At 43.9% G+C, this 48,565-nt stretch carries 41 protein-coding genes and 2 pseudogenes; 20 read left to right on the top strand and 23 right to left on the bottom strand.

From position 1 onward, the window contains the following. The 4 genes from H164_RS0112270 to H164_RS0112255 form a co-directional block, all read left to right on the top strand. Nucleotides 1-262 (top strand): transposase (locus H164_RS0112270; protein WP_019968637.1); only part of this gene is annotated, 262 nt, incomplete at its 5' end. Nucleotides 263-482: 220 nt separating this feature from the next. Next, nucleotides 483-1,118: a TetR/AcrR family transcriptional regulator gene (locus H164_RS0112265; RefSeq protein ID WP_009227819.1), complete on the top strand. Its 636-nt coding sequence runs from the start codon at nt 483-485 to the stop codon at nt 1,116-1,118. A gap of 4 nt (nt 1,119-1,122) precedes the next feature. Continuing rightward, nucleotides 1,123-3,537, top strand: coding sequence for a TonB-dependent receptor (locus tag H164_RS0112260; protein WP_025830257.1), 2,415 nt, complete (start codon nt 1,123-1,125; stop codon nt 3,535-3,537). Nucleotides 3,538-3,564: 27 nt separating this feature from the next. After that, complete coding sequence (locus tag H164_RS0112255) at nt 3,565-4,752, top strand: YncE family protein (RefSeq protein ID WP_019968892.1); 1,188 nt, start codon at nt 3,565-3,567, stop codon at nt 4,750-4,752. 373 nt (nt 4,753-5,125) lie between these two features. Here the strand turns inward: H164_RS0112255 and H164_RS0112250 are convergent, their stop codons facing one another. Genes H164_RS0112250 through H164_RS0112240 form a run of 3 tightly spaced genes read right to left on the bottom strand, consistent with a single transcriptional unit; the run spans nt 5,126 to nt 8,007 of the window. Beyond that, nucleotides 5,126-5,527 (bottom strand): hypothetical protein, encoded by a 402-nt coding sequence (locus tag H164_RS0112250; RefSeq protein ID WP_025830256.1) that lies wholly within the window; start codon nt 5,525-5,527, stop codon nt 5,126-5,128. Next, nucleotides 5,524-6,765 carry a site-specific integrase gene (locus H164_RS0112245; RefSeq protein ID WP_019968890.1) on the bottom strand — a complete coding sequence of 414 codons (1,242 nt, stop codon included), beginning with the start codon at nt 6,763-6,765 and terminating at the stop codon, nt 5,524-5,526. Before H164_RS0112245 ends, H164_RS0112250 begins: the two co-directional genes overlap by 4 nt. A gap of 12 nt (nt 6,766-6,777) precedes the next feature. Beyond that, nucleotides 6,778-8,007, bottom strand: coding sequence for a site-specific integrase (locus H164_RS0112240; protein ID WP_019968889.1), 1,230 nt, complete (start codon nt 8,005-8,007; stop codon nt 6,778-6,780). A 591-nt stretch (nt 8,008-8,598) separates the two neighbouring features. On the opposite strand from H164_RS0112240, the gene aroB reads away from it, so the two are divergent. Next, entirely contained in the window at nt 8,599-9,645 is a 1,047-nt protein-coding gene (gene aroB / locus H164_RS0112230) for a 3-dehydroquinate synthase (RefSeq protein ID WP_025830255.1), read from the top strand. Here aroB and H164_RS0112225 read toward each other — a convergent pair. From H164_RS0112225 to H164_RS0112200, 6 genes are read right to left on the bottom strand one after another with little or no spacing between them, the layout of a single operon-like run. Continuing rightward, the gene (locus tag H164_RS0112225) at nt 9,622-10,599 is read right to left on the bottom strand and encodes an AMP-binding protein (RefSeq protein ID WP_026356362.1); all 978 of its coding nucleotides are present in this window, start codon (nt 10,597-10,599) and stop codon (nt 9,622-9,624) included. The genes aroB and H164_RS0112225 overlap by 24 nt on opposite strands. Next, nucleotides 10,599-11,642 (bottom strand): o-succinylbenzoate synthase, encoded by a 1,044-nt coding sequence (locus H164_RS0112220; RefSeq protein WP_019968885.1) that lies wholly within the window; start codon nt 11,640-11,642, stop codon nt 10,599-10,601. Before H164_RS0112220 ends, H164_RS0112225 begins: the two co-directional genes overlap by 1 nt. Beyond that, nucleotides 11,642-12,469 (bottom strand): 1,4-dihydroxy-2-naphthoyl-CoA synthase, encoded by an 828-nt coding sequence (gene menB / locus H164_RS0112215; RefSeq protein WP_019968884.1) that lies wholly within the window; start codon nt 12,467-12,469, stop codon nt 11,642-11,644. The genes H164_RS0112220 and menB overlap by 1 nt, the downstream gene beginning before the upstream one ends. Nucleotide 12,470: 1 nt before the next feature. Further along, entirely contained in the window at nt 12,471-14,120 is a 1,650-nt protein-coding gene (menD, locus tag H164_RS0112210; protein WP_019968883.1) for a 2-succinyl-5-enolpyruvyl-6-hydroxy-3-cyclohexene-1-carboxylic-acid synthase, read from the bottom strand. Continuing rightward, nucleotides 14,107-15,117 carry an isochorismate synthase gene (locus H164_RS0112205; protein WP_019968882.1) on the bottom strand — a complete coding sequence of 337 codons (1,011 nt, stop codon included), beginning with the start codon at nt 15,115-15,117 and terminating at the stop codon, nt 14,107-14,109. The genes menD and H164_RS0112205 overlap by 14 nt, the downstream gene beginning before the upstream one ends. Beyond that, entirely contained in the window at nt 15,114-15,536 is a 423-nt protein-coding gene (locus H164_RS0112200) for a PaaI family thioesterase (protein ID WP_019968881.1), read from the bottom strand. Before H164_RS0112200 ends, H164_RS0112205 begins: the two co-directional genes overlap by 4 nt. A gap of 465 nt (nt 15,537-16,001) precedes the next feature. Between H164_RS0112200 and H164_RS0112195 the strand changes: the two genes are divergently transcribed. The 5 genes from H164_RS0112195 (at nt 16,002) to H164_RS0112175 (ending at nt 21,187) form a co-directional block, all read left to right on the top strand. Further along, a complete protein-coding gene (locus tag H164_RS0112195; RefSeq protein ID WP_019968880.1) occupies nt 16,002-16,832 on the top strand; it encodes a prephenate dehydratase in 831 nt (276 codons plus the stop codon). Continuing rightward, complete coding sequence (locus H164_RS0112190; protein ID WP_019968879.1) at nt 16,819-17,982, top strand: pyridoxal phosphate-dependent aminotransferase; 1,164 nt, start codon at nt 16,819-16,821, stop codon at nt 17,980-17,982. The genes H164_RS0112195 and H164_RS0112190 overlap by 14 nt, the downstream gene beginning before the upstream one ends. A 398-nt stretch (nt 17,983-18,380) precedes the next feature. Then, nucleotides 18,381-19,448 carry a bifunctional 3-deoxy-7-phosphoheptulonate synthase/chorismate mutase type II gene (locus H164_RS0112185; protein ID WP_008566376.1) on the top strand — a complete coding sequence of 356 codons (1,068 nt, stop codon included), beginning with the start codon at nt 18,381-18,383 and terminating at the stop codon, nt 19,446-19,448. A gap of 4 nt (nt 19,449-19,452) precedes the next feature. Continuing rightward, complete coding sequence (locus H164_RS0112180) at nt 19,453-20,238, top strand: prephenate dehydrogenase/arogenate dehydrogenase family protein (protein WP_026356361.1); 786 nt, start codon at nt 19,453-19,455, stop codon at nt 20,236-20,238. A gap of 7 nt (nt 20,239-20,245) precedes the next feature. After that, nucleotides 20,246-21,187, top strand: a complete 942-nt coding sequence (locus H164_RS0112175) for an endonuclease/exonuclease/phosphatase family protein (RefSeq protein WP_025830254.1) — start codon at nt 20,246-20,248, stop codon at nt 21,185-21,187. A 434-nt stretch (nt 21,188-21,621) separates the two neighbouring features. On the opposite strand, the gene H164_RS0112170 is transcribed toward H164_RS0112175, so the two are convergent. From H164_RS0112170 to H164_RS0112140, 7 genes are all read right to left on the bottom strand, one after another. Further along, nucleotides 21,622-22,674, bottom strand: coding sequence for a rhamnogalacturonan acetylesterase (locus H164_RS0112170; protein WP_025830253.1), 1,053 nt, complete (start codon nt 22,672-22,674; stop codon nt 21,622-21,624). Between the two features lie 48 nt (nt 22,675-22,722). After that, nucleotides 22,723-24,087 carry a histidine--tRNA ligase gene (gene hisS / locus H164_RS0112165; RefSeq protein WP_019968875.1) on the bottom strand — a complete coding sequence of 455 codons (1,365 nt, stop codon included), beginning with the start codon at nt 24,085-24,087 and terminating at the stop codon, nt 22,723-22,725. Between the two features lie 10 nt (nt 24,088-24,097). Continuing rightward, entirely contained in the window at nt 24,098-25,375 is a 1,278-nt protein-coding gene (locus tag H164_RS0112160) for an adenylosuccinate synthase (RefSeq protein ID WP_019968874.1), read from the bottom strand. Nucleotides 25,376-25,387: 12 nt separating this feature from the next. Continuing rightward, nucleotides 25,388-25,876: a Fur family transcriptional regulator gene (locus H164_RS0112155; protein ID WP_008566369.1), complete on the bottom strand. Its 489-nt coding sequence runs from the start codon at nt 25,874-25,876 to the stop codon at nt 25,388-25,390. 69 nt (nt 25,877-25,945) lie between these two features. Then, nucleotides 25,946-26,554: a DNA alkylation repair protein gene (locus H164_RS0112150; protein WP_019968873.1), complete on the bottom strand. Its 609-nt coding sequence runs from the start codon at nt 26,552-26,554 to the stop codon at nt 25,946-25,948. A gap of 367 nt (nt 26,555-26,921) precedes the next feature. Further along, nucleotides 26,922-28,856 (bottom strand): dipeptidyl-peptidase 3 family protein, encoded by a 1,935-nt coding sequence (locus H164_RS0112145; protein WP_025830252.1) that lies wholly within the window; start codon nt 28,854-28,856, stop codon nt 26,922-26,924. 76 nt (nt 28,857-28,932) lie between these two features. Next, the gene (locus H164_RS0112140; protein ID WP_019968871.1) at nt 28,933-29,430 is read right to left on the bottom strand and encodes a helix-turn-helix domain-containing protein; all 498 of its coding nucleotides are present in this window, start codon (nt 29,428-29,430) and stop codon (nt 28,933-28,935) included. A gap of 140 nt (nt 29,431-29,570) precedes the next feature. On the opposite strand from H164_RS0112140, the gene H164_RS0112135 reads away from it, so the two are divergent. Then, nucleotides 29,571-30,746 (top strand): alkaline phosphatase family protein, encoded by a 1,176-nt coding sequence (locus H164_RS0112135; RefSeq protein WP_019968870.1) that lies wholly within the window; start codon nt 29,571-29,573, stop codon nt 30,744-30,746. 658 nt (nt 30,747-31,404) lie between these two features. On the opposite strand, the pseudogene H164_RS15975 reads toward H164_RS0112135, so the two are convergent. The 4 genes and pseudogenes from H164_RS15975 to H164_RS0112110 all read right to left on the bottom strand — a co-directional run. After that, a pseudogene (locus H164_RS15975) lies at nt 31,405-31,560 on the bottom strand (IS30 family transposase); the annotation flags it as partial. 737 nt (nt 31,561-32,297) lie between these two features. Then, on the bottom strand, nt 32,298-33,848 hold the full coding sequence (locus H164_RS0112120) for a DUF4957 domain-containing protein (RefSeq protein ID WP_019968867.1): 1,551 nt from the start codon (nt 33,846-33,848) through the stop codon (nt 32,298-32,300). Between the two features lie 87 nt (nt 33,849-33,935). Continuing rightward, the gene (locus H164_RS0112115) at nt 33,936-35,771 is read right to left on the bottom strand and encodes a RagB/SusD family nutrient uptake outer membrane protein (protein WP_026356360.1); all 1,836 of its coding nucleotides are present in this window, start codon (nt 35,769-35,771) and stop codon (nt 33,936-33,938) included. 13 nt (nt 35,772-35,784) lie between these two features. Next, nucleotides 35,785-39,015 (bottom strand): SusC/RagA family TonB-linked outer membrane protein, encoded by a 3,231-nt coding sequence (locus tag H164_RS0112110; protein ID WP_025830251.1) that lies wholly within the window; start codon nt 39,013-39,015, stop codon nt 35,785-35,787. 611 nt (nt 39,016-39,626) lie between these two features. On the opposite strand from H164_RS0112110, the gene H164_RS0112105 reads away from it, so the two are divergent. Continuing rightward, nucleotides 39,627-40,223, top strand: coding sequence for a sigma-70 family RNA polymerase sigma factor (locus H164_RS0112105; protein ID WP_008566357.1), 597 nt, complete (start codon nt 39,627-39,629; stop codon nt 40,221-40,223). On the opposite strand, the gene rpe is transcribed toward H164_RS0112105, so the two are convergent. Then, a complete protein-coding gene (gene rpe, locus H164_RS0112100; protein WP_019968863.1) occupies nt 40,220-40,870 on the bottom strand; it encodes a ribulose-phosphate 3-epimerase in 651 nt (216 codons plus the stop codon). The two genes, H164_RS0112105 and rpe, sit on opposite strands and share 4 nt — an antisense overlap. An 18-nt stretch (nt 40,871-40,888) precedes the next feature. Further along, the gene (locus H164_RS16090) at nt 40,889-41,014 is read right to left on the bottom strand and encodes a hypothetical protein (RefSeq protein ID WP_262502945.1); all 126 of its coding nucleotides are present in this window, start codon (nt 41,012-41,014) and stop codon (nt 40,889-40,891) included. Between the two features lie 259 nt (nt 41,015-41,273). Here H164_RS16090 and H164_RS0112095 point away from each other — a divergent pair, with 259 nt between their 5' ends. From H164_RS0112095 to H164_RS0112070, 6 genes are all read left to right on the top strand, one after another. Beyond that, nucleotides 41,274-41,891 carry a Type 1 glutamine amidotransferase-like domain-containing protein gene (locus H164_RS0112095; RefSeq protein ID WP_081622296.1) on the top strand — a complete coding sequence of 206 codons (618 nt, stop codon included), beginning with the start codon at nt 41,274-41,276 and terminating at the stop codon, nt 41,889-41,891. A 33-nt stretch (nt 41,892-41,924) separates the two neighbouring features. After that, on the top strand, nt 41,925-42,647 hold the full coding sequence (locus H164_RS0112090) for a phosphoribosylanthranilate isomerase (protein ID WP_025830250.1): 723 nt from the start codon (nt 41,925-41,927) through the stop codon (nt 42,645-42,647). Between the two features lie 368 nt (nt 42,648-43,015). Then, nucleotides 43,016-43,201, top strand: coding sequence for a hypothetical protein (locus tag H164_RS15800; protein ID WP_155808062.1), 186 nt, complete (start codon nt 43,016-43,018; stop codon nt 43,199-43,201). Between the two features lie 48 nt (nt 43,202-43,249). Further along, nucleotides 43,250-44,494 carry a DegT/DnrJ/EryC1/StrS family aminotransferase gene (locus H164_RS0112080; protein WP_019968859.1) on the top strand — a complete coding sequence of 415 codons (1,245 nt, stop codon included), beginning with the start codon at nt 43,250-43,252 and terminating at the stop codon, nt 44,492-44,494. A 21-nt stretch (nt 44,495-44,515) separates the two neighbouring features. Then, nucleotides 44,516-46,462: a polysaccharide biosynthesis protein gene (locus H164_RS0112075; protein ID WP_025830249.1), complete on the top strand. Its 1,947-nt coding sequence runs from the start codon at nt 44,516-44,518 to the stop codon at nt 46,460-46,462. A 22-nt stretch (nt 46,463-46,484) separates the two neighbouring features. Then, nucleotides 46,485-47,594 carry a nucleotidyltransferase domain-containing protein gene (locus H164_RS0112070; protein ID WP_026356359.1) on the top strand — a complete coding sequence of 370 codons (1,110 nt, stop codon included), beginning with the start codon at nt 46,485-46,487 and terminating at the stop codon, nt 47,592-47,594. Nucleotides 47,595-47,735: 141 nt separating this feature from the next. On the opposite strand, the gene H164_RS15970 is transcribed toward H164_RS0112070, so the two are convergent. Beyond that, nucleotides 47,736-48,056: a hypothetical protein gene (locus H164_RS15970; protein ID WP_019968856.1), complete on the bottom strand. Its 321-nt coding sequence runs from the start codon at nt 48,054-48,056 to the stop codon at nt 47,736-47,738. 82 nt (nt 48,057-48,138) lie between these two features. Here H164_RS15970 and H164_RS15610 point away from each other — a divergent pair, with 82 nt between their 5' ends. After that, the gene (locus H164_RS15610) at nt 48,139-48,276 is read left to right on the top strand and encodes a hypothetical protein (RefSeq protein WP_019968855.1); all 138 of its coding nucleotides are present in this window, start codon (nt 48,139-48,141) and stop codon (nt 48,274-48,276) included. A gap of 60 nt (nt 48,277-48,336) precedes the next feature. Next, a pseudogene (locus H164_RS0112055) lies at nt 48,337-48,565 on the top strand (IS5 family transposase); the annotation flags it as partial.

Below are 48,565 nucleotides of genomic sequence, written 5' to 3'. Positions count from 1 at the left end.
TCAGCTTATTACCAAGCTGAAAAATAATATGAAAGGTGCGTTGATGAGCGTTCCCGATAAGTTACTACTCAGAAAGAGGGCCATCATAGAAACCATAAACGATGAACTTAAGAATATAGCGCAGGTAGAACATTCCCGACATAGGTGCTTCGACAATTTCATCGTCAACCTTCTGGGTGCCATTGCTGCCTATTGCCTATTTCCAAAGAAGCCATGCGTCAGAGTGCAAAGGACATTTGACACACAGCTTGCTTTATTCTAAATTCATCGAACTCACGTTATTTTAAGTCCATTTGAGTTTAGTATTATAATTCGATTAAAAATACTTATTAATAAGTATTGCCAGTATAGAATTCTTCCCATACCTTTGTATCCAAAATTGAATTAATGATAAAAAATATCACACAGCCGCATAAAGGCAACAATAAAAGGAGCGTACTGTTTTTAAACAGTACGCTTTTTTTTATGAACAAAATTGAACGATGTCCGTTAATAAAATAGTAATGAAAATATTAAAAGAAGATATAAGAAACAGAATTGTCACAGCTGCCCGCAATGAATTTATTAAAAATGGTTTTAGAAAAACTTCGATGCGAACAATTTCTGCAAAATCAGGAGTTGTCTTAGGTAATATATACAATTATTTTAAGACAAAAGATGATATTTTTTATGCTGTCCTTAGGCCTTTACTTGCTGTTTTGGATGGAAGGCTGTCCTCCTATCGCATAGAACCCAACAAAATAGACAAACTTCGTTTCTCTATACAAAGTCAAAAAGATTTGCTAAGAGAAACGCTTAAAATAATTTTCTTGTATAAAGAAGAATTAAAGTTATTGCTTTTTGAATCAAAAGGTACTTCTGTAGAATTTTTCCGTGAAAATTTTATCGAAGAACAAGTTGCAATAAGTAAAGAATATATTGACCAAATGCAAAAAGTCTATCCACAAATACAAACAAAAGTTTCGTCACTATTCTTTCGGATTTCCTCTTCTACATGGGTAACAATCGTCGGAGAGATTGTCTCAAATCCAGAAATCCGTAAAGAAGAGGCAAAACAGGTTTTGTCTGAATATATACGCTATAATACAGCAGGATGGCGAGAACTCATTAATCAATAAGATTATGAACAGATTATTCATCGTAACGATACTGTGTTTGTGTACAACAGTTTTGTCTGCCCAAAATATATTACGTGGGAAAATCATAGATAAAGAAACAGGACTTCCCATATCTGGGGCATACATATCAATCAAAAATACAAAACAGAAAACAGTTTCTGACAAAACAGGCAATTATCAAATTGACATTCTCTCAAATGGAACATGTCTCGTTGAGGTTTCATTTGTTGGATATAAACGAGTAAGGCAAGTCATTGTGTTAAACGGCAATATCACAAAAGACTTTTTCTTAGAATCATCAGCGAACGTCCTTAACGAAGTTGTAGTGAAGGGATCTTCCCAGCAGGCGGAAATAAACCGCATTCGGCAGAGTCCTATGGCTGTAACCGTAGTGGACGGATCCAAGCTGCGGGGACGTTCAAGCGGTATAGAAGAGATTCTTACACGCACGTCTGGCATCAAAGTAAGAAAGACAGGCGGATTGGGAAGTGCGTCGCGCATATCTGTACATGGTTTAGAAGGTAAGCGTGTCGCCGTATATATTAATGGTTTTCCACTCAACAGTCCTGACGGTTCTTTCGACATCAACGATATTCCAATAGATGTGATCAAATATATAGAGGTGTACAAGGGTATTGTGCCTGCAGAATATGGAGGCGACGGATTAGGAGGGGCCATCAATATTGTGACACGGGAGGATGAATGCGACTTAGTAGGATTCACGCAGGAATTGGCATCATTCGGAACATCCAAGACACTTACAAGTGCTCAAAAGCTTTTTGCAAAGTCAGGCATATTATTTAACGTTGCTTTCTTTAAGAATAAATCCAAGAACAACTACACGATGTCATGGCCAGTATTCGAAACAAACCTGCCAGTCTCAGAATACAGAAAGGTAAGACGAAATAATGACTATTATGACGCAGACTTCTATCATGTCGGCATTGGTTTTAGAAAGCTATACTTCGATAAACTGGATTTGGAATGCGCCTTCTACAGAAATAAAAAAGGTATACAGTCTCTTAACTTTGATTCGCGGCATGCCTATATGAAAGGCTTTAATATAATGCCCACTTTGCATATAGAAAAAGACGACTTCATCTTTAAAGGTTTGGAAATGAAATTATCCCTTGTTATTCCTATTATACAAACGAGCCTGATAGACACAACAACAACAAGAAGACAATGGGATGGAACCATCACTCAGGCAATGGGGGAAACAGAAGACAATCTTCTTAATGAATCCCATAACCGGCAATTTGAATTACGAAACAAATTTAATTTAAAATATACATTTGGACAACATACATTCAACATAAATGATCAACTTGCTCTTTCAGACTACCGTCCTAAAGATGAACGCATGAATGACTATCTCGGGTTCGATCCTAGCTCGTTTCCCAGCAAAATGATTTCAAACAATATCGGACTCTGTCATTTGTATGCCTCTTCCAATCATCGTTTTCAGAATTCCTTGACGATAAGCATTTACTATCTGAAGTCAAAAATCTTTAGAACGAGCGATGCCTTGTCGAAAGCCCAAATGAAAGATGCATCAGCTCCCAAACAGACAAGTGTGAACAAAACGTACTACGGATTTAGTGAGGGAGTGAGCTATGAGTTTTGGAAAGGCGTGAGGGGAAAGTTCTCGTTTTCACACAATGTGAGACTCCCGGACACAGGAGAACTTTTCGGTAACGGAATGAGCATCAAGCCATCAGTGAACTTACTGCCTGAAATTGGAGACAACCTGAACGTTGGAACCATCATAGATACAAGAAATGTGATGGGACTTACCCGCGTGCAGTGGGAAACAAACTTCTATTACATGTATATCCAAAATATGATAAGGCTTTTCCCCGCTGATATCCGTTCCATCTACACAAATTTGGGAAAGACAAGCACGATGGGATTTGATACCGATTTGAAAGTAGACGTGACACCAAACATCTATACATATTTCAATCTTACACTACAGGACATTCGAGACCGGCAGAAATGGTTAAACGATACAAAAGGGACGGATAATCCCACATATAATAAACATGTACCCAACATACCATCTTTCTATTTCAACTATGGTTTGGAGTATCATGCAGAAAATTTGCTGGGGCGAAATGAACTATCTAGAATTTATATGGATGTGTCCCATGTCGGAGAATTCGATTGGGGATGGCAAATGAGCACACTGTCCGACCAGCGTAAAAAATGGATTATCCCCTCCAACGATGTGTTTACCATAGGCCTTCAACAATCCTTTTGGCACAACAACATTTCATTGAGTTTCGAAGTTGAGAACATCTTTGACAAGGAGAACTATATGGAATTCAAGATGCCACTGCAAGGACGCACTTTTAAAACAAAATTGCGTTTTAATCTGTTCCGCGACAAAACATCGGGCGGAGCAATGAGTTTGTAATATATTACCAATTTAAAAACAAATAAAATGAAACATTATTTTTTAATCGCAGCCCTTGTGTTGCTATCTCTTGTAGGTCTCACCTCATGCGGAAAGGACTCTCCGGACTTTCCTCCCTCTACAAAATCTGAAGTAGGATTTGTACACAGCGTAAACATCGGAGAAAACACATATATTAGCCTGTTCAAGGATTTGAGTGTTGGTTCACTCAATACAGACAACGCATTAGTGCTTCCGAAGGGGGCATTCACATTCGTGTATAAAAATAAGATATATGTGACAGATACAGAACACCTCTACAAGTACATCCCTAAGGATGGAATCCTTGTTCAAGAAGGAAACACCATGCTGTTTCCAAGTGGTGCAAAGGCCACATACATTACATTCTTATCCGAGAAGAAAGCCTACGTTTCTTGTCTTGGATTAGGAAAGGTATGGATTATAGATCCGTCCTCCATGACAAAAACAGGAGAAATAGATTTATCTGGCTATTCCTTGGGGAAGTTGGCTGGCGACAATAATCCTGAACCATGTGCTTCCATCATCAGAGACGGCATCTTATACGTGACGCTCTGCCAGTTAAAATCTGCCTACTCATGCGAGAAGGGAGCACACATAGCCTTAATAGATACCAAAACCGATAAGCCCATCAAAATGATTAGTGACCCTCGTGCTACAATGGCCTCCTCTATGACCCCCGCTGGGGATCCATTCGTGGACGAAAAGGGTGACATCTATTTCTATTGCGTAGCTATGTTTGGATACCAGCCTGGGGTCAAGGAAGGATTCTTGCGCATTAAGAAAGGGGAGCAAGACTTTGACAACTCATATTACTTCACCCTTGCAGACGTAAACTTAGAAGGAGTAAAGGGGAACAGAACATCGTATGCTTATAATAAAGTGTATGGTGGAAACGGAAAGGTTTATGGATACCTTAACATTCCTGGAGCGGCAAGCAATCCACCTGACTACGTTCATGACAAATCATTTCAAGCCTTTGAGATAAATCTTTATGACAAAACCTGCAAAAAGATGGACTTAGATGGGACAACCGGCTGGGCAGCATCGGTTTGTAAGTCTGGTGATGACATTGTCTTTGGGATGTCTACCGACAAAGGTACGGGTTATTTTGTCTATCACATGAAAGATGGAAGCTATGAAAAATTGAAGGTAAAGGTTTCCGGAGCACCCTATATGTTGCATGAGCTTAAATAGTTGTAATAGAATATTACTTATGATATTTATTGGGACATAACCCCAACATCTAAAAGAATGTGAACTTCTTGATTAGAAACTTTAACCTCCTCAAAACAAGGAAAAGAGCTGTATCGTTACTCATTATAGGGTTTGATACGGCTCTTTTAGTTTATGTGTTATAAACTATAAATTCTCATGGTTGTGCTTTTAGTTTTTATACACTGTCAATTCTGTTTTAATAAAAATCTTTCTTTTGTAGTAGCGTAGTAAATAATTGAAAGAATATTCGTATATCAATAAAAATTTTTAATCCTTTTTCTTTCAACGTATTATACCTTATTGTAGTTATGTAGTAAGATATAATCAATGAAAGAAAAAGAAAATATAATCATCAGGTATCCGTCTTTCCTATTAAGAATATCGGTGTTATTATGGATGTAGGTTTCTGCAATCTCTGACATACATGTTTCCTGAAGAAGTGTGCTTCCATGCTGTCCAATTGATAAGACAAAGCGATGATGATAGTAAGCGGATAAAGCAAGGCGTAACCTCGCAGATGTCCGTTTACGAATACTTCCTGCTCCCCTGTATCCCTTTCGTCGGGTTGCAGGGGAGAGACTTTTAGTAGAAGTTGCAGACGATAATTGAGTTTCCTCCATGTTACACCGAAGAAATCTACCAATTCGCTCTCTGTCATTGCTATCTCGCCTTTGCCTTTGCGAACGATTTGCATCTTGTTGCCCCAGTCGAAATAACTGCGGTCTCTTTTCGTTTGATAGTGATAGGCATTCATACGGCTTCCTCCTTTGTTTCTTCTTTTTGATGCTTCCTTATCAATCTATCCATATCCTCCGAAATCTTATTGTCTGTCACCTGTGCGTAGATTTGAGTACTGGATATAGAGGCGTGCCCCATCATTTTGGCAATACTCTCGATGGGTATCCCTGTACTTAAACCCATCGTGCCGAACGTGTGCCTCGCCACATGGTAGGACAACCGTTCTCTGATGCCACACGCCTTACCCACAATACCCAGCTTTGCGTTCATCACGCTACGGCTGCAAGCACAGTGAAAGACAAGGTCGTTGCCTTTTCCTCTCACTGCCTGCCTTTCGTTCCTTTCTTGCTCCGTCTTGCATTGATTGATGATGGCTTCCGCTATGGGGTGTAGTGGTACGACAAACTCCACCTTTGTTTTCTGCCGTTCCTTTCTAATATATTTCTGTCCGTCGGCTGCCGTTTGAATGTGTCCAAATTGCAAATGTTCCATATCAGCAATAGCCAAGCCCGTAAAGCATGAGAAGATAAACATCCGTCTTGCTTGTTCTGCTTCCTTATCAAGTACTCTCAGTGCCATAAGTTTAGATACTTCGCTCTTTTGCAGAAAGCGTATCTTCTGTTCCGCTTTCTCATACTTGGCATTCTCAAAAGGATTGCAACGGATGACTCTTTGACTGACCGCACGATACATCAGCCTGCTCAGCCAACAAAGGTAACGATTCATAGTAGCTGTTGCCAAACCTCGCTTTTTCAGATAGAAACGGTATTCTTCAAACAAGTCTTCCGTTATAGTGGCTATGACTATATCCGTCATTCCCTTATCCTTTACAAACTCCGTAAGTAACTTATCTGAATAGAGAAGATTCTGATAGGTTCCCTCAGCTCGCGATTTGCCCACGCACACTTTAACGGACAGCAATTCTGCTTTGCTCATGGCAAGGAGTGTTGTCGGCATAGTGGCTATTCCCTGCAAACGGTTCTTGAGCAGTTCCACACTTACCACTCCGTCATTTATCAGAATATCTTGATAGATCTTTTCTACAAGTTCCTTAAACTCGCCGATTCTTTGATTGGTTTTCTTATCGGTTGTCAGTCCTTGTTTGCTGTTCCACTCGGAGGATTTGCACTGCTCGCCTGTGGTAATGGCGGTGCTTTTTCCGTCTATGGTGATACGGCAGAGAATGGCGGTCTTGCCGTCTGCCTTTGTCTTCTGTCTGTTGATGTAAAACAATATCTTGAATGTACTTCTCATAAAAAATCTTGGTTAAATGGTTAAACGTAAATCTTCTGTGAAAGAAAGGAAACGGTTAAATTCCTCAAAGAGTTTCTGCGGTGTTACCTTTGCATAACGTTCGGTCATACTTACGTTCGTATGTCCGAGCATCTTGCTCACCGTTTCAATAGGAACTCCCTGCTCCAATGTGATAAGTGTGGCAAAGGTATGCCTTGCAGTGTGCGTAGTAAAGGGAAAAGAAATGCCTGCCCGTAATCGCAAGGCTTTGAGACAGGACTGATAAGTGGGATATTTTATGAAAGGCAGTAGTACTTCCCTTTCATCGCTGTGCATTTTCTCTATTAATCGAACTGCTTCCGGCAATAGTTTGATACGACAAAGTACACCAGTCTTTTGTCTGTTGAACTTCAACCACAAACTACCTGCATCATCACGAACAAGATACTTCTTGCTTAGTTCCATCAAATCACAATAGGCTGCACCGGTATAACAGGCGAAGAGAAACACATCACGAACTGTTTCCATTTCCTCTTCCAATTCATCAAAGCGGAGTGCTTTGAGTTTATCTAATGCTTCCTTGTCAAGTGCCTTGGGTGTTTTCTTGTCTCCGCGTTCTATATGGACATTATCAAACAGAAGCGTATCAGCCAGCCCCTCACGATAAGCCAGCCTGCAGACAGTCTTCAAATCTGCTGCAACTCTGAAAAATGTGCTTTGCTGATGACCGAGTTCACTAAGACAAAATGCTTGCAATTCGTAGATGAAGTTTTCTGTAAGCTGCGAGAAAGCCAAGTCCGAAACATGATACCTCCTCTGAATAAACTCCAGCAACCGTTTCCGAGTGGAATGATAAGCACACATAGACTCTTCCTTGATGTCTATACCGATATGGTTTTCTTTCTCCTTGATGAGCATATCCAGTCTTTCGATGAGCATACAGCGAGCCTGCACGCTACCCTGAAACAGCTCCTTTACATCGGCTGCATCAAATGGCTGTCCTTTGGCAATCAACGACTGATAGGCAGATTGAATGGAAAGTAACAGGTTCTCCAACCTTCCATTAATCTCCACCGCTTCACAGCTCTTACCATCCATCCTGCTCTCACGTGAATTCCATAAGTCAGGATTGCAAGACAATTTACAACTAAACTGGGCAATGGAGCGTCCAATGGTTATACGCCCCATAATCGGAGCTTTCCCCGACTTGTCCAAACCGCTCTTTTTAAGGTAGAGCAACACCTTCATTTTCTCTGTTTTCATACGCTTTAATATTTGTGGGTAAAGTTACCCGAATTAAAGCGTTCCTCACTTATGCAGAAAACTGCCGACCGAGGCAACAGCCACACGAATGATAATAATTCAGTTACCTATTTCTTCTCCATCGTTACCAACATCAAAACAAGGTAACACTCTGGTAACTGAACTTCTGCCTAAATCTGCATATTTCTGCCCTTTACAAATAGAGCAGTATTATGCCAATTCGTGTATTTCCTCCTCATTATCAGTTAGTTTACATCAACCTCAACATTTCTTCATTTTCATTGATTAGTTACGTATTGAAATAAATTTATATACGTATTAAAATAAATTTATATACGGTTGAAAATTTATGGGAATACGGGAAGAAATTTTGGGGCATACGGAAGGAGATAAATTTTCTCCCGCAAGGAAATAAATTTCTTTGCGGGAGAAAAAATATTTCTTTGCGGGAGAAAATAAATTTATATACGGGAGGAAATTTTGTGACTCACGGGAGGAGCGAAAAAGAATAACGCGCTCCGAAAAGACGGTTATTCAAATACAAATCATTATCTTTGCAAACAAATGATAAACATTTGCAATAAATCGGCTATGGAACAGCGAGTCATCATCTCGGAAAACTTTGAAAAAGAACTTGCGAACGCTATTGCAGCGTGCGAACACGACCAAGTGTTTGTGCTTACCGACGAGCACACACAGCGGCTCTGTTGGCCCGTTATAGCGTGTCTTTCAGAACTGAAGGGCGCGAAAGTGATTACGATTCGGGCCACGGACAGCCATAAAGATATTGACGCATTGACGCATGTCTGGCAGGAACTGGGTGCCCGAGGGGGCACCCGGCATTCTTGCATGATAAACCTTGGTGGCGGAATGGTGACAGACCTTGGTGGTTTTGCGGCCTCTACATTCAAACGAGGAATTGATTTCATCAATATTCCCACGACTTTGCTGGCAATGGTAGACGCTTCCGTGGGCGGGAAAACCGGCATCAACTTCAATGGATTAAAGAATGAGATCGGTGTGTTCAACGATAGCCGTTTCGTTATTATCAACACCCGGTTCCTGCAGACGCTGGACGAGGAGAATATCTGTTCGGGCTATGCGGAAATGTTGAAGCATGGTCTTATTGCAAATGAAGAGCTTTGGTCAGAACTTATCACGTTCAACTTGATGCAGCCCGATTTGAAAGTGCTTCAACGAATGGTCGGCGCCTCGGTTAAAGTAAAGGAACGCATCGTTAGCCAAGACCCCCGGGAGACAGGATTACGAAAATCGCTGAACCTTGGGCATACCATCGGGCACGCATTCGAGAGCTGGTCGCTGAGACGTAGCCCCATATTGCATGGCTATGCCGTAGCCTTCGGGCTGATATGCGAATTGTATCTCAGTTGTGTAAAGACAGGTTTCCCGACAAACAAGATGAGACAGACGGTTGGTTTCATTCGCGAGAACTATGGTTCGCTTCCTGTGACATGCGATGACTATGAGGAATTGATAGAATTGATGACACATGACAAGAAGAACGTGGGCGGCCATATCAATTTCACGCTGCTAAGCGATGTCGGTAACATAAAAATCAATCAGACCGCCACGAATGAAGAGATTAAAGAAGCGTTAGATTTCTTCCGCGAGGGATAAAGCGCGGGCGCGGTTCGGCTTTCCAGTCTCGGTAAGTGGTATTTGATTCACATGAAGATAATGGCGCGGCTGCCAATATTTGGGGAGCGTTTGCCTGCAGATTGATTTCACTTCGGACAGTTTCTCTTGTTCCGTCAAAAGAACGACGGCCTCGCCAAACTTCCTGTCGGCCCGTTTTGTAATCATAAAAGGTCTGTCCAACAGCGGCTTCAAAACTGCTTCCACTTCCTCTATCTGTATTTTTATTCCTCCGCTACTGATAACATTGTCTTTCCGTCCTTTGATTTTGAAATGTCCTGCTGCGTTGATTTCCACAATATCATTGGTAACAAGTTTTCCCTCGTGCACCAAAGGAGCATCAATGACAAGGCATCCCTCCTCGTTGCACGCCACTTTGACACTGTCAAACGGCTTATACCATTCGCCAGCTTCAGCTCCGTTCAGCCTGCGCAGCGCAATATGAGAAAGCGTCTCGGTCATGCCATACGTGCTCCACACAGGATTTGGGAATTCTTTCAGCTCCTTTTCCAAATGTGTATCAATCGCACCGCCTCCTATAATCAAATGACTGAAATGCTGCAATGCCTCTTTTTCTTCCGGGACTTGCAAACTGTTATAAACTTGCGGAAGCACCATGGCAGCCAATGAACGCCTGTTTGCATCAATTGTAATCCCACGTAAAGGGTGTCCTGAAGGGGGAACACTCACTAAATCCAAATGCCGTTCGATACTTCGCACAACCATCATCTTCCCGGCAATGTAATCCAAGGGCATGCAAAGAAAGGCCATGTCGCCGGAAGTCAATCCAAGAAAGTCACAAGTGATACGCGCTGAATTCAGCATTCGTCTTTTCTCAACAAGTAAAGGCTTGGGCTTACCCGTGCTTCCACTACTATGTACCAATATCGTATCGGAAGGATTATTCCATTCCTCTAAAAAAGCTTCCAGTGTCATCATACATTCTCTACCGAGACCGTCCACAACTCATCGCCTCGGATTTCCAATGGCATCTCTATGTTATCCGTGAAGAGTTGCCCCGTTCCCAATCCTTGCGGCATCGATATATGCGGGAAATAGGTCTTTGCACAGAAATGAGCAACGGCATTCAGCCCGATATTACTTTCCAAAGCACTTGTTATCCAACTTCCAATCCCACGTTCTTGCGCCAGCCTGATCCATTCTTCCGATCCAAACATACCACCATGAAGACTTGGTTTCAAGACGATATATTGCGGTTGTATCCGATCAAGCAAAGCCTCTTTCATGCTCCTCACATTTACGCCTATCAGTTCTTCATCTAAAGCTATCGGTATTGGAGACACTTTACATAAGTGTTCCATTGCCGCCCACTGATGTTGCTTGATAGGTTGCTCTATAGAATGGATATCATATTTAGCCAATGCTTCTATTCGTTTCATGGCATTGTCCGGCGAAAATCCTCCATTGGCGTCTACACGCAATTCGATTTTCTCTCTATCGAAAGATTGGCGAATATGTTTTATCAGTTCAAGTTCTTTCTCAAAATCTATCGCTCCTATCTTTAATTTCACGCAATGAAAGCCTTGTTTGAGTTTCTCTTCCAACCGCCTGCACATCTCTTCAAAGCTACCCATCCAAACCAAGCCATTAATGCGTATACCTTCTTCTCCTCTACCAAACGGAGTATCAAAGAGCATCGTACGTCCTTGTACTTTTAATTGTGCAAAGGCCGTTTCCAACCCGAAAAGAATGCTTGGATAAGGCCGCAGCATCTCATAAGGAATCTTCCCTAAGTTCTCTACCATCTTACACAGTTGATGGAGGATATTGTCATATTCGGGTATGGCATCACACGACAAATCGGGCAAAGGCGCACATTCTCCTATCCCTTTCACCTCGGGATACGCATCATCTCGTATTGTGAGAAAATAACTTTGGCGCGTAGTATAAATACCACGCGAGGTTCCAGCGGGCATCTTGAAGTGGAATGTGCGCCTGTCTATATCAATATGTATCATTATGGAAATTGAGGAAACTTTTCGAAATCAGGCTTCCGTTTCTCTAAAAAGGCCTTTCCACCCTCCTGTGCCTCGTCCATCGTATAATAAAGCATGGTAGCGTTGCCTGCAAGTTCCTGAATACCTGCTTGTCCATCAAGCTCGGCATTCAGACCGGCCTTAATCATCCTTAATGCCAACGGACTGCGTTCCATCATCACTTCGCACCACTCCACACAAGTGTCTTCCAATTGCGCAAAAGGAACAACCTTGTTGACCATTCCCATTTCTTCAGCTTCCTTTGCGCTATATTGTTTGCAGAGGAACCATATTTCGCGAGCTTTCTTCTGTCCCACCATACGCGCCAAATAGCTGGCACCGAAACCAGCATCGAACGAACCCACTTTCGGACCGGTTTGCCCAAAAACCGCATGCTCACTGGCTATGGTTAAATCGCACATGACATGAAGGACATGTCCGCCTCCGATAGCATACCCGTTAACCATTGCGATGACAGGCTTAGGCAGGCGCCGTATCTGCATCTGCACATCAAGTATATTCAAACGAGGAACACCATCAGTTCCTATATATCCGCCACGTCCTTTCACATGCATGTCGCCACCCGAACAGAAAGCCTTGTCACCAGTTCCGGTCAGGATAACTACCCGAATATCCTGACACTCCCGACAATAACTGAAAGCTTGGCTCATCTCCCAAGTAGTCAGAGGAGTAAAAGCATTACGATAACGCTCACGATTAATGGTGATTTTAGCTATATGATTGTAGCTTTCAAACAAGATATCCTTAAAATCAAATCCTTTGATGGTTTCCCATTCTCTCTGTACCATATTATAATGTATTAAAATATTCTTTATATACGCGCAAATCCTCTTCACAATCGGTAAAGACTTCCAATAAGATCGGACGGTCTGAATGCTCGCTGGTCAAAGTCTCCATGTGCTTCTCAAGCGACACCGGATCATCAGCCGAATAGTACCGAATATTGTTCTCTTGACAAATTCCTTCGGCTGTAGCAGAATGCTTTGCCATTACCATTTTATTACGCACACTACTCTGTCTTAATCCTTCGAACTTTCCAAAAATTTCCCCGCCATGATTATTCAACAACAAGATTCTGAGATTAGACTTCAGATTCTGATTCCATAAAGCATTTTGATCATAGAAGAAACTCAGATCCCCGATGACACAATACACCCGTTCATTTGTTGCCAAAGAATATCCTCCGGCTGTGGAAAGCGAGCCTTCTATGCCATTAACTCCCCGATTACAATAGATATGGTGCCATGCATAGATGCACCCTAGCCTGACCGATATACTGTTGGCATAGTGGACAATAGGCACAGTATCGTCTTTTGCCAAGCGTTCTTCCAAGAACTTCACTGCCAACATATTTGAATAGTCGGGCTGAAAATCCAAACGATGCTCAAGTGCTTTTTGTCTTACAGCTTCCCAACGGTTAAACCAATCTTCATTTCCATCGCTATTGATGGACATCAGAATATCATTGGGACGGGCCTGAACCACACCTTGTAAGTTCTTAAAGGTATCATGCACGCAGCCTTCGGGATTAACAATCCAACATGACGCATGCTTTGCGCTGCGTAGGAATTGCTTGACGCGCTTACTCACCAACACATCGCCGACATATAATATGAAATCAGGAAGGAAGTTTTCCTTTCCACCTACCAAATGCATCGTTTCCTCAAGACACGCCTCCCTTTCACCGACACTCAATGCTTCGTGCAAGACAACATGTTTCCGGGAAGTCAACCAATCTACAGTACAAGCAGCTATCGCCGAAGGCTTTGCTTGTCCAATCACGATCAATGGTCTGCGGGCAGTCTGCAGGGCAGTCTGCAATGGTTTTATATATTGAATAGAAGAGGGACGAATATCCAAATCAGATAAGAAACATATTTTACGCTCCTTAGGCAATTGTTTTACATTGAATGTATAAAGAGATTCTGCTATAGGGACATTGATATGCACCGGCCCACGACTTCCTTGCATACAAGCTATCATTGCCTCGTTTAGCATTCGATTGCAATACCAATGTTCTTCTTCGTCACACGATTCGGGTAAACTCACCGAGCATCTGACAAAAGACCCAAAGGTACCCGCTTGTGGAAGCGTTTGTCCATCCAGCTGATTTATCCATCGATTCGGGCGGTCTGCCGACACAACGACCAGCGGAATATGTTGATAGAAGGCCTCGGCAACGGCAGGACATAAGTTCAACAAGGCCGTACCGCTTGTGATGCAAACCACAACGGGTTCACACAAAACTTGGCATAATCCCATAGCATAAAAACCAGCACTGCGTTCATCGGTCACCGGATAGCACCGAATATCTCCGCACGCGTCAAGATTATGCACGATGGGCGCATTCCTACTGCCCGGGCAGACCACTGCATGGCGTACGCCATAGACGACCAAAAGGCTTGTCAATACATTTACATTTTCCTTATCTGAGAACATTCAACATCGTATTTAGTTTTATTTCGGTTTCTTCCCATTCCCTTTTCTCTTCTGAGTCTATCAGCAATCCACCTCCAGCATAAAGGCGACAAACATTATCGATTATCTCCATACAACGCAATGAAACATAAAGGTGAGTGGCTCCGTCCATATTCAACGGGCCACAAAAGCCACTGTAATACTTACGCTCATGAGACTCGTTATTCAATATAAACTCAAGCGCAGCCTGTTTGGGGATACCACACACGGCTGGAGTAGGATGTAGGGCAGAAAGAACACGGCCAACCTCTTCGTCATGCTTCAATGAGAAATGAAAATCCGTACACCGGTGATACAGATTGGCAGCCATACGCGTATAAGGCTCACTCTTCACGGTTTCATCAGCATAAACAGAGAGACTACGGCCGATATAATCAGCCACATACTGCTGTTCCCGACAGTCCTTATCTTCCCAAGCACCGGCTTTCCGCATCGTTCCTGCCAAGGCCATCGTATGCCACAAACTCTCTCCGGGCTTTCTTTCTATCAACACTTCGGGCGTGGCCATCAGCCAAGTGCCGCTCCTCGGCGTCGAAACCAGACACACAAACTGGTGCGGATACAAGGCGCAGGCCCTGCTGAACAAGTGCATTGGATCCAAATCCTCCTTGCTCTCCACCTCGATATGGCGCGAAAGCACAATCTTCTGCAACCGTCCGCTAAGAAGATTTGCACGAAAGCGTCGGAAGTCTTCATGATAACTGTCCCGATCAGAAGCGACAACTTCTATCCCGGCAGCCCCGGCCTCAGTTTTGCACTTCTCACAGTAGCATTCTTGAACATCGTCAGCAGAAATCACCAACAGAGGGGCAGAAGCCGAAACTGAAAAAGGGGCAAAGACAAACCCGGAAAGACCGCTCAATGAAGCATAAGAAGGAATTACCAACGGTTCATGGGTTGAACGTATCAGCTGGTATTTCTGCGCTTCCGGAAGCCGATAAGCAACAATAACGGTCATCTTTTCGGAGTTGTGGATTTCATGATGTAATTTGTTACATGCACCGTCGAGATCAAGTCTCCGGAAGAGTCTGTTATATCTATCTGCCACTCGTGCAAGGTATTCCCTTTGAACTGCAGTCGCCCCCAAGCCGTCACGGTGTCTCCTTCGAGCACAGCCTTGACATGACTGCCACTGACGTTGATGCCCACGCATATCTTTCCCGGACACAGGGCGATGCTCCCCACACCCGCCAAATTCTCGGCCAAGGCTAATGAGGCGCCGCCCGACAGGAAGCCGAATGCTTGCTTGTTGCGTTCGTCAACTTTCATGACGGCCTTGCAGGTATCAGGCTCCGGAGTCGAAATGAATTCCATTCCCAGCGTGTTGGACAGTCCATCGTGCCGGCGTAACATCTCTTTTATTTTTTCTACGTTCATCGTCGTCAGATTTAATTGCTCCATGCAAATTTACATAAAATACACGAGTCTAGGACAATAGTTTGCAAAAACATTGTTTTTGCAGCGTAAAATCAGCCACTTTACCATGCAATATGGCTGAGATTGCGTGGCAGAATGGCTGAGATTGAATTGCGATAAGGCTGAAACAAGATTGTAACAAGATTGCAATTCTTTTTAAAAAAGAGTGTCATATTGTTTGGTGGAATGAAATAAATGTTATATTTTTGCACCTAAAGACGGGTTTGTGTCAACAAATCATATAAAAAAGACATTAAAATATGAAGTCATATGCATTCTTTTATTACTTTTATTTTTACTTTGCAAGGATTTGTGGAGCGGGAAGTTGCGTGTGAATTTCAACTTAAGATTTGAATGAAAACAAGAGAATAAAAATACGAAACGGTCCCGCTTGATAGAGTGAGGACCGTTTTTCATTGATAAAAGATGAAGAAAATAGCAATACAAGGCGAGAAAGGGTCGTTCCATGACATTGCGGCACACCAATATTTTGAAGGCGAGCAGGTAGAATTGATTTGCTGTTCCACTTTCGAGCAGGTGTTTGAGCATATTAAGAGGGAGCCGACGGCAGTGGGAGTGGTGGCTATTGAGAACACGATAGCCGGTTCGTTGCTTCATAATTATGAGCTGTTGCGCGAGAGTGGTGCGGTTGTCGTGGGCGAGTATAAACTTCATATCAAGCATTCGGTTTGCTGCTTGCCCGATGAAGACTGGGCAGATATTTCCGAGGTTCATTCTCATCCGGTGGCATTGGCGCAATGTCGCAACTTTCTTTCCGAACATCCTGATATAAAAGCCGTGGAAGCAGAAGATACAGCCGGCAGTGCTGCATATATTGCAAAGTACAAGAAGTACGGCTGGGCAGCCATTTGCTCAAGTTATGCGGCCAAACTATATGGCATGAAAGTGTTGCAAGAGGATATTCACGACAACAAACATAACTATACGCGTTTTCTTGTGGTGTGTAATCCGCATGGGGTAGCTCGTTTCTCTTGTGAAGGAAAGCGTAACAAGGCGAGTCTCGTATTCAGCCTGCCCCATGAAGAGGGAAGTTTGAGTAAGGTACTCACCATCTTGAGCTTTTACGACATCAACCTGACGAAAATACAATCGCTTCCAATCGTTGGTCATGAGTGGGAATACCTGTTCTATGTCGATGTAACCTTTTCAAACATGGAACGCTTTCGGCAGGGCATTGATGCCATCACGCCGCTTGTAAAGAACATAAAAATACTTGGAGAATATGAAAGCTGCTGACAGAGTGAATGAGATACAGGAATATTATTTCAGTCGTAAGCTGAAAGAAGTTGCCAAACTCAATGCCGAAGGGCAGGACATTATCAGTCTTGCCATTGGAAGTCCTGACCTTCCACCATCGAAACAGACGATAGAAAAGCTCTGCGAGGTAGCGCGAAGGCCCGATGCACATGGCTACCAACCCACGATGGGCACACCTGAACTGCGCAAGGCAATGGCCGGATTCTATCAGCGTTGGTATGGAGTGACATTGAATCCGCAGACAGAGATTCTTCCGCTTATCGGAAGCAAAGAGGGCATTCTACACGTGACATTGGCCTTTGTGAATCCCGGTGACAAGGTTTTGGTGCCCGATCCCGGCTATCCCACCTATACAAGTCTTAGCAAAATTCTTGGGGCAAAGGTTGTGAACTACAGCCTGTGTGAGGATAATGATTGGCAACCCGACTTTGATATGCTGGAGAAGATGGATTTGACAGGGGTTAAACTCATGTGGACAAACTATCCAAATATGCCAACGGGGGTAGCTGCCGACATGGAAACCTACGTACGACTTGTGGCTTTTGCCAAGGAACACGACCTCGTGGTTGTCAATGATAACCCATATTCCTTTATTTTAAACGAGGGTAAGAAATGCTCTATCATGCAGGTGGAGGGTGCAAAAGACTGTTGCATAGAACTCAACTCAATGAGTAAGGCCTATAACATGCCGGGATGGCGTGTGGGTATGTGTGTTTCGAACCCCAAGTTCATGAGTTGGATTTTGAAAATAAAGAGCAACATCGACAGCGGCACGTTCCGTGGCATACAGTTGGCTGCAGCCGAGGCACTGAATGACAATGATGAGGCTTGGCATCGCGAATATAACATCGAAGTGTACAAGCGCCGACGTGGGATTGCCGAGGAAATCATGTGCGCATTGGGTTGTACGTTCAAGCAAAAGCAGGTCGGAATGTTCCTTTGGGGACGTATTCCCGAGTATTATGTTGATGTGGAAGAACTCACTGAGCGCGTGCTCCATGAGGCCGGAGTTTTCATCACTCCCGGCTTTATCTTTGGCGAGAACGGCAAACGCTATGTGCGTATCAGTCTTTGCGCCAAGGAAGAAAAGCTTGAAGAGGCCCTAAGAAGAATTAGGAAAGTGGAGTGAAGAACGCGGAATGATGTGATAAATACGTGAGTTCAAAATAGGAGTCTGATGGAGAAGATACAGAAAAAATTGCATTTCCGAGGTCTCGGAAGATAGTAAGATTAAAAAAACGCCCGTCCGCCGTGGCGGAAAATAGTAAAATAAAAAAAGGACGTTCTTCCGCCATGGCGGAAGATAAAAAATGTAAAAGAAACGTTCTTTCGCCGTGGAGGAATATAAAAAACGTAAAAGAAACGTTCTTCCGCCATGGTGGAAGATAAAAAAACGTAAAAGAAATGTTCTTCCGCCACGGCGGAAGATAAAAAATGTAAAAAGGAACTGTCGTCCGAGGCCTCGGGACCATTTTTTTCTTATCCCGAGCTGGCGTATAGATACATTAAGAATTAAAAAATATGATGATGGAACTCGAATTGCAACCCCTGAATTTACCGAGCGACAATGAACGGCCTTCATGCGTGATAGCAGGCCCTTGCTCGGCCGAGACCGAAGAACAAGTACTCACTACGGCAAAGGAATTGGCAGCCAAAGGTTGTCATATCTTCCGTGCAGGAATATGGAAACCACGCACGAAACCGGGCGGCTTTGAAGGAAATGGAGAGGCAGCATTGCCGTGGTTGAAAGAAGTAAAGGAACAAACCGGTATGTTGACGGCTACTGAGGTGGCTACGCCAGAGCATGTGGAACTGGCATTGAAATACGGTATTGATGTGCTTTGGGTGGGAGCCCGTACCAGTGCTAATCCTTTTGCCATGCAGGCATTGGCTGACAGTTTGAAAGGTATAGATGTCCCTGTGCTTGTTAAAAACCCAGTCAATCCGGATATAGAATTGTGGATTGGTGCCTTGCAACGTATCAATCAGGCAGGCATCAAACGGTTGGGAGCCATTCACCGTGGCTTCTCAAGCTATGACAAGAAGATTTACCGCAACCTACCGATGTGGCAGATACCTATTGAGCTGCACCGACGCATACCTGACCTGCCAATCATCTGCGACCCGAGTCACATTGGCGGGCGTCGTGACTTGATAGCTCCTTTGTGTCAGCAGGCGATGGATTTGGGCTTCGACGGACTGATTGTTGAAAGTCATTGCGCTCCTGACGAGGCTTGGAGCGATGCCAAGCAGCAAGTGACGCCCGATATTCTGGACTATATCCTGAGTTTATTGATTGTTCGAGACGAGCACACCACAACAGAAGGGCTTCGCCAACTGCGTTCGCAGATAGATGAAATCGATAACCTGTTGATGGACCTTTTGGCTAAACGAATGCGTGTGTGCCGTGAGATAGGAACATATAAGAAGGAACACAACATGACCGTACTTCAGGCAAGCCGCTACAATGAAATTTTGGAGAAGCGTGGTGCACAGGCGAGTCTCTGTGGTATGAGTCCGGAGTTTGCGGCACAAGTGTTTGAGCATATCCATGAGGAGAGTGTACGTCAGCAGTTGGAAATCGTAAATCAGTAAAGAGATGAAGATTTTAATTATGGGGGCAGGTAAGATGGGAAGTTTCTTCATCGACCTGCTCAGCTTCGACCATGAGGTGGCCGTCTACGAGAAAGACCCCAAGCGTATGCGGTTCACTTATAACTGCCAACGCTTTACCAAGCTTGAGGAAGTAAAGGGTTTTACGCCTGAGTTGGTTATTAATGCAGTTACTGTAAAAAACACGTTGTCGGCCTTTTGTGAGATATTGCCTTACCTTTCTTCTGATAGCATCATCAGTGATATAGCCAGTGTTAAGACCGGACTAAAAGCATTTTATGAACAGAGCGGACACCCTTATGTGAGTAGTCATCCGATGTTCGGTCCCACCTTTGCAAATCTAAATCAGTTGAGTGAAGAGAATGCCATCATCATCAGTGAGGGCGACCGTACGGGGCGCATCTTTTTCAAAGACCTTTACCGGCGTTTAGGGCTCAATATCTATGAATATACGTTCCAAGAGCATGATGAAACCGTGGCCTATTCATTGAGTATCCCGTTCGTCTCGACGTTTGTCTTCGCTGCCGTGATGAAACATCAGGACGCTCCGGGAACGACGTTCAAGCGTCATATGCAAATAGCCAAGGGCGTGCTGAATGAAGACGACTATCTCTTGCAGGAAATACTGTTCAATCCTTATACGAACGGGCAGGTTGCAAAAATCAGAGAAGAGCTGAAGCTGCTCATGGACATCATCGAGCATAAAGATGCCGAAGCCATGAAGGCTTTCTTGGCGAGGATTCGCGGTCATCTGAAAGAAGAATTAGGCTGAACGTTTTATGAATATACTTTGTCTGTTGCTTGGTATCTTCACTTTCGTGGAACTGAACTGCGAGAACCTTTTCGACACCCGACACGATTCTCTCAAGCACGACATGGAGTTTCTGCCTGACAGTTACCATTATTGGAATAAGGGACGTTATTGGAAGAAACTTAACCACATCGGACAAGAGATTATTGCTTGCGGGGGAGAAGGAAAAGCATGGATATTGCCGGATATGGTTGCGCTTTGTGAAGTAGAGAATGACTCGGTTATGCACGATCTTACCAAGCGTTCACTATTGCGTCAGGCACGTTATGAATATATCATGACCGACTCACCCGATGAGCGCGGCATTGATGTGGCATTGCTCTATTCACCTTTTACTTTTCAGTTGCTTTCGTGGCATGCCATTCGTGTCGCGCCCGTCAAGGCTATGAAGCCCACGCGCGACATTCTTTATGCCGCAGGGCGAGTGATAACGGGCGACACGCTCCATGTGTTCGTGTTGCATGCACCCAGCAGGAGCGGTGGCGAGCTTGCAACGCGCCCCAATCGAATGGTGGTTGCAAGGCGATTGCAAGCAGCTGTGGACTCTGTTCGGCGTTGTTCTTCAAGGCCGCATATTCTTGTGGCCGGGGATTTCAATGACTATACGCAAGATGCGAGCTTGCAATATCTTGTCACGCGCGGGCTTACCGACATCTCTGCTTCGGCCACGGGAACGCACGGGGCGAAAGCAACCTATAAATATAAAGGAGAGTGGGGGAGTCTGGACCATGTGCTCTGCAGTGCGCCTTTGCTGCCAAGGTTCAGAGGCTGTATCGTAGCCGACTTTCCCTTTCTGTTGACCGATGACGAGGTATACGGTGGCGTGCAACCGCTAAGAAACTTCCGAGGGGCGAAATACTTTAATGGGTTCAGCGACCATTTACCTTTGGTTGCGCACTTTGAATTCTGAACTGCGCATGAAACGCACGAAACTGGAGACAGAAAAAATAAATTCCTTTCTAATAAGCTTTTCTGTCTCAAATTAATTGTTAACCTTTTCTGCCGAAATGATACTTTCAAGCAGTGATAATAAGGTTAAATCCGTATCTCTTATGATTTATATCCGGATAGAAACGTATTTACATCCGTATCTTTTATCATTTATATCCGTATCTAATGGAATTATCTCCATGGAGAAACGAACTTATCTCCATGGAGATAAATATTTTTCTCCACGGTGATAAGAATTTATCTCCATGGAGATAATTCAATTAGATACGGATGTAAATCATGGGACATACGGTTGTAAATACGTTTCCGTCCGGTTGTAAACTCGGAAACATACACATTAAAATGGATTTATATATGGGAGAGAATTTGAGGGCTTGCGGAAAAGAGAAAAAGTCACTGCGGACTTAATGGCTGATGTGACAGGTTGGTATGGTTGGTGTGGCTGATAATTGTAGGCCGATATAAGGTTGCCAGCTTGTATTTCGTGATTTTCAAATGCAATCCGTGCTGCTTTGGGGGCTGCTGCCATGTTCCATCCATAATGAGGAGGCTGTATTTTCCCTTTTTGGGCGCATGTTTGAGTGCCTCTTGCAGCGTGAAGAAGTTGCCTCGCCCCGTTGTGGAGACCACGGCATCATAATGACGGACGAATGGCTTCAAGGTCTTTATCTTCTGCCCGATGGCATCTGCCAGCAAGCCGGCCACAATCGATGCGCCATACACGCTGTAGTGTGTGTTGTCTTTTCTTCCCTGCGGTATATCTTTGTTCTCACCGGGTTTCAGCCACACGTGCAAGCTGCGGCTTCCGATAACTCCGCACTGCTGTTCGAGCTTGGTTGTTATGGCGTTTGCGTCTATATAAACGACGTTTAGCTTTCGGGCTACGCGCTGTGCAGACAGCCTGTAGGCACCATGCGTGTCAATCAATGTGTCTGTATTGTCGGTTTCGTCATGATAGGGCACGTCGCGCAAGGCCTCATCTTCTATAAGTTCGCTTTTCGCTTGATGGAAATTCCGTCGGGCTACAGGGCTCATCAAAATCGGAATTGCTCCTTTTGCCATCGTCTCACGAGCATATCGCTCTATGTTGGCATCGAAAGTCGCCCCCGGAACCGTATGCCGGGCGGTGTCAGGCTTTGAGTCGTTGTGCCCGAATTGAATGATTACATAGTCGCCGGGCTTCAATGTTTCAAGCACCTTTTGCCATCTTCCTTCGTCCAGAAAGCTCTTGCTTGAACGCCCATTGACTGCATGGTTGCTCACAATCACGTCCTCTGTGAAGTTGGCCTGCAACATCATTCCCCAACCTCGTTCAGGATTATGCAGTGGGTCCTTTTTATCGGCTGCCGTTGAGTCTCCTATAATATATATAACAGGCCGAGGCCGTTTGGAAGCAACCAAAAATAAGGCTGCCAATGCGAAAAGAAGAGGGATAAAATGTTTCATATGCACAGCCATTGGACCTCGAGAATGCCGATACTCAGTTGAATTGGTTTACTTTAGAACCGTGGTTGTCAGCTCTTCTATCGTAACCAAGGTCTGTTCGCCTGTCTGCATATCTTTAAGCGTCAGTTTTCCTTCGTTCATCTCATTTTCTCCGGCAAGCACCACGAAAGGAATATGCTTTGCGTTTGCATATCCCATTTGCTTTTTCATCTTGGCCTTGTCGGGGAATAGCTCTGTACGAATGCCGGCTTTACGAAGCTGTGAAACGAAAGGAAGACAATAGGTGGTTTCCTTTTCGCCAAAGTTAATGAAGAGAACTTGGGTGGCATTCGTGGCCTCTTTAGGATAAAGGTTTAGGGTGTTCAGCACATCGTAGATGCGATCGGCCCCGAAGGAAATGCCGACACCGCTTAACCCCGGCATGCCGAAAATGCCCGTAAGATTGTCATATCGTCCACCTCCGGTTATACTTCCTATCGATGTGTCAAGTGCCTTGACTTCGAATATGGCCCCCGTATAATAATTCAAGCCGCGTGCCAATGTCAAATCAAGTTGTATTTCATTATTTAGTCCGGTAGATTGCAACGTATCGAGAATAAACTTTATCTCTTCAATGCCTTTCAACCCTGTTTCCGAACCTTGAAGAACTCCGGCAATCACATTGAGTTTAGCCCCATTCGAGCCTTCCAAGGAGATAATTGGCTGAAGTTTTTCGATTGCCTCGTCGCTGATACCGTTGGCCTTGAGTTCTGCATTCACATGATCAAGACCAATCTTGTCGAGTTTGTCGATAGCAACCGTGATATCGACAATCTTGTCGGGCTCGCCAATAATCTCGGCAATGCCAGCCAATATCTTTCGATTGTTGATTTTTATTTGAACTTTTATTCCGAATTGTGTGAAAACCGCATCCACAATTTGCATCAATTCTATCTCATTCAGCAGTGAATCTGACCCTACAATATCAGCATCACACTGGTAGAATTCGCGATAACGCCCTTTTTGCGGACGGTCTGCACGCCATACGGACTGAATCTGATAACGTTTGAAAGGAAGTTGAAGCTCGTCACGATGCATTACCACGTAACGTGCAAACGGAACCGTCAAATCATAGCGAAGTCCCTTCTCACATAAGCTTGCGGCCAAGTGAAGCGAGTTGCGTTCATGCAGTTCTTCATCAGACACTTTACTAAGATAATCCCCTGAGTTCAGTATTTTGAAAAGTAATTTATCCCCTTCTTCACCATACTTTCCCATGAGAGTCTGTAAGGTTTCCATTGCCGGTGTCTCAATCTGTTGAAACCCATAGAGAGCATAAACGTCTTTTATGGTGTTGAAAATATAATTTCTTTTTGCCATCTCTTCGGGCCCAAAATCACGGGTCCCTTTTGGAATGGAAGGTTTTTGTGCCATGCTCTATTATTTATAGAATGATTGTTTGTTCCCTATCAGGACCTATCGATACAATACGGATAGGGGTTTCAAGGAATTCTTCCAAGAAACTGATATAATCTCTGAAGGCTTGTGGGAATTGTGATTTATGGGTGAACCTTGTCATATCTGTCTTCCAACCGGCAAACTCTTTGTAAACAGGTTCCACTTCTTCAAGTTCATAAGGCAACTCTTCTGTGCGACTTCCATCTTTCAATTTATAACCTACACACGCCTTGATGATTTCAAAGTCATCAAGAACGTCACTTTTCATCAGAATCAATTGAGTTACACCGTTGATCATTATTGAATAACGCAACTGAATCAAATCTATCCAACCGCATCTACGTTCGCGTCCGGTTACAGCTCCATATTCATGTCCGCGCTGTCTAATCGTCTTTCCAACCTCATCAAAAAGTTCTGTTGGGAAAGGACCTGCACCGACACGCGTGCAATAAGCTTTCATTATGCCATAGACTTCTCCTATTTTGTTTGGGCCAATACCCAAACCGGTACATGCTCCGGCACAAACGGTATTGGATGATGTGACGAAAGGATAGGAACCGAAATCCACATCAAGCATTGTTCCCTGCGCTCCTTCGCAAAGAATATTCTTTCCTGAGCGTAGAAGATTATTGATTTCATGTTCGGAATCAATGAAGTTGAACTGCTTCATATAGTCGATGCCCTCCTTCCAAGTCTTTTCGACTTCTTCAAGACCATCAAAATCAGTCCACCCAAGCGCAGCCAACATCTTCAGATGTCGCTTTTTGTGAGTAGCATATTTTTCTTCAAAACCATCAAGAATATCTCCTACTCTCAATCCGTTTCTGCTAACCTTGTCCGTATAAGTTGGTCCGATGCCCTTACCCGTAGTTCCTACTTTATCCTTTCCTTTATCAGATTCATACGCCCGATCCAAAATACGATGAGTGGGCATTATGAGATGGGCTTTCTTTGAGATGTACAGACGTTCTTTCAAAGGGTGCCCACTCTTTTCCAAGTCCTTTGCTTCCAACATGAACAAATCGGGAGCAAGCACAACACCGTTACCAATTATATTCACTTTCCCACCTTGGAATATACCGGAAGGAATTGAACGAAGCACATATTTCTGTTTTTCAAACTCTAAGGTATGTCCTGCATTCGGTCCTCCTTGAAAGCGTGCCACCACGTCATAGTCAGGTGTTAAGACGTCAACTATCTTTCCTTTTCCTTCATCGCCCCACTGTAATCCGAGTAGGACATCAACTTTTCCTGTTGTGTTCATCTTTTATACAGATTATTGCTTTTTAATTCCTATACTGTTTTTAACCTTATGTTGTCGCATTGAATTGGGTTGACACCTATTGCACACCCCGTATAGATAGAGCATAAAATCATCTTTGCAAAAACGTTTGGGTTTCATCTTATCAATTGTATCCACTATTTCCGTACAGTTTAAGTAAGTAGTCTTCCCACATATCCTGCATATCTGTTGAATGTGCCCATGTTCAAGCGAAGAGGCTTCGTACACAACGGAACCTAACAACTGATGTTTGACAACCAATCCTAATTTCGAAAATAATTTTACACAGTTATAGAGTGTCGCCCTACTTACGCGGAAACATTTTTTATCAAGAATATCATTCAATGTTTCTATGGTGAAATGACCGTCCACGCTGTATATCGCCTCCAATACAGCATAGCGTTCGGGAGTCTTGCGATGACGATCCGTTTCCAAACATCTATTCAAAATCTCGTAAGCCCTTTGTATGTCCTCTTTCACCATTGAAATAATTTGATGTACAAAAATAACAACTTTACGTCAGATTGGAAAATATAATAACATTATTTTAATTTAAAAATCTATGACATTGTGCAATGCCTTACGCGCTATCAGCTCATACTCACGACCCAGTTCCATAAAGTTCATAACAGCATTCATTGCTGCATGTTTGACTCCCATGTTGTCACAAACCAAAGCCGTGGCCGCCTGATCAAGAAATTCGTTAATGCCTCGTTCATTGGGTTTCATGCCTTTTCCAAATAAGCGACTTAATAGACTATAACCACAAATCTGGTATAGGATTTTATCTGAAGCGATACACTCAAAGGCTAAAACAGAGGCGTAATCGACATACTGAAATAGATTCATAGCCAGCAATTCGGCAATTTCTTGCGTCTCGGTCTGCTCTAACCACACATCAGCCAACTCCGCATCCATTCTTTCCGCAGGCATAATCAGCGTCGCGAGAATCTTGCATTCACGTATGTTCTCCTTAAACAAAGCAATCGCCAAATCATAGTCTTTTCCATATTCTTTAGCCTGCTCATTCAAACTGACCAAAGGTATGCCCCAATTGATTTTATAATCTACCCCTTTCGCGCGCATAGACTGCGAAACCGGGCCATTCATCTCAAGTCTGAAACTCTGTTTGATTGCTTTCAGTTTATCTTTCAATTCCATATCTTCTGTTTTTTTTATCTAAATCGGTCACCGGTAAGTTTGCACCGGCGGCGCAGTTAACATTTCTTTATGTTTGACGCTTGCGCACGCTGCGCAATTAACATAGGTTTACAGGCGGAACTTGCGCACCCTGCGCAATTAAGACCTGTTAACAGGGGAAGCTTGCGCACCCTGCGCGGTTAACATAGATTAACGGGTGGAACTTGCGCACTCTGCGCAGTTAAGACACGTTAACAGGCGAGGCTTGCGCACGCTGCGCAGTTAACACATGTTTACGTTTGAAGCTTTCGCCCCGGGGCGCAACCCACTTTTCTTTCCGTTTGATGCTTTCGCCCGCGGGCGCAAGGGCGATGACCGTTCCGGAGGGTTAATATTCGCCTGAATAACGCATCATCTGATGCGTATAACTTTCGGTATAATCCAATTTTATATCGATAATATTGCCGGCAGCATCATATTTCGGCTTCATCCATGGATTCAGAAATCCTTTATAGGGTGCAATTCCCAACTTCTCATAGCGTTTATGAATTTCTTGATGCAGTTGGAAGTCGATATGAACGGCATATTTCTCAACGAGCATTCGTGCCTTTTCATAATCTCCCTCGCTTTTTATACGCTGGATTTCGGCCAGTTGACGGGCAAAAATATTTCTGAGTCGCTCGTAATCTTTCACAATCACATCATGTTTACCATCATGAATTTCCAATGAAACAATTTGATGTTCCGTGTCCATGTCGAGTGCCCAATTTGCAATCAAGGCTCTATTTCTCATGTGTGCCTCCTCTATATTTTTGCCCAATTCTATTCGTACCGATTGTGTCAGCAATCCATTCAGCATATAAGTATAATATTGACTCTTATAAGCTTCTCTATCGGGTAGTAAACCTAATGCTAACATTTTATCATCTGCTAAATAATAGAGTCCGAATAAATCTGCGCGTGCTTCTTCAATGGTGTTACCATAAGCTTTCAAAGCGTCCGGGTCAGTGTCTTTTAATAACTGCCCGCTTCCATGTCCGAGACACTCATGCATATCCGTATGGAGAACATCGCAAATAGCTCCATACGCATTAATGAGTTGCCGTGTTTTACTGTCTATCACGAATTCTGACATAAACTCACTACCATGGGAGACTTTGTTGTATGCGTCTATAAGATTGCCGATGGTAACGCTTTTTGATCCATACTCGGCTCTGATCCAATCAGCATTCGGAAGATTAATACCTATCGCCGTCGAGGGATACTCATCTCCCCCAAGCATAGCTGCACAAACGACATTTGCAGTTACACCTCTCACCGTCTTCTTCTTGAATCTGTTGTCTATCGGAGAATGATCTTCAAACCATTGGGCATTTTCACTAATCAATTGTGTACGCTTTGTAGCAATGACGTCTTTATATTCTACAATGCCTTCCCATGAACCTTTGAGCCCTAAAGGGTCTCCATATACTTCTATAAATCCATTGATGAAATCAATCTGCCCTTCATGCTCTTTGAGCCATGCAACAGAATATTCATCGAACAAGGCCAAGTCGCCCGTTTGATAATATTTGATGAGCATGGAAATTATCTTTTCCTGCTGTTCATTTTCAGCATATTGCTTGGCTTTACTCAGCCAATGAATGATTTGGCAGATTTTTTCCCCATACAAACCATCAGCCTTATAGACCAATTCTGTCACTTCTCCGTTGATTTTGATCAATTTAGAATTAAGTCCATAAGATGCCGGTCGCGTTTCGCCATCTGCTTTAAGGTTCCCATAAAACTGTTCGACTTCTTTTTGGGAAATATCTTCATAGAAATTGCACGCCGATGTTCTTATCAAATCAACTCCCTCGGCCTTATTTACTCGTTTTGGTAAGTAATCTTCATCAAAAATAACCTTTAAGAGTTCGGCCCGTAATTCCTGCTTGGCATCATTAGAACTTAATCCCAACAGCTCATACGGCAAGGCATCATAGGCCTCACAAAAAAAACTCTTGCTGAATTTAGGCGTAAACTTATCGCAATTATAATGATGATAGATACCATTTGAAAACCAAACACGTTTTAAATAAATAACCAACGCTTTGAAATCTTGATTATCACGGTTGCCATCATAATTAAGATAGATACATTCAAGCACCTTGCGTATTCTCAGATTATATTTACCAAATTGATCAAATGTGATATCTCTACCCGACAAGACCGCTTCAGACAAATAATAAATATAAATCTTTTGTCGAAGGGACAATTCTTCAAATCCAACAAGTTTATATCTAAGAATTTGAATGTCTGCAAACTTTTCGTCTATATACTTCATATTATTCATACAAAATCAAAGCCCACAACAAGAGGACAATCACCTTGCTGTGGACTTCGAAATATAAAAATTAGAATCATTCAACACTAAGTATCGATAATTTATTTTTTACACCAAGTTTCCTTCCACGTCTTTTTGGCATCTCCAGTTGCAAAGGATATTGTTGACAATGACGAAGCTTGTAGTCACGGGGTGTACAACCATTTAATCTAAAGAAAGAAGCATAAAACGACTGGCGATTAGAAAATCCCACCATATCTGAAATATCTTCTATATTCAAATCCTTATAACGTTTGTCCACGAGCAGGGTCATGGCTTCTTCTATACGGTATTTATTGACAAATGAAGTATAATTCATATGAAACTTTACATTTACAACAGCCGAAATATAACGCGTATTTGTACTCAAATCATCGGCAAGTTTTTTTGCGGAATAATCCTTATCCTTATATTTTTTCTGTATCAAAATAATATCAAGAATTTTCTCTTTCAAATCGTCCATTAATCCCGGACTTATCAAGGTTTGGTAAGCTGCTTCTTTTTCCCGCTTTTCGGTAATATTATACTTTGCCATACATAGAAATAATTAAATAGTTATCCTCCTTTATGTCGCAAATATAGATATAAAAAATTAATTTATCAAGTTTTTGGACATTATTTTTTATAAAAAAATTGGTAACTTTGTCGAAGTAAATAACTTGATATAACTAAAATATGAAGAAAATCATTATTGCCATTATTGCTCTTATCTTTACAACATCAACATCGGCCCATAAAGACTTTTATACTATAATTGTCTCTCTTGATGGTTGTCGATGGGATTATCCGGAATGGTATGACACACCTTTTTTGAACTACATGGCAGAGAAAGGCGTCAAATCAGGATTAATTCCCTCCTATCCCTCAAAAACATTTCCTAATCATTATACGTTAGCAACAGGCCTCTATCCCGATCATCATGGCATCATAGCAAACTCTTTTATTAATAGAAAAGATGGAGTCGTCTTTTCTCTTGGCAATCCTAAGACAAAGGTTGATAGCAGATTCTATGGAGGGGAGCCCATATGGGTTACTGCCAAGAAACAAGGCAAACGAGTATTCACGTATCATTGGCCGGGAAGCGATGTCAAGATAAAGAATCAATATCCCGATGTTTGGTTCAACTACAACAAGCACCATCTGACGGTGAGCGAACGCATCACATTGGCCTCGCAAGCCATCAATGGAGCGAACGCGCCCGAGCTCATCATGATTTACTTTGAAGAGCCCGACCACCAAGGCCACAACTACGGTCCACAAGACCCGCAGACGAAGAATGCACTGCGAAACATGGACGCACAACTTTCCGAACTATGGCAAAACATACAGCAGGGGCCGCGCAAAGACAGCGTGAACCTCATCATCGTTTCCGACCATGGAATGACATTGGTAAGTCCGGAACGGAAAATTGAATGCAAAAAATACCTCAACCCCAAATGGTATGAACGCATCGAAGGTAACCTTCCGGCACAGATTTACTGCAAGAAAGGCTACGTCGATTCCGTCTATAATGCGCTCAAAGACCTCCAGCATCAGCGTGTGTGGAAGAAGCAGGATGTGCCCGCTTATCTTCATTATGGCACACATGAAAACATCGGAGATGTCATTGTCGACCCACAAGAAGGCTGGTTGGTGACCGATGGAACCGTGAATAGAGGTGGAATGCACGGCTATGACCCTACATATAGCGACATGCAAGCCGTATTTCGGGCGATAGGACCGAGCTTCAAGCATATCGACTATCCTCATTTCCGGAATGTCAATGTCTATACTCTCCTATGCCATCTCATCGGTATAACTCCGGCTCCCAATGATGGAAATTACATGGAAGTAAGTCCGATACTTAAGTAGTCGCCTAAAGACTCAACCTGCAAGTGTAATACTCAACAGCTCCTTTCTGTCATGAACCGCGCGTGTCTGTGAAACAACTATCCAGTGTCAACCTGCGTGCAATCGCTCGGCAAATTCGCTTCCGTTGTCTTGCGATGCTCTCGCATGCAGGGTATGAGCAGCCTCCACATGGTCTTGGTCGACGGCATAACTTGCGCTTTTTCATGATGAGGAAGTTCGTGCTGCGCTCTACCCTATGTGCGTTCGATATAAGCCCCATGGAGAAAAACAGGAAAAACTTCGTCTCTGAAGCATCGGATTAGCGGAAAACGAAAAAAGAACGCCCGTCCGACGGCTCGGAAGATAGTAAAATGTAAAGAGAAAGTTCGTCTTCCATGGAAGAAGATAAAAAATGTAAAGGGAAAGTTTTTCTTGCAAACGTCAAAACATAACAGGTGTTAGATGCCCCGCTGGGGCAAACGTTAAACCGAAAGGAAAGTTAAATGCCCGGCTGGAGCAAACGTCAAACCAAAAGGAAAGTTAAATGCCCGGCCGGAGCAAACGTCAAACCAAAAGGAAAGTTAAATGCCCCACTGGGGCTGCCCGTGGACGATGATAAAAAATGTAAAAAGAAACTGTCGTTCGATGCCGTAGCGCTATCGGGTGGGTTCTTTTATCCCGAGCTGCGCTCTACCATCGTGAGGATGGTATGGCTGTCCTTGTCGAGAATCAAGTCCATCTCCCAATCTCCAAACCGTCTGCCGTCAGCCTCCTTTGGACGTTCGTGTATGCTGTCTCTGATGCTCGGGGCCGAGGGCTTATGCCTGCACAGGGGCTGTTCATCTTATGGAGGCTGTTCGGGGCAAGAACCTCCGCTTCCAACATGGAGGTCAACTCTTGCTACCACCCATTAAAAATAGGGCTTCTGTCTTGAATGTTTAGGAATAACTCCTTTCTAAAGGCCGACTAATTAGATGAGTCTCGCCTCATGCCGGGCGGCCATTCTGCAACAGGTGTCTGCATTGACTTTTGTCAAGAAATTGCAGTAACAAACCATTTTCTCACACGAAATCCTTGCTCGAACGAAAAAACCGAGTTAACTTTGCAGACGTAATTAGGATAACAAGCGAACAAGTACGCATTAAACATTTGAGAAAAAATAAAAAGAAAATGGAAAGGATAACTATGACAATTAAGAAAATCGTAATGATGATAGTTCGGGCCTACAAGCATTCTATGAATGACTACGGTGAGGCCTTGTTAAATGGTAGGGGTTACACCTGTGCATAGACATCGAACAAGAATTAAATTCAGGCCGATTGGTTCTCGCCAATCGGCCTTTTTTGTAGTCTTGGGCCTAATACCGTTGGAGTATGGACTAAATGTCGGCTCAGTAAATTTTATTTTTCCTTAGGAAGGATATTAGGACCTCCTCCGGCTCAAAGGAAAGACTCACCTCAAGTTTCCCTCCCCTTGAGAGGGGTAGGGCGAGTGTTATTTGAGGGACGGAGTGGGTGTTTGGGGAATTCGGGGCTCCCCTCCTTTAGAGAGGGTGGGGGAGCTTCCTTTCTGTCATCGTATTGCTCCAACTTTTAAGGCAGCCACGCTTTCGTTGCCAACGGTATAGTCGCCCTTAGTGGGGTCCTTATACTGTGGGTTGCTTCCGTTCCTGCCCGATGTGTCGCCATTCCAAAAGAACTTATTGGCGGGGTCTGAGGGCGCGAAAAGGCTCGCGTTGTTGCAGTTATAGTAGTAGTTGTTGGTGTATTGCGGTGTAGAGGTCGTAGCCTGATTAGTATAAACGGCTTGCGTGTTACTGAAGATGTTGCCTGCCACTTTGATTTGCTGTCCGCCTTTCTTTCCATTGAATCGCACGTAGAGAATGCGCTTTCCGGAGGTTCCGTTCATACAGTGGTCGATGGTGTTGTTTGTTAAGGAAATTTGGGGCACGGGGTTAGAGAAGCTTTTTGCTGCATCGTCATAGCGGATGAAGTCACGTTCGGTGGCACAGTTGTAGATGATGTTATTGTCGATGGTAAGCGTTTTAATGTAACCCTTACGGCAGTCGAAGAGGTCGCCCCCATCGCACACCACGTCATGTATGGAGGAGTTTCTGATGGTGACGGCTTCGACGGTAGCTGCGACGTTGATATAGCAGAAGCCTTTAAGGACGGTTCCGCCGGTTTGTGCACCGTAGAACTCGCAGTTGTTAATGTCGAGCGGTGCATAAGTTGTGGCGGTCTTATAGTTAAAGAACTGGTCGTTCGTGGCGTTAGTTGTACCGTCTACGATGACGTTCTTCATCGTCAGTCCAGCTCCGTCTTCCAGCTGGAAGCGTCCCTGTATCTTGGGCTTTGCTGTTGGATAGATACCCTTGATGGTGATACTCTTGTTGACGACCGCAGCTCCCGCTCCTTCGTTTCCTGCACCTGCACTGATTTTGTAGGTGCCGTTATAGAGGGCGAAGACTTGTCCTTGCGTTGCTTTCTCGAGCATCTCGCTGAAGTTGTCAGTAGAGCGAACAATAGTGGCTCCCGACAGGTCGGCAATAGTCTTGAAGGTCTTCGAGCCTCGCTCTTTACCGTTCTTATAGAGTTTGAGGGTATATTCCGTTTCGGGTTGCAGACCGGTGACGCGTGCTCGCCCGTTGCTTTTATCGTCGGCAGTGAGGGTATATTCCGTTGCTTTCTTTCCGCTGTTCTTGTTGAAGACGATGATTTGATCGGCTTCTTCTGTTGCGGGCCAGTGGGCAATTACGTCTTTGTCGCCCGTGTCCTCAAGAGAGAAAGCCGTGAGAATCTGTTGTGCGGCGGTGCGGAAGTAAATGCCTGTCCACTTGGAGTTTCGGGCGGCGTCGGTTGCATCGAGTACCATCACGCGAGCTGAATATTTAGTGTCGTAGACAAGGCTTTTCAAGGCGAGCGCAGGGTCATTTACCTTTGTCGTGATGACTGGTTTTCCCTTGAAGTCGAGACTGTCGTCGGCGTAGACCTCGACTTGGTAGGCCTTGGCACCGGTGGTTGCCGTCCAAGTCAGCGTGGCACCGTTTTCCCCAATATTCTTTACTTCGAGTCCTATAGGCGAGAAGTTTCTCTCGAAAGTGATGTCATGGATTTCTTCCATGGGGTTCCCGCATGATACAAGGCCTATAGCGAGGCCCAGCATGCAAGTTGCGGCGATATGATTTGTTTTCATGTTTGTTCTTATTCGTTAGTTAGATGATTGTCCGTAGTTGCCGTTGTTGTTCAACAATCCGTTGCTTTTGTCGATGAAGGTCTGCCAAATGGGCCAGAGACAGTGAGTGCTGGGCTTCACAGCATAGAGTCCGCCGATATAGTCATCGGTGAGTATGTTGAGGCCCGTCTTGCTGTCAACGAACCAGTTTTTCGAGGTCCAACCCTCGGCCTTCAGTCGTTTAATTACGGTGTCGTCGTCCTCCCCCTTGTCAAGTCCATAGATTTTGATGTTTGTGGCATCCGTCGTTCCGTTGATATAGACCTTGTCGGGCAGGCCTGCGTATTGTCCTGTTCTGTTGGCAAGGGCCGCAAGTTTCTCCGTTTCTTCCTTCATCTTGCTATCGATGATGCCCCAACGGATCAAGTCGGCCTTGCGCAGCGATTCGCCTGCAAACTCCAATGCCCTTTGCTCGACGATGCCATCGAAGAAAGCTTGACGGCTTGCCGTGTATTTGGTCTTGAGGGCAGCGACCTTGCTTGCGGGGAGCACCCGCGCGAGCACAGGTTCCATGTAGGTCCATGCTTTGGAAGTGTTACCGAGGGCGTTCTCGGCCTCTGCTGCCATTAGGAAAACATCGGCAAGGCGCATGTACTGCCAATTGATGCCATCATCGTTGGTGGAGGTGACCTTTCGTTTCATCCATTCGTAGCGCAGCTTTCCGAAGCACCACTTGTTGACAGCCCTTAGCTGTACGTAAGCGTTTCCCTTGCTATCGAGGTCTTTGCTCCAATCGTATGGAACACAGGTGATGTCTCGGCGCGCGTCTTCGGGATCGTAGTCATAGTAGAGGGTCGGTGTGGGGCCATTGACACCGCCTTGCGCCTGTCCCGTGTACTGGTCTTTGCTGTTATGCTTCACACCTAAGGTATAGAGAACACGCCCGCGCCCGTCCGAGAACGGTATCTCCCAAAGACTTTCACCGCCGGCAGTCACATTGTCTTCACAGAGTTTGATGAAGTTCTCCTTGAACGAGCCGAGTTCGTTACGCTTGGCGTCGATGATGGCTTCACATTCTTCTTTGACGATCCTGTACATCTTCTCTGGTGTCAGCTCGGGGTCTTTGGAAAGGCGATAACCGTCGCCCCGCAGTCCGTAGCCTCCGGCGTAAAGGGCAATGCGCGCACGTAGGGCCTTAACGAAGCTCTTGCTGACGCGTTCCGTTGTCTTCGTGATGGCGTTTTGATTGGGCCAGTAGCAGTAGTTGCTGGCCTCTTTGAGATCTGACAGGAGCACCTTGTAGATGGAATCACGGTTGGTACGCGGCAGATAAATATTGTCGTTGTTGTTGGGCTTGAACCGTGCCGGAACATCTCCCCATGCCTTTGTGAGGTCAGTGTAGATGACGGCCCTTAACGTTAGTGCCTCTCCTAAAAGCTGAGCCATATCGGGGTTGTTCTTAACGTTTCCGTATTTCCTTAAGCCTTCGATGGCGAGGTTTGCCCGTTCAATACCTTCGTAGAACTTGCCATAGGCATTGTTGTCTGTGTTCATCTGCGGGTTGTTTGCCGAAGTATCGTAGTTCCAGAGTGCTTGTTTCTCGTTATTGGCGTTGGCCTTGGAAGGTTGTGTTCCGCTTCCCACCTCGACATCGCTGTTCAGCCCGTAATAGGGAAGGAAGCGCCCTCGGTAGGAGTTTGTCTCTCCGAAGGAAACGTTGACCGACATGAGTTCGGCTTCCGCCAAAGAGTAGGTCGAAAAGGTTGTGGATTCATCAAGCGAAGACTTCGTGGGCGCATCCACATCACAGGAGCTTAGTGTTACTCCTGCAATTATAACCGATAGTAATGTGTCGTTTATATATTTTTTCATAATAATATTCAATTTAGAAGTTTAGATTCAAACCAATAACAAATGAACGACTCTTCGGATATGCCGAATAGTCAACACCAGGTGTCAGTGCAGTCTTCTTGACGGTGTCCGACTCGGGATCGAAACCCGAATAGCCAGTTAAGGTGAAGAGGTTATATCCAGTGCAATAAAGTCGAAGACTATTAATACCAACACGGCGTGTCAATTCCTTTGGAAGCGTATAGCCCAAGGTTAAAGTGTTGAGACGAAGGAAAGAAGCATCTTCGATAGCCCAGTCCGTCAACACCATCTTGCCCATATAAGGAGACCACATGGTAGTATTTTCGTTGAGTTGGGCAAGGCGTACAGGGTCATTGCTCAAGAGACCTGTTTTGGGATCGAGGTTGGTCCACCGCTTACCGTCTGCCATTGCATCAATCATGTTACGATAGATGTATTTACCGGTTGTGGTGTATTCAATCTTATTGGCATTGTATTCTTGATTGCCGATTGAATAATTGAACTGAGCGCCTAAATCAAATCCGTAAGCACGAGCATTAATATTGAAGCCACCATAACAGTCGGGAGCTACATCACCGATTTTAGTTTTATCGTTGGCTGTGATTTTATGATCGCCGTCTTGATCTTTGAGCTTTAAAGATCCTGGACGAACCTTTCCTATTACGGCCGTCGCATCGTCAACCCCATCTTTCAGTGTCCATGTATCTGTTGCAGCATTATAGCCGGTGAAGTCAGAAACCTCATATCGACCAGCATTCTGGTAGCCGACGATTTCTCCAACATGGCCTCCGACAGCAACAATGTATTCGGGATCAATCTCACTTGATGCCCAATGCGTCTCTTGATAGAAGTTGTTGATTCCAAGTTGTTTGATTTTACTCTTGTTAAAGTTGATATTTCCACTTAGGTCAATGCCCCAGTTCTTTTTGTCTATAACATGCCATGTAAACGTTGCTTCAAAACCTTGGTTCTGTGTCTTGCCCAAGTTACGGTACTGCGCCTCATAACCTGTACCTGAAACAGGAAAAGCTATTAGCAAGTCTTTTGTCGTATTCTTATAGAATTCAAAACTTCCATTCAGTTTACCGCGGAGAAGCGTCCAGTCTACACCGATGTTACGTGTAATTGTAGTTTCCCATTTCAAATTAGGGTTAGCCATGTAGCTGGAAGGTCTCAATGGATTTGAGAACCCATTTACCCATGTACGTTGAGATGAAGTTGCATCATAGGGCATATACTCTTGAATGAGCTGTCCGGATAGAATATTATTGTTACCGGCAGTACCCAAACTGAAACGTAATTTCAAATCATCTATCCAGTTCTTTGTACCTTCCATAAACTTCTCGCTTGTGACACGCCAAGCCAAAGCTGCAGAAGGGAAATAGCCCCATCTGTTATTTTTCGAGAATTTAGACGATGCATCAGCACGGAATGTGAAACTAGCAAGATACTTATCTTTATACGAGTAGTTCGCACGAGTGAAGAAAGAAAGCAACTTGTCATCGGGATTGTAGAAATCACTTGTACCCGAGGCAGTTCCTTGTGATGACAGTCTCCATGCAGTATCTGCATCATAAGAAGTTGGGAAGCCCACAACCTGATTGAGGTTGTCATGCTCTTTCGTGATGAGATATTCATGCCCCAGCAACATATTCAAACTATGATTCTTGTTTTTGATGATATTCTTGAAATCATAGTTGATTGTATTCGTGTTACGAAAAGTTTCACGGACGTCATTGTCGAGGCTAATCAACGGATGGTTGGCAAAAGCTTGATCTGCATAATTTCTGGCTTGATAAGAAGTCAATCCAAAGAAGCGTTGGTCATACATCGTATAATAATCATAACCGAATTCGGTTTTCAATGTGAGGTTCTTGTATACTTCCCAACCAAACGCACCAGCAATATTCAGGTTCTTGTTTTGCTTCTTTCTGTCATTGTCGGCAGCAGAGGTAATCGGGTCATAGATGTTCATGTCGCTATCATCAAATGACGTGTTGGCTTCGTCGAGTCCTTTTAAAGGAATTACCGGATAGATGACGGCATCTTTCAAACGCTTGTCAGTGTTGTAGACCCCCTTGGAATCATTTGCCCCTCCACCTCGCACATCAGTATCGCTAAAGCGGGCCTGCAGGTCGAATGTCGTTATTTTTGAAGGTTTGGTGTTTAGTTTCAGGCTGAAGTTATCACGTTTGAAACTTGATCCAACCATGATAGCTTTGTCATAGATGTGTGCATAGCTGAAAGAATACTTGACATTATCCGTTCCACCTGTAACGCTCAAGTTGTGGTTGTAGGTATGACCTGTACGGCCGTATGTCATATCCTGCCAATCGTTACCTTTTACATTATTATATAAGTCCAGGTCCTGATAGTTGCCGAAATAGTCAGTGTAGGAACTTATTTTATTAGGATCGTTATTGTTTTTCAGCAGTGCAAGCTCATATTGCCACTTGGCATAGTCACCGGGAGAAAGCACATTCATCTTCTTTGCGATTTTCTTCCAGCTATAATATGTGTTGTAGCTTACATTCACTTTGCCTACCTTACCGCTTTTTGTTGTAACAAGAATTACACCGTTCGCACCGCGGCTACCATAGATAGCCGTTGAAGAAGCATCTTTCAAAACCGTAATGTCATCAATGTCTGTAGCCGGAATATTGCTGATGTCATCAACTGGAAAACCGTCTACAATGAATAACGGGTCATTACTCTGCGTAATGGAACCACCACCTCGTACGCGGATTCTCACTGTGGCATCGGGAGAACCTTCGGAAGTGCTGACTTGCACACCGGCCAACTTACCTGTCAGTGCCTCGGAAGCCGATGCTACGGGAACGGCGGCAAGGGCCTCATTGCTGACTGTTGCAACAGAACCAGTGATGTCTTTACGCTTTACCGAACCATAACCAATGACAATAACGTCGTTCAAACTGGTGGCGGCATCTTCAAGAGTTACATGAAGCATGCTCTTACCTGCGGCATCAATGGTTTGTGTCTTCATACCGATGTATGATACCGTTATCTTTTTGCCGTTTCCTTTAAGGTTTAACGTAAAGTTCCCATCAAGGTCGGTGACAACTCCGTTACCTTGCATTCCTTGTTCCATCACCGTAGCTCCGATGACAGGTTCTCCGGAACTATCTTTGACGGTTCCTTTGATTGTCTGTGCAGAAAGGTCTCCTACAAGTAGTAGGAGAAAGCCAATAAGCACAATTCGAAATCGATTTAAATTAATAGACATAAATTTCTGATTTGTTAGATTAGTATAGTTTCACAGGGGCAAAAGTAATAAAATATTTGATAGTCTGCAATTTTAATTGAAAATATTTATTGCAAATGACACAAAATCTTCTGTCGTTTTTTCTTTTGTTAGTTTTCTTCCTTCAGGATTTATATTGTTTCTTTATGAATAACAGATGTCTCGATAGCTTTATAAACACTTTCTTCTATAGTGTAATAGTCTCATTTCCGTATGGAATTCTCATTACGACTGATAGCCGAATAGAGTCGATATGTTGTGTGTGAAATGTTAAAAAAATGATTTTTCCTTAAAGAAATTTGCTTTTTTCATTTATAAGGTATATATTTGTCACATATTTTTTGATGATTTAGAGCTTTTCTAAATCACTCTCGAGGTTGGAAGCTTCCTGCTCCAACCTCTTTTTTGTCCAAAAAATTTGGCTGTAAGAGAATTTACTCTTATCTTTGCATAGGATAGACTGCATGCAGCAAGTTGAAAATCGACTTTTATCATGCTTGTTCATGTTATCTATAATTAAAGAAAATATTAAACATAATAATAAAGAACGCCTATAGAAACAGTTTTACTTCGAATTAAATATTTTATAAAGAATGGAAGATTTGAGTGTAATGACTGATGAAGCGTTGGCCATGAGTTATGCCAACGGTAATAATCGGGCGTTTGACGAACTGTTATCGCGTAATCAATCCAAGTTGTTTTCTTATATTCTTTTCGTGGTTCGTAATCGCGAGGTTGCTGACGATGTCTTTCAAGAGACTTTCGTTAAAGTAATAACGCGACTGCAACAAGGAAGATATTCACCGAGTGGTAAGTTTGGTGCATGGCTTGTGCGCATAGCCCATAATATCATTATGGACCTTTATCGCAGTCAGAAGGTACAAAAGATCATCGATACTTCTTCTGATAATGATTTGTCAAACATCGGCGAAGAGAGCCTTCTATCACTTGATATCGAAAGCAAGTATGTCAATACCCAAGTGCTCAGAGATGTCAGAAAGATGATGAATTTGTTGCCGGCTTCTCAACGTGAGGTTGTATATATGCGTTTCTATCAGCAACTTTCGTTCAAAGAGATTGCCGATATGACCAATGTAAGCATCAATACAAGCCTTGGACGTATGCGTTATGCCATTCTGAACCTTCGCAGAATGGCAAAAGAGCATCATATCACCTTGCAGCTGACTTAAAGTTTCTTTAATGCTTGAATGGTAGAGCAGGGGTCGGTGCTCTTGAACACATAGCTACCGCTGACCAAAACGTCCACTCCGGCCTTCACCAATCGTGGTGCGGTCTCTGCCTGCACGCCTCCGTCTACCTCAATGAGCGTATGTGTCTCGGCTTCACTGATCATATTGCGTAACCGTTCTACTTTCCGAATGGTGTTCTCAATGAATTTCTGCCCGCCAAATCCGGGGTTCACGCTCATCAACAGCACCATATCTACATCACGAATGATGTCTTCGAGCACACAAACGGGCGTTGCGGGATTCAATGTTACGCCTGCTTTCATGCCCGCAGCATGGATTTCTTGGATCGTTCGGTGCAGGTGTGTGCAGGCTTCATAATGTACATTCATCATCATGGTGCCCAATCGAGCCGTCTGTTCAATGTAGCGTTCGGGGTGAACAATCATGAAATGCACGTCTAAAGGCTTTGTACAAACCTTGCTGACGGCTTCGAGTATGGGGAAGCCAAACGAGATGTTAGGAACGAAAACACCGTCCATAACGTCTAAATGCAACCAATCCGCCTCGCTGTTATTGATCATTTCGATTTCGTCTTTCAAGTTCAGAAAGTCGGCAGCCAACAACGATGGCGATATTATTGTCTTCATCTATAGCTGTTTTAGAGATTAATTCAGACAGAACGCCTCGTTTTTTCCATTTATTTTTATAGCCCGATAGGTGTAAGCTATTTGCCGAATCATCTTCAAAGTCTTTTCAGATGGGCGTACTTCTTTAGGTGTAAAATACTTCATAGGCATTCTGTTTATGGTTGTTTTTACCTTATAAACGTTGCATGTTTCTTTATATTGTATATGTTTTCTGTCTATTTTGCGACGTGGTTTGCCTCGGTTTATAAAAAAAGTTCTATCTTTGTCCTTTCAATATAGGGTCGACATGAAGTGTAAACTACGGATTTATCTGTTTATGGCATTCGCTTTTTCACTCATTCATACAGTTTGTGCCATGGGGAATAAGCTGGCGCAAGTCGATTTTCTAAAACAAGATACAGTAATGAAGAAACTTTTTTTGTGCTCCTCATTTTCGGATGTTGCTTCTCTTTTACCTGATTTCATGGTTTCGTTAAAGGGGAAGACGGTTGCTTTTATTCCTACTGCAAGCATTCATGAGGAATACCGTCAGTATGTGGAAGATGGGAGAGAGGCACTCAAAGCCCTTGGAATGGTGGTGGAAGACTTAGAGATAACGCGTTGTGGTATGGAAAAAGTGGCTCAAGTCTTGCAAGATTGCGATTGCATCTATATCTCCGGAGGAAACACTTTCTTCCTGATGCAAGAGCTAAGGAGGACGGGAACCGATAAACTTATAGCTGAACAAGTAAAGAAAGGCAAGCCTTGCATCGGGGAATCTGCAGGCGCAATGATTTTCTCTCCCAATATCGAATATGCTAAAGATATGGACGATCATCTCTCAAACACGTCGAATTTCGTCGATTTCACAGGTCTTGGCATCGTTGATTTCTATCCCGTCGTGCATTTTAATAGTTTCCCCTTTGAGGAAGAGACGCAGTTAATAATGAAAAAGAACAGCAGTTTGTCATTGCTGCCTATCAGTAATATGCAGGCAATCACGGTCTTGGGTGACAGTATTTTCGTGCGTACCAAGGAATGAAAACGATAGAAGTCAACTGAAATACGACAAAACATGAAAGCGAAAAAGCCTTTTCTGATTGAAGTATGCGGTATGCGTGACGCTGAAAACATACGCCAGCTGGAAGCCTTGGACATTGATATGATGGGCTTTGACTTCCGTCCTGACTCTCCACGCTATGTGCAAATGATATCTAGTTTGGCCGGAATCATTCCAGACTATAGTATAGACCGTTATCGAAAGCAGGCCGGAAAGACCGCCGGGCAACCAGAGTTCCGTCGTATAAAGCGCGTGGGAGTCTTTGCAGATGACATGCCGCAGAACATCATCACGCGCATCTATAACTACGAACTTGATTATGTGCAGTTGCAAGGAGAGGAGAGTCCGCTGATGATAGACAATCTTCGGCGGACGGTTGACCCCGATATCCGTGCGGGAATTAAGATAATCAAGTGCATTAAGGTCTCTTCTGTCAGTGATTTTGGGCAATGTAAGGCCTATGAAGGGCATGCTGACTTATTGTTGTTTGATATGCGACGCGAGAAAACTAAAGATAAAGAGACTCAATTTGACGGGGCTCTTTTGCAGGCTTATCATGGCGAGACCCCTTTCTTGTTGAGCGGAGATATCGGTCCCGATGATGTGGACGGCCTGCGCATGTTCAATCATTTGAAATGTGTCGGTATTAACGTCAATAAACGGTTCGAAGTGGCTCCGGCAGTGAAAGATATCGTCCTGCTCAAGACGTTCGTTTCTCAGGTCAATGCCGGCAGATAAGGAGGTGGTTGGTCATTAGTCGCCGATATGTCTGGGCCATTCTTTTAGCCCGTCTTCCGTTTTTAAATGGATAGGTTCTCAAGGCTGTTTCGCTTATCAATAGAGAACGTTCGGTGATATCAGCCAGATTGCGACCTAATATCAGCCATATTGGCATGCAAAATGGGCCATATTACCGCACGAAATGGCAGAGATGAGCTTGTAAAATGGCTGAGATTACATTGCTGGACACATGCGTTTGATTTTCAGCTTGTTATATTTTGTTTTAAGAAAAATATTCATAAATTTGTATTTCTCATTAAAATAGTCTACCTTTGTATAATTATATGTGAGTTTTTGTTCTCATGGTGTTTAGGATATTTGAAAAAATGGCTGCGATTTCCCAATATGATTCTATTGCGGAAATGGTTGGTGCAGAATTAATGCGACTTTGGTTAGTGGCGTTGCGCTTGATTTTTGATGGCGTGAGGGGTGTTTCGCCTTTGCCGGTTCCTCCTTTTGAAGTTTCATCTTTGTCGGTCTTCAAACCGAGGTGTCCTAAATTCGCAGTGTGATGACTTACAGATTATGGTGTATTTGTTTTGATAAAGATATAAAAAAACATGGCAGAAAAACGGATTTTATTGTGCTTGGCCCACATGAGTGGGGCGGAAATGAAGTATGTTCAAGAGGCTTTTGATACGAATTGGGTTGTTCCTCTTGGACCAAATGTAACGGGTTTTGAGAAAGATTTGGAAGCGTTTGTGGGTCAGCAAAAGCATGTTGTCGCCTTGTCTTCAGGAACAGCTGCCGTACATTTAGCTTTGGTGGCTTGCGGTGTCAAGGCCGGTGACGAGGTAATCGTGCAGTCGTTTACGTTTTGTGCCTCTTCTCATCCAGTCACTTATTTGGGAGCAAAGCCCGTGTTTGTTGATTCAGAACGCGACACGTGGAATATGTCTCCTGAATTGCTGGAAGAAGCCATCAAGGACAGGATTGCAAAGACCGGACATAAGCCCAAAGCAATCATTCCCGTCTACCTTTATGGCATGCCGGCAAGGATAGATGAGATCATGGCCATAGCCAATCGTTATGACATCCCTGTCATTGAAGATGCTGCCGAGGGCTTTGGTTCGCGCTATGACGGTAGGGTTGTCGGTACATTTGGCCGTTATGGTGTGCTGAGTTTCAATGGTAATAAGATGATTACGACTTCTGGCGGCGGTGCATTGATATGTCCTGACGGAGAAAGCTACAATCGCGTGATGTATTTTGCAACGCAAGCACGCGAATCCTATCCGTATTACCAGCACACAGAAGTAGGTTATAACTACCGCATGAGTAATATTTGTGCAGGAATTGGCCGCGGACAGATGACAGTGCTTGACGCTCACATCAGCCATCACCGACACATTGCCCAGCTTTATCGCGAAGCTTTTAAGGATTTTGACGGCATCGAGTTTCATGATAATCCCGATTCTCGCACGGAAAGTAACTTCTGGTTAAACACGATAACGCTTGCATCTGATTTGAAAGTGAAAGGGCAGGAAGATGCATATAAGGCAGTTGTGAAGGGTGCCGTAGGTGGTGCTGCGGGCGTAGTGCATCAGGCTTCGACCGTTCATACGGATTGCGAACCGAACAATAATGTGGAAGCCATGCGCATCTATTTGGATAAGGCAGGCATAGAGAGTAGACCATTGTGGAAACCAATGCATAAGCAACCCGTCTATCACGATGCATCGGCCTATGTCAATGGTGTGAGCGAGGAATTGTTCCATTGTGGGCTTTGTCTGCCAAGCGGACCAATGGTCACAGACGACGATGTTGCCAAAGTAATCTGCACGATAAAGGAAGCTGTTTATTAATAAGCTAAACAAAGAATTCGTATGACGTTTTTTCAAAAGTTGGGTAATTGGTATTTTAATAAGAAGTCGTTGCCTTATTGGGCCATATTATTTATGGACATCCTGATTTGTTATCTGTCAGGAATCCTCGTCTATTGGCTTTTCTATCGTAGTGCCGTCACAACCGGTAACATCTTGATATTGAGCAAGACAATATTGTTCTATATCTGTTTCAATCTTATCGGTTTCAAAATTTTCCACACTTATTCAGGTATTATTCGCTATTCTAGTTTCATAGATTTGCGCCGTGTGGGCTATGCCATGGCATTCTCGCTGCTCATAGCCGAGGTGTTGCACTATGCTGTCTATAGCTTTGGCGTGTTCGTACCGTTCAGGGGGCGTCAACTTGTTGGTATGTATCTGCTGGCTACATTAGTCATGTGGGCAGCACGAATAGTCATCAAGTCGGTTTATGATGCTTCGTTTGCCAATGAGGGTGCGGCAAAGACCTTAATATATGGTATCAGAGACGGAGGTGTGGCTTTGGCCAAGAATATTCGTAGCGAGAAGCCTTCACGCTTCTTGTTGAAAGGTTTCATAAGCCATGATAAGGCCTATAAGTCTCATTTGCTTATGGGAGAACGTGTCTATAGAGGCGATGAGAGTTTGCGTGATGTGATTGTAAAGGAAGGTATTTCGACGGTATTGGTCTCTCCGTTGCAGAACCAACGCTTCAGAAAGGATTCCTTTTTACAGGATTTGCTGATTGATTCCGGGGTGAAAATCATGATGTTGCCCGAAACTAAGGAGTGGAAAAAAGGAATGAACGTCAACGATCTGAAGTCTGTCAGCATCAACGACCTGTTGCCGCGTAATGAAATCAACGTAGATTTGGAGTCTGTGGGAGCCATGCTCAAAGGCAAGAAAATTCTGATTACAGGTTCTGCAGGCAGCATTGGCAGTGAGATGGTACGACAGATAGCGACGTTTGCCCCCGAGGCAATGATGCTCATCGACCAAGCGGAGACCCCACAACATGATATGAAGCTGTTAATGCAAAATAAGTTCCCAAACGTGAGATGCAATGTCGTTTTGATGAGTATTTCCAATCAGGCACGAATGGAACGACTTTTCAGTGAATTCCAACCTGATTATGTTTTTCATGCGGCAGCTTATAAACATGTTCCGATGATGGAAGAGAATCCGAGTGAAAGCATTCAGAACAACATTTACGGCACAAAGGTCGTTGCAGACTTGAGTGTGAAGTACGGTGTAAAGAAGTTTGTGATGATTAGCACGGACAAAGCCGTCAATCCGACGAATGTGATGGGATGTTCCAAGCGCATTTGTGAAATCTATACGCAGGCTTTGAATGCAAAGCTTGTGAAGGAATATGAGGCAAACGGCAGTAAGGGAGAGGTTCCTACGCAGTTTGTCACGACTCGCTTCGGCAACGTATTGGGTTCGACGGGTTCTGTGATACCGTTATTTGAGAAACAAATAAAGGCTGGTGGACCCGTTACGGTGACCGATCCGAAGATAATCCGCTTCTTCATGCTGATTCCTGAGGCGTGTAAATTGGTTCTTGAGGCTGGAACGCATGGGAAAGGCGGTGAAATATTTGTGTTCGACATGGGAGAGCCCGTAAAGATTGCGGATTTGGCGCATCGCATGATACAGCTGAGTGGTGCGAAGGATGTGAAGATTGTTTATACCGGTTTGCGCCCGGGTGAGAAACTTTACGAAGAAGTGCTGAGCAACACGGAGAACACTTTACCCAGTTTCCATGAAAAGATAAGGATTGCAAAGGTCAAAGAATATGATTTTGCCAAAGTCAGTCAGGCTATAGACGCGTTGATTGAAGAGAGCAAAACCTATGATGAAATGGAGATTGTTAGGCAGATGAAGGAGATTGTTCCCGAATTCATATCGAAGAACTCCGTATTCTCTTCATTAGATGTTCCCGCTGCCGACGGTCATCGGGAATAAGTATTACTATTTGGCCGATGCCATGACAAACGAACAAATCCTTTTGAAAATACTTCGTGCCTCCCTTTGGGGAAATCCCCCGGAGGCTGGGGTGATGTCTGCAACGGATTTTCATGGGGTGATGATGCAAGCTAAGCGGCAAACTGTCGTTGGACTATTGGCGCAAGCATTGACGGACGAAGATTATCAGGTTCGTCTTCCCAAACCAGACGCAATACAGACCTTTGTCTCGCAGCAGGAAATCCGGAACAGTAATCTCAAGGTAAATCGCGCTTTGGAGGAACTTTGCGTGCTGTTGCAGGCTAACTCCATTAAATTCCTCGTTGTGAAAGGTCAATTACTGGCCCAATTCTACCCTCAACCGCTTTCGAGACAACCGGGTGATATCGATTTTTATTGCGACAGTGAGCATTTCGACAGGGCCCGAACAGTAATCCGACAGGCATGGAACGTCACTTTTCATGAGGGCGAGGAGGGCGATAATGAGCAACATGTGGCATTCGAATACAAAGGTATTCCCTTTGAATTACATTTCCGCCTGCTTAAATTTGCATCTTCATCGGTGCAACATCATTTTGACGAAATGATAAGAAAGAGCGCGCCCTACACGATTACGGTTGGGCATACCGCTGTACCGACGTTGCCTCCCGTCGAGAATCTGATTTTCACTTTTCTTCATCTCTATCATCATTTCATGGAACTCGGCATCGGACTGCGGCAGATTTGCGACATGGCCGTGCTGTTGCACCGATATTGCGAAGCGTTTGCCCACCCCGAAGAGAAAGCACGCTTGGTCGATTGGCTCAAAAAACTGGATTATTTTAATGGTTTCAATGCATTCGGGGCGATTTGTGTCGACGTTTTAGGCCTGCCTGCCGCCGAATATCCTTTCAAACTCACCAGGAGGGCGCGTTCTTATACGGCGAGCATCATGAAAGTGGTTTTTAAACGTGGGAACTTCGGCATGTATGGTCGTAAGAACAGGGTTCGATCGGGCCTTGCTTACTATGTAGAGACAATAAGTTTGAAACTGAAACATTATCTTAGATTCTTTGCTTTGTCGCGCAAAGAAAACCTTGCCGTGCTGTTTTGCGGCATTCCAAAGAAAATAACCTTGGCCCTAAAACGCTGACATTTATCGTCGATGCTTCCCCGTCATTTGTCGGGACGTTTGCTCATATTGAGCATGTAATATCTGTTTTTATGTGACATTTTCGAAGGTCGTCGATGTTAATTCAAGCTTTGAGACCTCAGCAAAACTATCAACATCAAGTTAGAAAATGGACTCGTGATAGGAAAAGACGGCAAGGATCATTCCCTCACCCTCAGTTACAAGCGGCCCGATGACGGAGAAGAAGAAGAAGAAATAATCACTGCTCCTGCGCTCCACCGAAATAAGGAAACCAAAAGGGCGCGGGGCTTCCGCCACGGCGGAAAGGGGTTGAACCGAGAAAAAACGCCTGTCTTCCATGGAAGAAATAAAAAAATGTAAAAAAGACGCTCGTCTTCCATGGAAGACGAAGGATTTTTTAACGGAAAATATTTTCTTCCACGGGAGAAACAAAAAAATGTAAAAAGAATGGTCGTCTTCCATGGAAGACAAAGGATTTTTTAACAATCACCTCTTTTCTTCCATGGAAGATGACAATAAAAGCAAGAAATAACTCTTTTCTTCCATGGAAGGCATTAAAAAAGAAACAGAAAACATTCGTCTTCCATGGAAGATGACAACGAAAATAAAAAATATCACAGAGATACGGCAGCTTGACACTGTCCGCGACGAGTTGTATCGCGCCCAGCAATTCACGGTGTGAGACCTCTGCAAAACTCCTCATATAATTTGCCTTTCTTAAATATTTTTGTACCTTTATCGTATGAAACAGAAGTTATCCTCTCCAAGTTTTGCTGACCTGTTCCTTGGACAGAGAAAGGTCAAGCAGACATTCTTTTCACAAATAAACACAGTCATTGATTGGGCACCTATTCGTGCTATAATAGAAGTGGCTTATACGAAAGGCTATAAGTCTACAGGCCGGCCCAGCTATGACAGTCTTGTTTTATTCAAGATTGAATTACTCCGTACCTGGTATGGTCTGAGTGACG

The sequence above is a fragment of the Segatella maculosa DSM 19339 = JCM 15638 genome, from assembly GCF_000382385.1.
Classification (GTDB): domain Bacteria; phylum Bacteroidota; class Bacteroidia; order Bacteroidales; family Bacteroidaceae; genus Prevotella; species Prevotella maculosa.
This window is presented reverse-complemented; position numbering and strand designations above follow the sequence as displayed.

Excerpts from the sequence above, each read along its gene's own strand:
- hisS (WP_019968875.1), bottom strand. The coding sequence starts at position 24,087 with ATGGCACAAAAACCTTCCATTCCAAAAGGGACCCGTGATTTTGGGCCC.
- H164_RS16090 (WP_262502945.1), bottom strand. The coding sequence starts at position 41,014 with ATGAAGTATTTTACACCTAAAGAAGTACGCCCATCTGAAAAGACTTTG.
- H164_RS0112150 (WP_019968873.1), bottom strand. The coding sequence starts at position 26,554 with ATGGAATTGAAAGATAAACTGAAAGCAATCAAACAGAGTTTCAGACTT.
- H164_RS0112250 (WP_025830256.1), bottom strand. The coding sequence starts at position 5,527 with ATGAATGCCTATCACTATCAAACGAAAAGAGACCGCAGTTATTTCGAC.
- H164_RS15610 (WP_019968855.1), top strand. The coding sequence starts at position 48,139 with ATGGAAGGCATTAAAAAAGAAACAGAAAACATTCGTCTTCCATGGAAG.
- H164_RS0112115 (WP_026356360.1), bottom strand. The coding sequence starts at position 35,771 with ATGAAAAAATATATAAACGACACATTACTATCGGTTATAATTGCAGGA.
- H164_RS0112170 (WP_025830253.1), bottom strand. The coding sequence starts at position 22,674 with ATGAAACATTTTATCCCTCTTCTTTTCGCATTGGCAGCCTTATTTTTG.
- H164_RS0112110 (WP_025830251.1), bottom strand. The coding sequence starts at position 39,015 with ATGTCTATTAATTTAAATCGATTTCGAATTGTGCTTATTGGCTTTCTC.
- menD (WP_019968883.1), bottom strand. The coding sequence starts at position 14,120 with ATGTTCTCAGATAAGGAAAATGTAAATGTATTGACAAGCCTTTTGGTC.
- aroB (WP_025830255.1), top strand. The coding sequence starts at position 8,599 with ATGGAACAGCGAGTCATCATCTCGGAAAACTTTGAAAAAGAACTTGCG.
- H164_RS0112080 (WP_019968859.1), top strand. The coding sequence starts at position 43,250 with ATGGCAGAAAAACGGATTTTATTGTGCTTGGCCCACATGAGTGGGGCG.
- H164_RS0112155 (WP_008566369.1), bottom strand. The coding sequence starts at position 25,876 with ATGGTGAAAGAGGACATACAAAGGGCTTACGAGATTTTGAATAGATGT.
- H164_RS0112260 (WP_025830257.1), top strand. The coding sequence starts at position 1,123 with ATGAACAGATTATTCATCGTAACGATACTGTGTTTGTGTACAACAGTT.
- H164_RS0112255 (WP_019968892.1), top strand. The coding sequence starts at position 3,565 with ATGAAACATTATTTTTTAATCGCAGCCCTTGTGTTGCTATCTCTTGTA.
- H164_RS0112190 (WP_019968879.1), top strand. The coding sequence starts at position 16,819 with ATGAAAGCTGCTGACAGAGTGAATGAGATACAGGAATATTATTTCAGT.
- H164_RS0112090 (WP_025830250.1), top strand. The coding sequence starts at position 41,925 with ATGAAAGCGAAAAAGCCTTTTCTGATTGAAGTATGCGGTATGCGTGAC.
- H164_RS0112105 (WP_008566357.1), top strand. The coding sequence starts at position 39,627 with ATGGAAGATTTGAGTGTAATGACTGATGAAGCGTTGGCCATGAGTTAT.
- H164_RS0112265 (WP_009227819.1), top strand. The coding sequence starts at position 483 with ATGTCCGTTAATAAAATAGTAATGAAAATATTAAAAGAAGATATAAGA.
- H164_RS15970 (WP_019968856.1), bottom strand. The coding sequence starts at position 48,056 with ATGGAAGACGACCATTCTTTTTACATTTTTTTGTTTCTCCCGTGGAAG.
- H164_RS0112240 (WP_019968889.1), bottom strand. The coding sequence starts at position 8,007 with ATGAAAACAGAGAAAATGAAGGTGTTGCTCTACCTTAAAAAGAGCGGT.
- H164_RS0112205 (WP_019968882.1), bottom strand. The coding sequence starts at position 15,117 with ATGACCGTTATTGTTGCTTATCGGCTTCCGGAAGCGCAGAAATACCAG.
- H164_RS0112140 (WP_019968871.1), bottom strand. The coding sequence starts at position 29,430 with ATGGCAAAGTATAATATTACCGAAAAGCGGGAAAAAGAAGCAGCTTAC.
- H164_RS0112185 (WP_008566376.1), top strand. The coding sequence starts at position 18,381 with ATGGAACTCGAATTGCAACCCCTGAATTTACCGAGCGACAATGAACGG.
- H164_RS0112095 (WP_081622296.1), top strand. The coding sequence starts at position 41,274 with ATGAAGAAACTTTTTTTGTGCTCCTCATTTTCGGATGTTGCTTCTCTT.
- H164_RS0112220 (WP_019968885.1), bottom strand. The coding sequence starts at position 11,642 with ATGATACATATTGATATAGACAGGCGCACATTCCACTTCAAGATGCCC.
- H164_RS0112225 (WP_026356362.1), bottom strand. The coding sequence starts at position 10,599 with ATGACACTGGAAGCTTTTTTAGAGGAATGGAATAATCCTTCCGATACG.
- H164_RS0112145 (WP_025830252.1), bottom strand. The coding sequence starts at position 28,856 with ATGAAGTATATAGACGAAAAGTTTGCAGACATTCAAATTCTTAGATAT.
- H164_RS0112070 (WP_026356359.1), top strand. The coding sequence starts at position 46,485 with ATGACAAACGAACAAATCCTTTTGAAAATACTTCGTGCCTCCCTTTGG.
- H164_RS0112180 (WP_026356361.1), top strand. The coding sequence starts at position 19,453 with ATGAAGATTTTAATTATGGGGGCAGGTAAGATGGGAAGTTTCTTCATC.
- H164_RS0112200 (WP_019968881.1), bottom strand. The coding sequence starts at position 15,536 with ATGAACGTAGAAAAAATAAAAGAGATGTTACGCCGGCACGATGGACTG.
- H164_RS0112075 (WP_025830249.1), top strand. The coding sequence starts at position 44,516 with ATGACGTTTTTTCAAAAGTTGGGTAATTGGTATTTTAATAAGAAGTCG.
- H164_RS0112160 (WP_019968874.1), bottom strand. The coding sequence starts at position 25,375 with ATGAACACAACAGGAAAAGTTGATGTCCTACTCGGATTACAGTGGGGC.
- H164_RS0112120 (WP_019968867.1), bottom strand. The coding sequence starts at position 33,848 with ATGGAAGAAATCCATGACATCACTTTCGAGAGAAACTTCTCGCCTATA.
- H164_RS0112245 (WP_019968890.1), bottom strand. The coding sequence starts at position 6,765 with ATGAGAAGTACATTCAAGATATTGTTTTACATCAACAGACAGAAGACA.
- H164_RS0112195 (WP_019968880.1), top strand. The coding sequence starts at position 16,002 with ATGAAGAAAATAGCAATACAAGGCGAGAAAGGGTCGTTCCATGACATT.
- H164_RS0112175 (WP_025830254.1), top strand. The coding sequence starts at position 20,246 with ATGAATATACTTTGTCTGTTGCTTGGTATCTTCACTTTCGTGGAACTG.
- H164_RS0112135 (WP_019968870.1), top strand. The coding sequence starts at position 29,571 with ATGAAGAAAATCATTATTGCCATTATTGCTCTTATCTTTACAACATCA.
- menB (WP_019968884.1), bottom strand. The coding sequence starts at position 12,469 with ATGGTACAGAGAGAATGGGAAACCATCAAAGGATTTGATTTTAAGGAT.
- rpe (WP_019968863.1), bottom strand. The coding sequence starts at position 40,870 with ATGAAGACAATAATATCGCCATCGTTGTTGGCTGCCGACTTTCTGAAC.
- H164_RS15800 (WP_155808062.1), top strand. The coding sequence starts at position 43,016 with ATGGCTGCGATTTCCCAATATGATTCTATTGCGGAAATGGTTGGTGCA.